Genomic DNA, 46,491 nt, shown 5'->3' on the forward strand with positions numbered 1-46,491 from the left:
GGCCCAGGTAGTCGGCGCGCAGGGTCAACTCTTGCGTTATGGCTTCCACGAGTCGGCTTTTCAGGGCCATGCTGGTGCTGAAGTGAAAGTCGCAGTAGTGGCAGGCCTGCTTGCAGAAAGGGATGTGAAGGTACAGTCCGGGCATTGGCGGGTAGCGGGCGGCGCGGAGATGTGGCGGGCGCTACGGGAAGGCAAAGATACGGCGGTAAAAGCAGGGCGAGGCTTCAATGAACGTCTATACCGTCAAAATATATTTCCGTAATAGCTGTGTCGTTATCCATGTTGCCTTTATATACTTCTGCAATTTCGAAGCGTAATACTAAATCGGTTTTATCTCGGTTATGCCCCAAAATTCCAACTGCGAAAACCTGGTCGGTTCTACTGTCTTGTAAATTCAAAACGCCATGCTTCTTGCCATTGACGTACATATTTAAGCGCTTAATTCTGTTATTATTTCTCCAAGTGCTTTCAGATTTTACGTAGCCATTCGAGATAATGACTTTCGTGATGCGAGGACTGGTGTTTTTGAAACTGTATTCCAGATACTCGCCAATTCCTGCGTCGGCTTTGCCTTCAACCCATGCGGTTTTGTAGCTGAGGTCGTTGGCGCTTTTGCTTGCGTATTTTGTTTCTTTTGAAGTACTAGATAAAAAGGACGATGCCCGGATGCTAAAATTCCCGCCTCCACAGTACCAGCTACAGCCGCCTTCAATAATATCCCAGGCACTTTCAACTACTTCTCCATATTTGTTCAGAAGTGCTGAAAGTTCCTTTTCTTCTTTTTGCGTTCTGGTATTTAAGCTCAATAGATAATTTTGTCTTTCGATTTCACGCTGTCTTTGTATGCTTAAGTCCACTGTCTTGATTTCAACAGGAAAGTGATTTTTTACAGTAGTCTGCGCTGACGCCTGATGAGCTGTCAGCGCAACAAGTAGAAAGTATAAACTGCATTTCATCGTATTGTCAGTTTTTATTTCCTTGACCTGACTCGGTAGCTATACAAATAACAACATCAGTTAGCTATATCCAACCATCTAAGACCAAGCGTTATTGCGTAGCGAACAGTCCACGATTGATTCGTGCTGGCTTTCCTCATCTGCAAAACGCACGAAAACCCTGGTTTTGCGTTTACTTGCCATCATGGCTGCCCGCTTACTGCTTTTTCTGGGTTGGTGCTGGCTGCTGACGGGCAGCCCGGGCGCCGCGTGGGCCCAAACCACGCCGCTCAACCTCAACCTGCCGCCGCAGGCTATGCCGGCTATGCCGCCCGACACCACGAGCCTCCTACGCCCCGATACCACCCAGGCCAGCCGTCCCGACAGCAGCCGGGCCACCACTCCGCCGCAACGCGTGGCGCTGCCGGTGCGCAAGCCCCGCGTGTTGGTGCTGGAAACCGAAGCCGCCGACCGCGCCGTGCTGCGCCGCTACCGTACCAAGCTGGTGCTGCCCGATTCGCTGGCCGTGCTGCGCGAGGTGCGCGAGCTGGTGCTGGCGCTGCAGGGCCAGAGCTACCTCACGGCCTCCGCCGACGCCATGCGCTGGCGCCGCGACACGGTGCGGGTGCAGCTCTACATCGGCGAGCAGTTTCGGTGGGCACGGCTGCGCAACGGCAACCTCGGCGACGGCCTGCTCACGCGTGCCGGCTACCGCGAAAAGCTGTACCGTGAGCAGCCGTTTCAGCCGCAGGAGTGGAGCCGGCTGCAGCAGCGCATCCTTACCGAAGCCGAAAACCAGGGCTTCCCGTTCGCCATCGTGCGCCTGGACTCGGTGCAGCTGCGCGGCGCCGATATCGAGGGGCGTGTGGTGCTGGAGCGCGGCCCGGCCATCGTGTTCGACTCGCTGCAGATTGTGGGCAACACCAAAACCAAAAAACGCTTCCTGACCAAGTACCTGCAGATTTTTCCCAACCAGCCCTACAGCCAGGAGCGGGTGCAGGAGGCGGCCCGGCGGCTGCGGCAGCTGCCGTACCTGCAGCTCAAGGCCGAGCCCGAGGTGCGGTTTGCGCAGGGCCGGGCGCGGGTGTACCTGCTGCTCGAAGACCGCACCGCCAACCAGTTCGACGCCATTGTGGGCGTGCTGCCCAACCCCACGCCCACCCTCGGCCAGAAGCGCGTGCAGCTCACCGGCGACGTCACGATTGCGCTGCGCAACCTCAAGGGCGGCGGCAAAGGACTGGGGCTGCAGTGGCGCAAGGTGGATGCCAACTCGCAGCAGCTTGACGCCCAGTATAGCCACCCCACCTTCTTCGGCACGCCGCTGGAGCTGGACGGTAACTTCAACCTCTACCGCCAGACCGACCCCGTCAACGCCTTCCAAACGCTGCGCCCGCGCCTGCAGATTACGTATCCTACGGCACGGGCCGGGCGCGTGGGCTTCTTCACGGAGTGGCGCAGCTCGCGTTTGCTGCTCGTAGACAGCCTGGCCACGGCCCTGCCCCAGAACATCGACTCCCGCTTCACTGCCTACGGCCTCGACTACGTCTGGACCACCCTCGACGACCCGTTTTTCCCGCGCACCGGCGTGCTGGCCAGCGGCCAGGCATCGGTAGGCAGCAAGCTCATCAGCCGCAACGCCGAGCTGAAGGAGGAACTGTACCAGGGCCTGCCGCTGCGCACCACGCAGGTGAGCGTGAGCACCCGGCTGGAGCGCTACAACCGCATCGGGCGGGGCGGGGTGCTGCTGGCCCGGGTGCGCGGCGAGGCCCTGTTCAACCGCCGGCTGTTCCTGAACGACCTGTTCCGGCTGGGCGGCCTCTCCACGCTGCGCGGCTTCAACGAGCTGAACTTCTACGCCAGCCAGTACGCCGTGGGCACCCTGGAATACCGCCAGTTCACCGGTCCCGACGCCTACGTTTTCGCCTTTGTCGACCAAGGCTACCTGCGCCTCGATATCCTGACGGCCTCCAACGACGATGCCCCCACCGGCCTGGGCGCCGGCCTGAGCTTCCGCACCGGGGCCGGCCAATTCCAGTTCGTGTACGCCCTCGGCCGCGACCGGCAGCAGAAGCTGGCCCTGGGCGCCGGCAAAATCCACTTCGGCATCACCAGTAGGTTTTAGGGCTAGAACGATGTGGTGCTACGAGTTGCCCGCAGGGCCTCGTGGTACCACTATCGTTGAACGGCGCGGCTGGTTGTCGTTCAACGATAGTGGAACCACGACGGAAAAAGTCGTGGCACCACACCCACACGCTCCTTTAAACCAACAAGGCCCCGCTGCATTGCAGCGGGGCCTTGTTGGTTATGGCAGTTGGAGGCAACTACTTCATCAAAGCGCTTTTCAGCTCGGCGGCGGCCATGTCCTGGGCCTGGGCAGCCTGGGGCACTACGGCAGCCATGCCGAAGAACTCGTGCGTTACACCCTCGAAGTTCTGGTACTTGGTGGCTACGCCGGCCGCTTTCAGCTTGTCGGCCAGCATGCTGCCGTCGCTCATCAGCGGGTCGAGGCTGGCGGTGATGACGGTGGTGGCGGGCAGGCCTTTCAGGTTGGCATTCACCAACGAAATCATTGGGCTCTTACCGTCGGCGGCGCTACGCAGGTATTTGTCGAAGAACCACCCCATCATGGCCTTATTCAGGGGCTTGGCCTCAGCGTTTTTCTGGTACGAAGGCGTGTTCATGTCGTAGCCGGCGATGGGGTACACCAGCACCTGGTGCAGCGGCAGCATCACCTTTTTGTCGCGGGCCATCATGCTTACCGAGGCGGCCAGGTTGCCGCCGGCGCTTTCGCCCACTACCGCAATTTTCTTGGGGTCGCCGTTAAACGAAGCAGCATTTTTCAGCACCCACTGGTAGGCCGCAAACGAGTCGTTGTGGGCCGTGGGGAACTTGTTTTCGGGCGCCTGGCGGTAGGCCACCGACACGAAGATGGCGCCGGTTTTCTCCACCAGCCCGCGCACGGAGCCGTCGTAGGTATCGAGGTTGGCAATCACCCAGCCGCCACCGTGGTAGTACACCACCACCGGCAGCGGGCCGGTAGCGCCTTTAGGCGTATAGATGCGCACTTTCACGCCGGGCATCACCATGCGGCTCATGGTATCGGCCGTTACGGCTGGCGCGGGAATGTTCTTGTCGCGCATCAGCTTCATCACCGCGTCGGTGGGCGTGGGCTGCTGGCGGGCCTCCTGGGCGGTCAGGGTTTCGATGGGCTTGCCGCCGAGCGTGCCCAGCGTTTCGATAACGGCCTGCATTTCGGGCTTGATGCCGGTAGCCCAGGCCGGGGCGGGGCCGGTGGGCTGCACGGCCATGGCACCGGCGGCCTTCGCCGTATCCGTGGCCATCATGGTCGAGTCGGTGGCGGCGGTAGTAGTGGCCGAGTCGGTCGTCTGGGTGGTGTTGCAGGATGCCAGGCCGAGGCCGGCCAGCAGCAGCGAGGCGGCCAGCGTGTTGCGCGTGAGAGACGTGTGGTGCATGAGTAGGAGTTACTTGGGGTTCGGTAGTACAAAAGAGTGAGGGGCTTTACGGCAGGTTGATGATTGAGGTGTCAGAAATGCACAATTGTGTACACTAAATGGAAACATGTCCGGGCGAGATGAAAATTTTGTGGCTGACAATCAGGGGACAACCGACTGCCGAGCAGCATTTGTGTGTTGTGGTGTCGCTATTCCAGAAAACCCTCTTACATTTGTATTACCAAACAGTGCGGGGTGGAGCAGTTGGTAGCTCGTTGGGCTCATAACCCAAAGGTCACTGGTTCGAGTCCAGTCCCCGCTACCTTCAAAAAGGCCAGATAGTTCTTCGGAATTGTCTGGCCTTTTTTCATGCCCAAAAGCGGTGATGGTGCTTCGTAAAAGATAAAAATTTATTATATAAATAATATTTTATATATTCCCCTTTATATTCTTACCTAAGATCTGTTGCCATGGCTGCCAAGTACCACATAAAGCAATGTGCCATAGAGTTCCGGGTGACGCAGGCGGAGTTTGCCAGCGCCATCCTCCATTACGAAAGCGTGTTTGGCGTAAGTCACCGCAAAACTGACCAGCCGGAGCTGGTGTTGCTGGCTGGCTACGAGAAAAAGAAGCGTCGCTTTTATGTGGGTATCCGGGCCATGGCAGAGGGTAGCACAGTGCTGGGGCCGGTAGTGTACTGGTTCACCGAAAGCAATATTCAGGATGCATACGACGACATCCTGAATGGCCAGAAACCCGATCCGCAGGATGAGCCGCCGCAGGCCGACCAGGGCGGGCACTACCGAACCAGTGTCATTGATGCCTTCGACAACCGGTTTGGGTCCATCAACCCGGATTACCCACTGGCACTGGCGAAAGAGCCGCCATCGGAGGTGTAGGGCGGGGCGGACGGGCCAGCCATGAGCTCTCCGACCAGCGCAGCAGTAGCAGACGCAGCACGACTTTACGCACGCAGCCATGAGCAATACGGCCCGCCGGGTATTGATTGAATACCGAATTCCGAAGAAGGACTTCACTCAGGCTGTGCGCCACTACGCCACTTTATTCCTGGGAAAGGTGCCCGAGCCTATCCCCGACGATCAGCTGATTATTGAGGTGTTCAAGGTGCCCAACGACGACGAGTACTTCCAGTGTGAGCTATGCCTGACCTGCGTGCCCGAGGATGCCACCCCCACCGACAACGTGCCGCTCGTGTTCTGGGGCGCCGATGCCACGGACGCGGCTGTTCCCCTCGCCCCGGAAGATTCCGCCGATGAGCCTACACCGACTGCGGCGGAGCCTGTTGCTGCCAACCAGGTGCGGCACCGGAGCTTTGCTGAGCGGGAGGCAGGCATTGCAGATGCGTTTGGCAACCGCACCGGCTTCATTATCAATCCGGACTTTCCGTAGCTGCCGCGCGCCATACTGCCCGGTTCTTTTTCTGTCCTTATCTGTAGTTGCTCACTGGCCATGCTGCACAATCCGAGAAGATGTATCGTTAACTACCGGGTGCCGGAAGCAGACTTCGACAAGGCCGTTGCGCACTACGGCAAGCTGCTGGACCGGGAAAAGCCGGACGTGGAAAAGCCACTGCTGGCTGTTTTCAAGGTGTTCACGGCCAACATCGACCCGCTCGATACTACCTACCAGGCCGAGCTGCGGGTAACGGGCGTCAAGGCAGGCTCGCCGGCGCTGCAGTACAGCCCAGCCATCTACTGGGGCTCTGAGGAGGTAGACGGCGACTTCGCGCAGCTTGAGCACGCCGGTGAGCTGCCAGGAACCACCAAAGAACCCGTGCAGCCCGATCCATCAGGCATGTATACCAACTCCCGACTGGGTAGTTTGGTAGACCAGCAGGGCTACCGCGTGGGGGTGGTCACTAACCCCGATTATCCGGGTAAGAAGGAATGGATTACGCTGCTGCTGGCGCTTGGCAGCGCGGGCAAGCTGCTACTGGGCGCTGCCGGCGGCTAGCAGCAGGAGTTACGGAAGCTTGCGGGCTTCTGCTCGTAGTTGTCCTGACCCGGCTACGATACCACCCTTTTGTGCCTGCTGCTTATGCTGCGCTGTCATCGACTGGTTTTGCTGCTGGCTATATGGCTGCTTCCTGCCGGCGCTGTGCTGGCTCCGTCGCGCGCGCTTGATAGTTTGCGCCAAGTGGTAGCCACCCACCCGCAGGCCGATACCACCCGGGTACGCAGCCTGCAGGCGCTGGCTACGGAAGTAGGCAAGCAGCAACCGGTAGAAGCCATTGCCCTGACCAAGCAGGCGCTGGCCCTGGCCCGTCAGATTGCCGATCCGGTAGGGGAAGGCCAAGCGCTGCTCCGCCTGGGCACGCTCTACCGCCGCCAGGCCGATTACACGCCCGCCCTGCAATACACCGAGCAGGCCCGCCGCCTGTTTACGCGCCGCGCCGACCTCGCCGGCCTTAGCAACGTGTACATGCAGCTCAGCCTGATTTACATGGTGCAGGGCAGCCCGGTGCCCGCCGTGCAGGCCGCCCTGAAGGGCCTGCATTTGGCCGAGCAGGTGGGCGACCCGCAGGCCCAGGTGCGGCTGCGCGCCACGCTGGGCAACATCTACCACCAGGTGGGCGATTACCACAGCGCCGTGCTGGTGCTGCAAACCGCCCTGCGCGACGCCCGCAAGATCGGGGATGAGCGCGCCATAGCCTCGGCCCTGAACGTGCTGGGCAACTCCTACCAGCAGCAGCAACGCTACCAACTGGCGCTGGCTAGCTACCAGCAGGCCATTGCCCTCAACCGCAAGCTGGGCGACAGCAAGAGCGAGACCATTGATGAAATTGATGTGGCCGAGCTCTACGAGGAGCAAGGCCGCTACGCGCTGGCCCTACTGCACGGCCAGCGCGCCCGCCAGCTTACCCGCACCGGCAACGACATGTTCAGTTTGCCCGCCGCCGAGCTCATTCTGGCACGCGTGTACCTGGCCCTCAGCCAACCCGACAGTGCCATTGCCCTGGCCCGGCACGGCCTGCAGCTCAGCCAGCAGCACCGCAACAACGAAAACATCCGCAACGCCAGCGATGTGCTGGCCCGCGCCTACTCTGCCCGCCACGACTCGGCGCGTGCCTTTCAGTATCTGCAGCTGTTTGTGGCTTATAAGGATACGCTGTCGGGCGAGGAAGTGCAGCGCCAGACCAGCGCCCTGCGCTACGGTTTCGAGCTGGATAAAAAGCAGCAGCAGATAGCCTTGCTCACCAAAACCCGCCAGCTGCAGGCCCAGAAAAGCGCCCGCCAGCGCCAGCAGCTTTATGCGCTGCTGGCCGGGCTGGGCGGCCTGCTGGTGCTGGCCTCGCTGCTGTGGCGCAACATCGTGCTCAAGCAGCGCGCCAACCGCCAGCTCAATGAGCGTAACGACCAGATAGCCCAACAGCGCGACAACCTCGACCAGGCCCTGCACCAGCTGCAGGCCACCCAGAGCCAGCTGGTGCAGCGCGAGAAGATGGCCAGCCTCGGGGAGCTGACGGCTGGCGTGGCCCACGAAATCCAGAACCCACTCAACTTCGTCAACAATTTTGCGGAAGTGAGTGGCGAGCTGCTGGCCGAGCTTCGCCAAGAGCTGGACGCCGAGCCCTTGCTCGCTGCCCGCCGCGCTGTTCTGAGCGCCCTGTTGCAGGACCTGGACGGCATGCAGCAGAAAATAGCCGAGCACGGCCACCGCGCCGACAGCATCGTGAAGGGCATGCTGGAACACTCGCGCGCCAGCACCGGCCAGCGCCGCCCCACCGACCTCAATGCCTTGGTAGACGAGTACCTGCGTCTGAGCTACCATGGTCTGCGGGCCAAAAACAAAAACTTCAACGTGCTCATCACCACCCACCTCGACCCTCACATGGGCTTGGTGGAAGTAGTGCCGCAGGACCTGAGCCGGGTGCTGCTCAACCTGTTCACCAACGCTTTCTATGCCGTGGCCGAGAAGCAGCGCAACGTGGCCCGGCCCTACCAGCCGGAAGTGAGGGTATGCACCCGCCGCCACACGAGCGAGGTGGAAATCAGGGTGCGCGACAACGGCACCGGCATTGCCGCTGCCCTTACCGATAAGGTATTTCAGCCGTTTTTCACCACCAAGCCGCCCGGCGAAGGCACCGGCCTGGGTTTGTCATTGAGCTACGATATGGTGACGCGCGTGCATGGCGGCACGCTGTCAGTGGATACGCAGGAAGGCGAGTTTACCGAATTTATTATCCGGCTGCCGCTGGATGTAGAGGAATAAATCAAGCAAAATAGTTATAAAATATATTTGTTAAGTATATGTAAATTGCTCTTCTGAAAGGCATCTGCCATCATCTTACCTATTAAGACTGCTACGATGAACATACTGGTAGTCGACGACGAAACGGACGTGAAGCCGTTGTTTGAGCTGCGCTTCCGCCGCGAGATTCGCAGCGGAGAGCACCTGTTCACGTTCGTGTTTTCGGGCGAGGACGCCCTGGAGTACCTGCACCAGCACCCCACCGAGCCCGTCGTGGTACTTTCCGATATCAATATGCCGGGCATGAGCGGCCTGGAGTTGTTGCGGCGCATCCGGTCCAGCCACGAGCTGCCTGCCACCCGCGTGCTGATGCTCACGGCCAATGCCGACGACGCCAGCCGCCAGCAGGCCCGCTACGACGGCGCCGAAGACCTGTTGGCCAAGCCCGTGGATTTCGCCGCCCTCAAACATAAGCTCAGTTTGGAACCGGCCGCATGAAAACCAAGATTCTGGTAGTTGACGATGAAGCCGACCTGCAGCTGCTGATCCGGCAGCGCTTCCGCCGCAAAATCCGGGAGGAAGCCTACGAGTTTCTGTTTGCCGGCAACGGCGAAGAGGCCCTGGCCGTGCTGGCCGCCCACCCCGACATCGACGTGGTGCTGGCCGACATCAACATGCCCGTGATGGACGGCCTGACGCTGCTCACACGCCTGCGCGATACCAACCCGGTGGTGAAAACGGTGATAGTCTCGGCCTACGGCGACATGGCCAACATCCGGACGGCCATGAACCGCGGGGCCTTCGACTTCGTGTGCAAACCGGTGGATTTCAACGACCTGGAACTGACCATCGAGAAAACCATTGCCCAGGTGCAGGAGTTGCGCACGGCCCTGCACATGATGGAGGAAAACAAGGTGCTACGCCTCTATGTGGACGAAACGGTGCTCAAGTTCATGGCCCGGCCCGAGTTCAGCAACCGGCTGCTGGCCAGCGAAACCGTGCAGGCCACGGTGGTTTTCATTGATATCTGTGGTTTCACGATGCTGGCTGAAAAGATGCCGGCCCAGGAGGTAGTGGCCATGCTTAATACCTACTTCGACCAGATGGTGAAGGAGATTATTGCGCAGGGCGGCTACGTCGATAAATTCATTGGCGATGCTATAATGGCCGTATTCCGCGGCGACTACCACCTCGACCGGGCCATTGATGCCGCGCTGGCCGTGCGCAGCCTTGTGCAGGCCATCCCGCGGGCCCTGCCCGAAAGCCTGGACTACGAGCCGGCCGTGTCCATCGGTATCAGCTCCGGCGAAATGGTGTCCGGCAACATCGGCTCGGCCACGTTGCGCCGCCTCGACTACACCGTCATTGGGGATGTGGTGAACCTGGGCCAGCGCCTGCAGGATGCCGCCCAGCGCCACCAGATCCTCATTACCGACGCCATCCATACCCGCGTGCAGGACTCATTTCGGTGCCAAGCCGTGGGCGAGGTGCGCCTCAAGAACAAAGCCGAGCCGGTGCTGCTGTATGAAGTGCTGGAATAAGTGATGAGGTGATGGGGTAATGAGGTGATGAAGAAGAACGTCATGCAGAGGCGTAGCCGAAGCATCTCGCGTGCTGACCTGGGCCTCACCCCCCCCCGGCCCCTCTCCTTCAGAGAGGGGGAGCCAGACGAATATTCTCAGACGACCGTGTTTTTTGGGATTAGCCCGCTAGCGAGATTCCTCGCTCCACTCGGAATGACGTTCTTTCTTTACCTGTCACCTGTCACCTGTCACCTGTCACCTGTCACCTGTCACCTGTCACCTGTCACCTGTCACCTCATCACCTCATCACCTCATCACCTCATCACCTCATCACCTCAATCACCAAAATTCACCCCACCATTTCATTCTGGCGGCGCAGGCGCTGGCAAAGCACCCGCACTACGTTGCGGAGCACCTCGCCGCGCTCCTCCATCAGCTCGTAGAAATCCTCTTGATCCAGCCGGAACAGGCGGGCCGGACCGGCGGCCACCGCCGCGGCCGACCGCGGCTCGGCATCGAACAGAGCCAGCTCGCCGAAACACTCGCCCTTTCCGAAGCGGGCCAGCTGCCGCGGCCCATCCAGGATGTCAACCTCGCCGGCATATACCACAAACAGGCAGGAGCCCAGCTCGCCTTTGCGGAAGATTACCTGCCCGTCGGTGTAGCTGACTTCCTGTAGGATTGCCACGATGCTGGTTAGTACGTTTTCGGGCGTTTCGGCAAACAAAGCCGTGCTTTTGAGCAGTAACACCTGCTCGATGATGGAAACGGCGGCGGTATCGGGGGCGGGATGCATGAGGTAGGCTGAAAGGGAGGGATGAGCGGCCAGCAGCTGCTGAAAATGCGCGTAGCCGTTAATACGAAGATGGTCCAGGGCCAGCAGGGCACTTTCGCGCAGCAGGGGCTGGTCGGAGTGCAGGTAAGGCAGCAGCCAGCGCAGGTCGTGGGCGGTGGGCCGCCAGTGGCGCAACGCTACGCTGAGGGTCCAGGCGGAGAATACGGCCTCACCCTGACGCACCACAAACGCGCTTAGCGCTTCGGTGCCGGGCAGCGGGGGCAGCAGGTCGTCGAGGAGGCGGGCCTTTTCGGCCGGATGCAGATGGTCGTCGAGTACGGCCTGCAGGGCCAGGTACAGACTACGCGGTAGCACATTGTCGAGCAGCTCTAAGGCATTGGCGCGCCGCTCCGGGCTGGCCTGCGCCAAGTTGCGCTGCGCCTGCACCACGGTGGTGGTTTCGTAGAGCTGCACCAGCAAGCTGAAGATACGCTGCTGCAGGTTGGCCAGCTCATAGGTAAGGCTGGCAGCCAGCGGCCCAGCCGGCGCAGTGCCCAGCCCGCGCAGCAGGCGGTGTGCCAGCGTTATTTCCTCACGCAGCAGCTGCTTGAACAGTGGCCGGTCGGTGGGATGAGGGTGAAAGTTGCGCAGGGCCCGCAGGGCGGCGGCGCGTAGCGGCAACGCGGGGCGCTGCACCAGTTCCAACAGCAGCAGCCGGCTCGCCGGACTCGCAATGCGGCCCAGGATAGCGGGCAGATGCAGCGAAGTCGGTGTGGTTGGCACTTCCGGCCGTAGTGCCTGGCGCAGGTGAGGCAGGGCCACATCAGCGAGCTGCACGAGGCAGGCAGTGGCAGGAGCCCTGAAGGCGGCGTGTGGCAGCAGCCGCAGCACGGCCGGGGCCAGGTCGAGGGTGGCGTGTACTGCGGCTGGCATCTGCAGCACGGCGCGCAGTCCGGCCAGCACCACGCTGGGGTCGGGGCTGTGTAGCGCTTGGTGCAGCAGTGCCGCCTGTTGCGGAGTGGGCAGGTAGTGGCTGAGCCCCAGCACTGCCTGGCGCGCGGCCGGGGTAGGCAGATCCAGCAGCCGGGCCAAACTTTCCTGGGCGAGTGGGCAGTTGGGCTTGGTGGCCAGCCGCCCATGCAGCGCACCAGCGCAGGTTGCCACGTCGGTCAGGTCCAGCAAGGTTTGCAGAGTTTCCAGAGCCAGTGAGGGGTGGCTGCCGAGGCGCTGAGCCGCCGCCTGGCGCAGGTGCGGAGCAGGGTCGGAGGTGGCCAGCCGGTGCAATACCTCCGGTGGCAACTGGCTGCTGGGCAGTAGCAGCAGCGCCTGGCTACGCACCTGGTCGTTGGGGTAATGGAGCAGGGTCGGAGCCGCCTCCGCTAGGGCCTCCGGAAAATGCACCTGCAGCCACTGCAGCGCAGGTAGCACCTCAGTAGGCCGCGAACTGCCAAGGCTGCGCAGCATCAGGGCCCGCGCCGTATCGGGCAGTGCCAGCTCCCGGTGGTCGATGAAGCGTAGCTCCAGTGCTTCGTGCAGCTCGGCCAGGTAGTGCTGGTAGGCCCGGTGCAGCAGCCACAGCGCCGCTACCAGCAGCAGCCCCATCCACACCAGATGGCCCCAGGTGCTGCGCAGCCCCAGCAGCGGCAACCCCAAAAACAGCCCCCCCGCCAGCGCCATGCCTAGCGGCTCATACAGGCCCTTGAGGGTAGTGTGGCCCTGCAAGCGCTGCACCGCACTCAGCGGCTGCAGTAGCACCAGAAAAATTGGGTCGAACACCGCCCGGCGCAGCACTTCCACCAGCAGATACAGCGTGCAGCAGTAGAGCAGCACCCGGTTTTCGGTGAGGCCCAGGGCTTGCAGCGGTACAAACAGCAGCACCGCTACCAGCAGCGCCAGTGGCAGCACCGCCAGCGCCCGACGCGCCCCCAGCCGTTCCAGCGTCGGCCTCGAAATCAGGAGCTTAAAGACCGTGGCCAGCAGATACGTAATGGCCAGTACCTGCCCGATGTAGGCAATCAGGTCAGTATAGTGATGGTAGCGCTGCTTTACGTTCACGAAAAACAGGTACTCGGTGCCGGCCATCACGGCCGCCAGCGCCAGCACGCCCAGCCCCATGGCCCTTACCAGCGCGGTGCCACCCGGCAGCCACGATACGGCCGCCGGCTGCCAGGGCCGCGCCGGCATGTGGCGCGCGTGCAGCGGGTGCCGCCGCAAGATGGCGCGCAACGTGAAAAACGTGCTGGCATACAGCAGCAGCGCCGTCGCCAGTAGCAACGTTAGTTGGGCATGAGCATAGACGGTGGTGGCCAGCACGGCCCCCAGGGCTTTAGCCGGCAGGTCGCCGGCGCTGATGAGGCTGAACAGCCGCTTGCTCTGCCGCACATCAAACACCAGCGCCGATAGCCCCCAGAATTCCAGGTTGGTGAGCAGATAAATCAGGCGGTAGCCCACGACCAAGGCCAGCACCGCCGCCAGCGAGTGGCCCAGCAGCAGCAGCGCCGCCACCCCGCCCGTGAGCAGCAGCACCGCTACCAGCACCCACACCGCCAGATACCGTAACGACAGCCGGTGCTCCAGCCGGGCGTAGGCGCGCCCCACCAGCACCAGCGCCAGTGCCGCCACCAGGTACGAGAGCGGCAGGCTGTGGTCGGGGTGGCTTTCCAGCAGCACCACCGAGGCCGTCACGTACACCAGCATGGTGCCGGCTCCCAGCAGGAAGTGGTGCAGGAAAAACAGCCAGACGGTAGTTGCCTCCGGGGTGCGAATGCCGAGCAGCCGGTGCCAGTACTGCGCTGCGTTCATCAGATCAGGGTGTTTGATTCGATATTTTGTATAATATATTATTAATTAAGTATAAAAATGCCAGGCAAGCCAGAAAAGTAGCTTCAGCCACGGCCTGCTACGCGGGCAGCAGCAATCGTGAGTCACCGACCGCATAACCGCCTTGCCGACAGGCCCAAACGCAAACTTCCCCGGCCGGCACAGGGCCGGTCGGGGAAGCTTGCGGGTCAGAAAATCAGAAAGGGCTTAGTTCAGCCACACGGTCAGAATTACTTCGAAACGGTGGGGGGCAAAAGCGTTGTAAAAGGGTGCTTCGCCCTGAAAGCCCAGCACGTGGATGAGCGGTATGCCTTCGGTGCGCGAATCGACTACGCGCACCGGGTACAGCTCGCCTTCCGCAGGCCAGTCGCCTACGTGGTTGTAGGGGCGTTGGCTGTCGTCTACGCAGCGGGCGTAATCGACGAAGGGAGCGTGCCGGGTGGCTTCGGCCAGGGTCAGGTTATCTACTTCGTATGCCATAAGCTCTTTTACAAAAAGCGGGAGGTTTTGATTCATTGGAGAGCCGCAAAGTGGCTCCGGGGTTGCAGGCGGTGAGGTAATAAGTTGGTGATAATCAGTGCGGCTTTCTGCGATTCCTCGGCAAGCTCGGAACAACGTTCTGGCAAATCAATATCCAACCTTACAGGCTAAACTGCAAACTGAATTTCACCCCAAAGTTACGGGCTCCCGGCGAGTTTCGGTAGGTGAGGCGGTGCAGGAAATCAACGCGCGCCACCCGGAAGATGTTTTCGACGCCGTAGCCGACCTCCGTGTAGGGCAGGCGGCCTAGCGGCTGGAAGCGGGGCAGCGGCTCGCCGCTGGCGGGGTCGAGCTGCGGGATGATGGCGTCGTTAGCGCGGGCTACGCCGCCGTAGAGCACGTTGCCGGTGGCCACTAGGCGCCAGTTCAGCTGCCTGATGGCCGGCACCGAGTTCAGCAGGAAGCCCTCGAAACGGTGGTCGAGGCGCAGGGCCACGTACCGGTCGCTCACGAACTCGAAGAAGCGCATCAGGTTGTAGGCCCCGGCGTTGTAGAACGGCGACTGGTTGCCGAGGTGGGTTTTGAGCACCGGATACGGTACGGTGCTCGGAATGTAGCCCGCATCGAGCGTGTAGGTGCTGCGGCCCAGCTGGCCCAGGCGCACGCTCTGCTCCACCAGCAGGTTGAGCTTGTGGTAGCGGAAGTCGCCGCCTAGGAAGCAGTTGAGACCCAGCGTGTAGCGTAGCGTGGTGATGGGCAGGCGCTTGAGGCCGAACGAGGTGCGGCGGTTCTGATTTTCGTTCTGCACCAGCACCTCGTCGGGCGCGTAGCGCGACTCCAGCACGATTTCCGACAAGCTGAACTGGTCGTCGGTGGGGGCGCCCACGCGCACGTCGCCGGTGTAGTAGGCGAAGCGGTAGAGCGGCCGGAACTGCTGGTGCCGGAACGTGACCTTCTGGGTGAAGCCCCGGAACAGATCCGACTGCAACGATAGCGCCGACAGGTCGCGGAGGATAGGCCGGCCGTTGTCGATGTTGCCGAGGCGGGCCGAGGCCTCAAACAGCGGGTTTTCCAGCGCGTAATCGTTGTCGAGCAGGGCCACTTGGTCGAGGTCGTGGCGGTATTCGAAGCCGACAGTGGTCCAGGAGCGGCGGTCGAGGACGTGGGTGGCGCGGGCGCCGTACTTGAAGCGGCCGTCGCGCAGGCCGTAAGCCAGGTAAGCCCGCACCGTCCAGTCGCGGCTGATTTCGGGCGTGGTTCGGAACCCGATGCGCGGCCGCAGCCCCTCGATGTTGTTGTAGCCCACGGTGGCTAGCACCGGCCCCAGGTCGAACTTGCCCACCCGGTAGTAGCCGTTCACCACCACATCAGCCACCTCCAGTAACGAGCGCACGGCCGGCAGCTTGCGCACCGAATCCAGCACCATCAGGGTGCGCTGCTCCTGCACGCTCAGCGTATCGGGCCGGTTCAGCTCAAAGAAATTGTCGGGCTCTTTGCTGGCCGGGCCCACCGGGGCAGCCAGGGTTTCCAGCGGCCGGTCGTAGAAAGCCAGCGGGTGCTCTTTCTGGGCCTCGAAGTTGGAGTTGATGGTGACAAAGCGGGCCACCACGCCAGTGCTTTGCTGGAGGGGCCGGATGCCCACCACCACTCGCGTCTGCAGCGGCAGCCAGGGCCCGGCCGCCGTGGGCGTCAGGTCCTGCTTTACCTTGATTTGGTCGATGAAGTTGAGGTTGGCTTCGGGGCTGACATACACGTCGATACGGCGTAGCGCGTAGCTGTCGGCCGTAATCCAGATGGTGCCCGTGAAGGCCAGGTCCTGGGCGCGGCGCGGCGTCACGGCCAGCTGGTAGCAGTAGTCTTTGCCAATGAAAACCGAGTCCTGCAGCTCGTACTCGTAGGAGAACTTCCAGCCGTCGGCAATCGGCGACACGAAGTCCTTGCCCATGATTTGCTGCCAGTTGCGGTAGAAGTCCCAGTCCTGAAACGAGGAGCCCGTGACCTGCGAAATCACCGAGCCCTCGCGCGGGGCCATGCCGCGCATACGGCTGTGCCGGATTTCCTCGCGGCGGCGCAGCGGCTGGCGCAGCACGTAGTAGCGCGAGTCGATTTCGGTGGCGAAGATGGGCACCACTGGCTTGCCGTTGGCGCCGCGCTCCAGCCCCAGGCTGTCGGCCACGGCCGTCATCTGGCGCAGCACCTTGCGGTTGCTCAGCTCCGAGGGCAGGTTGTTGAGGCTGATTTCGGTGCGGTTGTAAGAGTCGAACTCGAAGGCATCCAGCTGGGCCTTGTTGTTGCGGGGTTTCTGCTGCTGCACGCGCCGCATGATGGCGTAGGCCGGATTCTCGCGGGGCCGCACCACCACCTCGCCCAAGCTCACGGCCCCGGCGCCCAGCGCAAAGTCGATGGTCTGGCGCGCGGCCTGCTGCCGGATGGGTTTTTTCAGGGCCGCAAAGCCCATGGCCGAAGCCACCACCGTGTCGGCCGGGGCGGTGCTGAGGGTGTAGCGGCCGTTTTCATCGGCGGTGGCGCCGGCCGTGGTGCCGGGCACGAACACCGACGCGAATGGCACCGGCTTGCCCGTGGCGGCCTCCGTAATGCGGCCGGTCAGCAGCAGCTGCTGGGCCTGGGTTGAACCGGCGCCGGCCAGCAGCAAAAGCAACAACAGAAAGTGGTAGCGGTAAGGAAGCAACAAGGGTAATCGGCAGCTGGAAATCAGATAAGTGACAGACGGCGAGGCGTAAGATACGGCTTTCGGATAGCCCTGCCATGCCTCTCACATAGCGCAAGCGAAAAAGCACCCGCTACGTTCCGCCATCCTTGTATACAAGAGGGTTGTCGTCAGGTTATCAAATTGTTAGCATACTGCGGGCTACTGCACCACCACTTCCACCCGGCGGTTGCGGGGGCGCTGCTGCGGGTCGCGGTTGTCGGCCACGGGGCGCGTGCCGCCGTAGCCCCGCGCCAGCAGCCGCACCGAGTCGATGCCCTGCTGCACCAGGTAGCGGCGCACCACCCGGGCCCGCTGCTGGGAGAGGCGCAGGTTCAGGTGGGCCTCGCCCACGTTATCGGTGTGGCCGGCCACTTCCAGGCGCAGGCCGGGCTGGCGGCGCAGCGTCTGGGCCAGCTCGTTGAGCGTAGGAAGGCTGGAGGGCAGCAGCTCCGCTGTGCTTTGGGCGAAGTACAGGTTGGGCAGCGTGACGGCCGCGCCCCTGGCCAGGTTGCCCAGCTCCGCCAGCGCCGGCGGGTCGTTTTTAGGCGGAAGCGGCCGGGCGACCCCGACGGACCGGGGAGCCGGCTTCGCCGGGGCGGCGGGGCGGGGCTTGGGCAGTGGGGCGGACGCGGGGCGCGGGCGGTAGCCGATGACCAGAGCCGCTTTGGCGGGCACAGACGTGATACGGGCCCGCCGGGCGGCCATAAAAGCGGCCGTGTCGGCGGCGGTAGCGAGCTTAACCCGCACTGGCCGCGCCGACCAGAGGTAGCTCATTGGAATGGGCTGAATGTTGGACTGCCCGCCGAAGAAATCCGTTATCGACGCGTCGGGCCGCTGCCAGGCCAGCAGCAGCCGGGAGTCCAGCGCGTTCTGGTAGTACTCCACCCGCAGCGCGTAGCGCTTCCCGGCCTCCAGCCGCACGCGGGCTTGGCCCTTGGTAAAGTGCTGGTCGCGCCAGGAGTCGAACAGCAGCTGGTTGTCCAGCCACATCCGCACGCCGTCGTCCACGGTCAGGTGCAGCACGTACTGGCCCGTCACGGGCGCTTCCAGAAAACCCGTCCAGCGCACCGAGAAATGCTCGGCCGGTACGCCCGGGGCGGGCGGCAATTTGCGCCACTCAAAATCCAGCTGGTTGTCAATGCGCGTCAGTACGGCCCGCTCGAAATTCTGCCCCCGGTAATACGTGCCCGTCAGGCCGCGCGGCGTCAGGGTTTGAGCGGGGCTGAGGAGCGGAGCCAGGAGCAGGGCGGCAACCCCGGCGGCGTAGGATAGTGGTAGCATGATAAAAGAGTAAGTGATATGCAAGACTCAAACCAGGCAAACCGCCTCTCATTTCAACGAAGAATTCAACGCCTCATTGTGCCCATTTCACCAAACGCTCCGCACTGCCAACGCGGCCCGTTGCAATTCCTGGGTTTCCGGTTGTATCTTCGCTGCGTTACTTATCCAGAAAGACCGAGGGATTGGGCCCGATGACGTCTTAGCAACCTGAAATAAAACAAGGTGCTAATTCCCTTTTCAGGGCCTTTGCGGGCGCTGGAAGAAGATAAGAACAGGATTCGCGTCCCGCGCGGCTCTTTCTGGATAGGCACTTTTTGCTGCTGATTTTCTTTAGAAGAGCCGATATGCCGACCGTCCTCCCTGCCCCCGCCACTACGTCCCCCCTCCACGACATCCTGCGTCAGCGCGTGCTGATTCTCGACGGCGCCATGGGCACCATGATCCAGCGCCACACGCTCACGGAGGAGGATTTCCGGGGCACGCGCTTCGCCGACCACCCCAAGCCCCTGCGCGGCAACAACGACCTGCTCAGCCTCACCCGCCCCGACATCATCCGGGGCATTCACGACGAGTACTTCGCCGCCGGGGCCGACATGGTGGAAACCAACACCTTCAGCGGCACCACCATCGCCCAGGCCGACTACGCGCTGGAGCACATTGTATATGAGCTGAACTACGAGTCGGCGCGGCTGGCGCGGGAGTCGGCGGATGCCTTTACGGCCCTCACGCCCGACAAGCCGCGCTTCGTGGCGGGGGCCGTGGGGCCCACCAACCGCACCGCCAGCCTCTCGCCCGACGTGAACCGCCCCGGTTTCCGGGCCGTGACGTTCGATGAGCTGGCCACCGCCTACCTGGAGCAGGTGCGCGGCCTCGTGGACGGCGGCTCCGACGCGCTGCTCATCGAAACCATCTTCGACACGCTCAACGCCAAGGCCGCCCTGTTCGCGGTGCAGAAGTTCTTTGACGAGGGCGGCAAAGTGGTGCCCGTCATGATTTCGGGTACGATAACCGATGCCTCGGGCCGCACCCTGAGCGGGCAGACGGTGGAGGCGTTCTGGAACTCCATCCGCCATTTGCCGCTGCTGAGCGTGGGGTTGAACTGCGCCCTCGGCGCCGACCAGCTCAAAGTATACATCAAGGAGCTGAGCCGCATTGCCGACGTACACATTTCGGCCTACCCCAACGCCGGCTTGCCCAACGCCTTTGGCGGCTACGATGAGTCGGCCCAGGAATTTGCGGGCGTAGTGGAGGGCTACCTGGCCGACGGCCTCGTGACGGTGGTGGGCGGCTGCTGCGGCACCACGCCCCAGCACATCGGCGAGCTGGCCCGCCTGGCCGAAAAGTACGCGCCGCGCCTCTTACCGGAAGTGCCCAGAGCCACCCGTCTGAGCGGCCTGGAACCGTTTGGCGTGTACCCCGACAGCCTGTTCGTGAACGTAGGCGAGCGGTGCAACGTGACCGGCAGCCGCGCCTTCGCCCGCCTCATCCGCACCGGCAACTACGAGGCAGCCCTGCAGGTAGCCCGCGACCAGGTGGAAGGCGGCGCGCAGGTTATCGACGTGAACATGGACGAGGGTATGCTCGACTCGGAGCAGGCCATGACCACGTTCCTGAACCTGATTGCCTCGGAGCCCGACATTTCGCGGGTGCCCGTCATGATTGACTCCTCGAAGTGGAGCGTGCTGGAAGCCGGCCTCAAGTGCGTGCAGGGCAAGAGCATCGTCAACTCCATTTCCCTGAAGGAAGGTGAGGAGGTGTTCCGGCAACGGGCCCGCACCGTGCGCCAGTACGGCGCGGCCGTGGTGGTCATGGCCTTCGACGAGAACGGCCAGGCCGACAACTACGAGAAGCGCATCGAAATCTGCCGGCGCAGCTACGACATCCTAGTGAACGAAGTCGGTTTCCCGGCCGAGGACATCATTTTCGACCCCAATATCCTGACGGTGGGCACCGGCATGGAGGAGCACCGCAACTACGCGCTGGACTTCATCGAGGCGGTCCGCTGGATCAAGCAGAACTTGCCCGGTGCCCTCACCAGCGGCGGTGTTTCGAACATCAGCTTCTCGTTCCGCGGCAACGACGTAGTGCGCGAGGCCATGCACTCGGCCTTCCTCTACCACGCCATCCGCGCCGGCCTGGACATGGGCATCGTGAACCCCAGCCAGTTGGCCGTGTACGACGAGGTGCCGCAGGACCTGCTGGAGCTGGTGGAAGACGTGCTGCTCAACCGCCGCCCCGACGCCACCGAACGCCTCGTGGACTTCGCCGACACGGTGAAGCAGAAAGACAAAGTGGAAGTGGTAGCCGACGCCTGGCGCAGCCTGCCGGTGAAGGAGCGCCTGCAACACGCCTTGGTGAAAGGCATTACCGAGTTCATCGACCAGGATACCGAGGAAGTGCGGCAGCTGGTAGGCCGCCCGCTGGAGGTGATTGAAGGCCCGCTGATGGCCGGCATGAACGTGGTCGGCGACCTGTTCGGGGCCGGCAAGATGTTCCTGCCCCAGGTAGTGAAATCGGCCCGGGTGATGAAGAAGGCGGTGGCCTACCTGGAGCCTTACCTGCTGGCCGACAAGCAGAGCGGCGACCGGCAGACGGCCGGTAAAATCCTGCTGGCTACGGTGAAAGGCGACGTCCACGACATCGGCAAGAACATCGTGGGCGTGGTGCTGGCCTGCAACAACTTCGACATCGTAGACCTGGGCGTGATGGTGCCGCTGGAGCGCATCCTCGACGAAGCCCAGAAGCAGCAGGTGGACGTTATCGGCCTGAGCGGGCTGATTACGCCGAGCCTGGATGAGATGGTGTACGTGGCTCAGGAGATGGAAAAGCGCGGCCTGAAAACCCCGCTGCTCATCGGCGGCGCTACCACCTCGCGCCTGCACGCCGCCGTGAAAATCGCGCCCAACTACAGCGGCCCCATCGTGCACGTGAATGACGCCTCCCGCTCGGTGGGCGTGGCCGCCGCCCTGCTCGGCTCGGCCGATGCGGAGTACGCCCGCACCGTGCGCGAGGAGTACCGCCAGCTGCGCGAGGACTACGCCGGCCGCCAGCGCGACAAAAACTACCTGACCATCGAGGCCGCCCGCGAAAACGGGTTCAAAGCCGACTGGGCCGCTACGCCCATCGTGAAGCCCACCTTCCTCGGCACCAGAACTCTGGAAGACTACGACCTGGCCGAGCTGGCCACTTACATCGACTGGACGCCGTTCTTCCAGACCTGGGAGCTGAAAGGCCGCTACCCGCGCATCCTGGAAGACCCGAACGTGGGTGAGGCCGCCACCCAGCTCTTCCAAGACGCCCAGAAGATGCTGCGCCAGATCATCGACGAGAAGCTGCTCACGGCCCGCGCCGTCATCGGCTTCTGGCCCGCCAACACCGTCGGCCACGACACCGTGCAGGTGTTCACCGACGACACCCGCCAGACAGTAGCCACCGAGTTTTTCACCCTGCGCCAGCAGAGCGAAAAGGCCGAGGGCGTGCCCAACCTGGCCTTCTCCGACTTTGTGGCCCCGCTCGAAACCGGCCGGGCCGACTACATCGGCGGCTTTGCTGTCACGGCCGGCATCGGTATTGAAAAGCACCTGGAGCGGTTCGAGGCCGAGCACGACGACTACAGTAGCATCCTGATGAAGGCTTTGGCCGACCGCCTCGCTGAGGCCTTTGCCGAGCGCCTGCACCAGCGCGTACGGGAGGAGTTCTGGGGCTACGACCCGGCCGAGAACCTCACCAACGAGGACCTGATTCAGGAGAAATACAAAGGCGTGCGCCCCGCCCCCGGCTACCCCGGCTGCCCCGACCACACTGAGAAAATTACCCTGTTCAACCTGCTCGACGCCGAAACCGCCACCGGCATCCGCCTCACCGAAAACCTGGCCATGTACCCCGCCTCCTCCGTGAGCGGCCTCTACTACGCCCACCCCGACAGCCGCTACTTCGGCCTCGGTCGCATCGGCCAGGACCAGGTAGCCGATATGGCCGCGCGCAAACACATGCCGCTGCCGGAGCTGGAGCGCTGGCTGATGCCGAACCTGAACTACGAGCCGGCGGCGGTGCCCGTAACGGCAGAGTAGCGCATGGACCGTCGCAACGAACCTGACGAGACGCCTCACCCCCCGGCCCCCTCTCCGAAAAAGGAGAGGGGGAGCCAGACGATGGACCGGTCAGAGGTTGTTCTGCCACAGGAAAAGGCCTTTACCACCGACAAGCGGCAGTATGGCAAGCTCAGCCTGAAAGACCGAAGTCGGGCTATGCGCCATGCGCCCACGGAAGCGGAAGAAGCCCTTTGGCAGCTGGTGCGTGGCAATGCACTGGGGGCTAAGTTCCGGCGCCAGCACAGCATCGACCGGTATATCGTGGATTTTGTGAGCCTGCGCCACAAGCTGATCCTGGAAGTTGATGGCGAAGGTCATTATCAGCCTGATCAGCAGGATTACGATGCTGGTCGCACAGCACTTCTTGCCGAGTTAGGCTACCGACTGCTGCGGTTTTCCAACGCCCAGGTCCTCACACAACCCCGACGAACAATAGCCACCATCAAACTTCACCTCACCTCAACTGCCCAATAACGCGTCAGGCTCCCCCTCTCCTTTTTCGGAGAGGGGGCCGGGGGGTGAGGCGCCCACCAGCACGAGCCGGACCACCGACCGATATGAAAGTAACCGAACACCTGACCCGCGCCAACGGCAAAACGCTGTTTTCCTTCGAGGTCCTGCCCCCCAAAAAGGGCGAGAACATCAAGAACCTGTTCTCCAACATCGAGCCCCTGATGGAGTTCAAACCGCCGTTTATTGACGTGACCTACCACCGCGAGGAGTACGTGTACCGCCAGCACCCCAACGGCCTGTTGGAAAAGAAGACCGTGCGCAAGCGGCCCGGCACCGTAGGCATCTGCGCGGCCATCAAAAACCGCTTCGACGTGGACACTGTGCCCCACCTCATCTGCGGCGGCTTCTCGAAGGAGGAAACCGAAAACGCCCTCATCGACCTGCACTTCCTGGGCATCGACAACGTGCTGGCGTTGCGCGGCGACCCTATTAAGTCGGAAGGTAGCTTCAAGCCCGACCCCGACGGCCACGCATATGCCTGCGACCTGATCGGGCAGGTGTCGGACCTGAATAAGGGGGCGTATCTGGATGAGAAGCAGGACGATACCTGGGCTACGGACTTCTGCATCGGCACGGCCGGTTATCCTGAGAAGCACTTCGAGTCGCCGAACTACGGGGCCGATTTGCGCTACCTCAAGCACAAGGTAGACCGCGGCGCCGACTACATCGTGACGCAGATGTTCTTCGACAACGAGCAGTTTTTTGCCTTCGAGAAGCGCTGCCGCGAGGCCGGTATCACGGTGCCCATCATCCCCGGCCTCAAGCCGCTCACCACCAAAAGCCAGCTTACCATGCTGCCCCGAGCCTTCTACCTCAACATTCCGGAGGAGCTGGCCGACGCCGTGCACCTGGCCCCCGACAACGCGGCGGCCCGCGAAATTGGCATTGAGTGGTGCATCAACCAGAGCCGCGAGCTGATGGCCCACGGCGTGCCCTGCCTGCACTACTACAGCATGGGCAAGTCGGAGAGCATCCGGCAGGTGGCGGCGGCGCTGTTTTAACGGGTTTTTCGTTGTTTGTTTTTCGGTTTTCGTTGAAGTGAAAGCCTACGGGTTGTTGCCAACATCGAACACCGAAAAACAAACCACCAATAACGACCATGAACCCCGACGACCTGTTTGCGCGGCTGCGCGAGGCCACCGCCCCCACGGAGATTGAGGCGCTGCAGAACGGCATCTGGCAGCACTGGCTCACCACCCACGACCACCGCCTCGACAAGCACCTGGAGGTGGGCATGCGCGCCATGGCCGCCGGCGACTACACCCTGGCCATTGCCGAGTTCGACGTGCTGGTGCAGGCGCGGCCCGCCTACGCTGAGGGCTGGAACAAGCGTGCGACGGCCCATTACCTGCGTGGCGAGTACCGCGCCTCCATCCGCGACGTACAGCAAACCTTGCGGCTGGAGCCCCGCCATTTCGGGGCGCTGGCGGGCTGGGCCACCATGCGCCGCATGCTTGGCGACACGGCCGGGGCGCTGCGGCTGCTGCGCCGTTTGGAGAAAATCTGCCCGCACCAGCCGGGCCTGCAGGCGCAGCTCCGCGACCTGCGCGACCAGCTCGATAATCCGGAGAGCTGAGGCTGCAACGGCTTGTGTATCTGCTATAACACTTGTATATTTCCGGAATCTAACTTCTTGCTTTCCCCCGGCAGGATGTCGTTTTTGAAAGCTAATCAGGCCATTCCGGGGCCTATGTATACTAAAACGGGATGTAACGGGGGCAGCAGCGGTGAAGATGCAATTGAACTTTACCACTAATTTTTTTGCTCTGGCGGCACTGTGCTCTATCCCCCCTGAGCCGGCCGCGACTTCCTCCTTCCCACCCGTATGAAACAATCTTACTTTTTCGCGGCGCTTTGCGCCTTGTGGCTGCTATTGCTATGTCCCGGCGCTTCGGCGCAACAACGAATTCGCAAAAGCGAGCTGGAAAGTGGCGAGATGGACAAAGGCCGCAAGGTGGGCGTCTGGGAATATTTCAGCCTCACGCGCGACGGCCGCCAGGTGCTGGTGCAGCGCTACGACCACACCGCCGGCAAGCTCTTGTTCTACCGTCCCATCGAGGACATTCCGTACGAAGCGGAGGTGAGCCCCGGCCAGTGGACCCGCACCCGCGTGCAGCAGCCGCCGCTGTTTGTGGGCGGCGAGGCGGCGCTGGCGGCCTACATGGCCAAGCTCAACTACCCAATGCAGGCCCAGAATAAAAATATCCAGGGCAAGGTGCTGGTGTCGTTTGCCATCGACACGCTGGGCCGCGCCTCCGGCCACAAGGTGCTGATGGGCATCGGGGGCGGCTGCGACGAGGAGGCCCTGCGCCTGTGCCGCACCATTCCGCCCCAGTGGATTCCGGCCCGCCTGGCCGGGCGCGCCGTGCCCGTCATCTACGAGCTGCCCTTCACGTTCCGGCTGCAGCAGCGCTAAGCCGACCGGGGCGGCGGGCCTAACCTGAGTAGGGGTAGGTTACGTACATTTCGCCCATGAACCTGTTCCCTACCTTCCGCCTGCTGGCGGCTACCGGCGTGGCCGCCGGCGCTGCCCTGTTGCTCACCTCCTGCGACACCACCCCGCGTGAGCGCCAGGAAGTGGTGCGCGACGAAGTCCGCAACCTCGATACGCTGGCTGACCGCGCCGCCGCCAAGCTGCGCGTGGCCGGCCGCCGTGCCGCCCGCTTCGACTCCGTGTCGCGGGCCCGGGCGCGCCAGCCCGTCAGCGACGCCGACGCCAACACCTTTGCCAACGAGCTGCTGGGCACTTACGCCGGTATCGAGCAGCTGACGCCGGCCACCATCGAGCCGGCCTTCACGCAGTTTATGCAGCAGGTGCGGGCCCGCCGCAAAGCCTGGACCCAGCGCGACTGGGACTACGCCACGGTTATCAGCCGCCGCCTCAACGCCCAGTTCCGCAAAATACGCCTCGACATCAAAGGCCGCGACGAGCTGCACATCCGGGCTCTGCAGACCGAGTTTACGGCCATGGAAACCAGCCGCGACGTGAAAGACCTGCGCGAAGCCGTGCGCGAAGAATAGCCTTGTTTTCCTTGTATCGGAGAGCCCTGCCGCCTGGCGGGGCTCTCTTTTTATGTATGTTGATTAGGGGAGGTGCCACATGCGAAAAGCCTTTGAGAAGATTTCTGCCGGCTGGTGGCTGGCCTTGCTGCTGATGTTCGGGGCCAATCCGGCGGCGGCCCAGCGCCTGATAAAAACGGCGGAAACTGTGCCCGGCGGCGAGCTATGGCTCAGCCCTGACGACCAGCTGCAGGTGCGCCTGACCGGCGAGCCGGGCGGGCAGGCCACATTCATGAACGGCCGGCCGCTGCTGGAGCTGCCAGCGGAGCAAGCCGGCGGGCAGCGCGGCATCTACCAGGGCACCTATACTATCACGACCACCGATACGCTGGGCGGCCCCGCCGGCCGCCCCCTCTGGCTGCACCTGCGCCTGCCCGACGGCCGCCACGATTCCCTTGCCACCGCCGCGCCCGTGCGGGTCCTCAGCCCTGATCAGCCTCAGTTAGCCCTCACCCAAGGCGGGCTGGCGTATCTAAACTACGGCCTGGGCGAAGACCGGCTGGGCGGCGCCAAGCTCGGCTACCTCGACTCGCTGGTGGTGCTGCATGTGGTGGGGCGGGCCGCGGGCCAGTACCGGGTGCAGCTGGCCACCGGCCAGCACGCCTGGGTGCCTGCCGAAGTGGTGCGTCTGCTGCCGCCGGGCGGCTTCGTGCCGGCCTCGCTCACCGGCTCGTGGAGCGTGCAGGGCGACTCGCTCTACGACTACGTGCGCCTGCCGCTCAGCCAGCGCCTGCCCTACCGCACCCAGCTGCTCCAGAACCCCACCCGGCTGGTCGTGGACGTGTTTGGGGCGACATCCAACACCAACTGGATAACGCAGCGCGCCGGCCTGCAGGAGTTGGGCGACGTGTATTACGAGCAGCCCCAGCCCGACGTGTTTCGGATAGTGCTGCCGCTGCGGCACCGCCAAAGCTGGGGCTACCACGTGGGCTACGTGCGCAATACGCTGGTGGTGCAGGTGGCGCACCCGCCCGCCAAGCTGCGCCTGAAAGGCCTGCTGGTCGCCATCGACGCCGGCCACGGCGGCACCAACACCGGCGCGGCCACCCCGGCCGGCATCCGCGAAAAAGACCTCACGCTCTCCATTGCCCAACAGCTCCGGCAGGAGCTGGAGCGCCGCGGCGCCCGCGTGCTCATGACTCGCTCCGACGACCGCACCGTGGACAACGGCGACCGGGTGCTGCTGCTGCGCCAGCGCCGGCCCGCGCTGCTGGTGAGCATCCACGTGAATTCGGCGGGCAGCGCGGCGGCGCGGGGCACGGCGGCGTTCTACCGCTACGTGGCGTTTCGGCCGCTGGCGGCGGCGCTCTACCAGCGCATGCAGGCCGAGACCGGCCTGCCGGGCTGGGGGCTGGTCGGCAATTTCAACTTCGGCCTGAATGGCCCCACCGAGTACCCCAACGCGCTGGTGGAAACGGCCTTTCTCTCCAACCCCGAAGATGCAAAGGTGCTGACCGACCCCGCCGCTCAGCGCCGCATGGCGCAGGCCATGGCCGCAGGGGTACAGGATTTTCTGCAGGCCTCGCGCGCGAAGGGCCTGCGCGGCTGGCTGCTGCGCCAGCCGGCCCGGGAGTAGCCGCGGCGGTATCGGGTGGCCGGGGCAGGAGGGAAGCTGCTGGGAGAGAAGCCGGATCTATAGCTTTTTAGCAAAAAATAGTTGGGCGTTTGCCGCTAATCGGCGTACAAAGCCGATATCTTCCTAAAAATCAGGCACGGCTTCCGGTCGTGCTTTGGGCGTTTCTGTTCTACCTCACCACCAAAACCACCATTCCTCATGGCAGAAGATTCTTTACTGGACCGTAGCCGCACCGTAGCCGGCCCCGGCTACAACCGCTGGCTGGTGCCGCCGGCCGCGCTGGCGGTGCACCTGGCCATCGGGCAGGCATATGCCTTCAGCGTGTTCAAAAAGCCCCTGGGCGCCCTCATCAGCGGCAACCCCGACGCCCCGGCCCCGGCCGACTGGACGCCCGGGCAGCTGGGCGTAATCTTCTCCATTGCCATTGTGCTGCTGGGCCTTTCGGCCGCCATTTTTGGCAAGTGGCTGGAGCGCGTGGGGCCGCGCAAGGCCATGATGGCGTCGGCGCTGTGCTTTGGCGGCGGCTTCTTCATTGCCGCGCTGGGCGTGCACCTGCACAACATCTGGCTGGTGTATTTCGGTTACGGCTTCGTGGGCGGCATTGGGCTGGGCATCGGCTACATTTCGCCGGTGAGCACCCTGATCAAGTGGTTTCCCGACCGTAAGGGCGTGGCTACGGGCATGGCCATCATGGGCTTCGGCGGTGGCGCCATGATTGGCTCGCCGCTGGCCGTTATGCTCATGGACCACTTCAAGGCCGCTGGTACCGGCACGCTGGGCGTGGCCGCCACGTTCCTGGCTATGGGCCTGATTTACTTGCTGTTCATGCAGTTCGGCGTCTGGACCATCCGGGTGCCTGCCGATGACTGGAAGCCCGCGGGCTACGTGCCTTCCACCGACCACAACGCCCTCATCACCACCGGCAACGTAACGGCCGACAACGCCATCAAGACGCCGCAATTTTGGCTGCTGTGGGTGGTGCTGTGCATGAACGTAACGGCCGGTATCGGCGTGCTCGAAACCGCTTCGCCACTCATTCAGGAGTCGTTTTCGGATGCCGCCATGGGCGCCGGACGCGGCGTAACGGCGGCTGCCGCTGCCGGCTTCGTGGGTTTGCTGAGCTTGTTCAATTTGCTGGGCCGCTTCTTCTGGTCGTCGGCTTCGGATAAGCTGGGCCGCAAAACCACGTACGCCATCTACTTCGGCCTGGGCATTCTGCTCTACGCCCTGATTCCGACCCTGGGCGCCGGCGCCCAGCTGACGCTGTTTGTGGTGGTGTCCTGCGTGATTCTGACCATGTACGGCGGTGGTTTTGCCACCATCCCGGCCTACCTCTCCGACTTGTTCGGCAAGCTGCAGGTGGGCGCCATCCACGGGCGCCTGCTCACGGCCTGGAGTACGGCCGGCGTACTCGGCCCCGTGATTGTGAACTATCTGCACGGCAGCGCCAAAGACAAAGGCCTGGTGGGCGCGGCGGCGTATCAGTCGGTGTTCTACACCATGGCAATTCTGCTGGTGGTGGGCCTGGTTGCCAACTTCCTGGTGAAGCCTGTCGCCGAGCGGTACTTCGAGAAGGAGCCCGCCAAAAAAACAGTGGCCTAACCGCCGCATCACGTACTTCCTGACTTTCAATTCGATATGGAACCAAGAACGCAGAATTCCAACGCCGATGCCACGCCCAGTTCCACTGGCGCGCTGGTGATTGCCTGGCTGTTTGTGGGTGTGCCGCTGGCCTGGGGCGTTTCCCAGACCTTCATCAAGGCCCTTGCCCTGTTCAAGTAGCATCCTTCAAAATAAAGTAGCGCTAAAACAAAAGAAGCACCCCGCGGGGTGCTTCTTTTGTTTTAGCGTACTGCGTGCTCAATGTGGAGTGGCAAACGCTGAGTGTGAGCTATTTTGGTGACCAGTATAGCTCACTACTGAGTGTTACCCTAAATACTAAATACTCAGTACCTAATACTCAATACCGACCCCCGCCGCATGTTCGACGAGCCCACTGACCAGCCCATTGTGCTGCTGGCCTCCTTCGCCAACACCATCTCGGCGCATCTGGCCAAGAATCAGCTGGATGCCGCCGGTATCCCGAGCTTCCTCAGCAACGAAAACCGGCCATACGGCCCTATATCCGGCGGCGTACGTCTGCACGTGCGCCAGCCCGACCTAGCCGCCGCCCAGGAGCTGCTGGATGCCAGCCGCCCCACCATGCACGCCCTGGCCAGCTCCGACGACGAGGAAACCCCCGCCACGGTCCGCTGCCCCCGCTGCCACCACCCCGACGTAGTCTGCCGCCACCAGCCCCAGCCCCAAGATAACCTGTTCGTGAAGCTGCGCCTATGGCTGCTGGCCCCCGAGCGGCCCCAGTGCCACTGCTTCCAGTGCGGGCTGGATTTTGAAGGATGAGTCTTGAGGAAAATTTGGGGATTAATAATGTAAATTAAACTTTACTTTTTGTGAAGTATGATTTACATTTGAATTCACCTACTCTTCAATCACATGAACAAGCTCCTTTTGCCGTACTACTGCAAGTACATCAGTGTGTTGCTGTTGCTGAGCACCTGCTGGCTTGGGTATCAGCACAATGCTACCGGGCTAGCGCTGGCACTAACCACTGGGATACTGGCCTGGATATTCTCTGCTGAGCGCATCGAAGACGAGCGTACGGCTTACCGGCGGCTTCTGGCTTTTCGGGCCACCACGTTTGCCGCCCTGCTGTTTGGGGGCGTGTCGGCAGTGCTGGTGCTAAGTGGCCTGAGCGCCATTCCATCAATATTCTGCGTGGCTCCCGTGGCGTTGGGCGTGTACCTCGTGGCTTTCTACGGCGGCTTGCTGCTGCCTTTTCAGCGCAATTGTGCGGAATAAGCTGAAGGTAGCCCGGGCGCAACGGGCCATAACCCAGGCGGATTTGGCTGCTGCCCTGGCTATTTCCCGGCAAACAGTCATTTCCATCGAACAAGGTCGCTATGTGCCTTCTGCCGTGCTGGCCCTGAAGCTGGCGCGGTACTTTGGGCAAGCCGTGGAGGAGCTGTTTGAACTGGAGGAGCACGACTGAAACCGGCTATTTGTCTTCCTACCGAAACCGCCACACCGGCAGCACCGTGCCCGCCGCAAAGTGCTCCGGTTCCGGCGGCAGTTCCAGAAAGCCGCTGGAGGTAAGCAGGCTGGCCATGTCGCCGGAGCCGCCGGCGCGCTCGGGCGTGGCCAGCAGGCGGCCATCGGGGCCGGGCTCCAGGCTCACCAGCAGGAAATGCGTCATCGGCGGCTTGAAGTCGATGGGGTGGGTGAGCACGGCGGGCACGGGTGCGGCCCCGGCGGCCGAGGTGCCGGCGGGCTGCTGCACGGCCAGCAGCCAGGGCCGGGCGTAGCGGTAGAAGTTCACGAACGTGGACACCGGGTTGCCGGGCAGCGCAAACACCACCGCCCCGCCGGGCTGCTGCCCGAACCAGAACGGCTTGCCCGGCCGCTGCTTCACCTCATGGAACACCTGCTCCACGCCCAGCTCCCGCAGTACACTTGGCAGAAAATCGGCCTTGCCCATCGACACGCCCCCGCTGAGCACCACCGCATCGAAGCCGGCGAGCAGCGCAGGCAAACCCTGGCGCAACGCGTCGGGGTCGTCGTCGAAGTGGAAGATTTCGGTGCGGGCCCCGGCGGCTTCGGCGGCGGCCTGGAGCATGATGGCGTTGGAGCGGCGGATCTGGTGGGCCTGGGGCTGCTCGGTGATGGGCACCAGCTCGTCGCCGGTGCTCACCACAGCCACCCGCGGCCGCCGCGACACGGCCACGGTGGCGGCGCCTACGGTGGCGGCCACTGCTACTTCGGCGGGTTCCAAGCGGGTGCCGGCGGGCACCAGCAGGTCGCCCTGCTGGCGGTCGGCGGCCTGGGGGTGCACGTTGTGGCCGGCCCGGGGCGGCAGCGCCTGTACGGTGGCCCAGCGCTGGCCGTCGGCATCGGTGCGGAACGTGAGGTCCTCGTAGCGAATCACGGTATCCACGCCGGGCGGCAGCATGGCCCCGGTCATGATTTCCACGGCGGCCGTGGCCTCAGGCAGCGCTTGGGGCGGCTGGCCGGCAAACTGGGTGTGGTGAATGCGAAATTCCGTCTGGCCCGCCGCCAGTGCCTCGTAGCGCACGGCCATGCCGTCCATAGCCACCCGGTTGAAGGGCGGAAAATCCCGGTCGGCGCGCAGGTCCTCGCGCAGCACGCGGCCGGTGGCGAGGCTCAGGGAAAGATACTCCACGCCCAGCGGGCGAATGGTGGCGGCAACAAGGCGGGTGGCTTCAGCAACAGAAATCATAGGCACGAAGGTAGAACAAGCCATTGCTTGCGCCGTTTCTCAACGGGGAAATGGGCTGGTTGTTTGGAATGGATGATGCAGAGACGCGACACTTCGCGTCTCGTCGTTGAACAGTCCGGAACCGTACCATTCAAATAACATAAGCAACGACGAGACGCGAAGTGTCGCGCCTCTACATCGGCCGGTAACCCATGTAGCCAACTTAGTTGTAGCGCGAACTTTGCAGTTCGCGCCCCCGAACGGTAACTGAATGGCCGACATCCAAACGGCGCGGGGACGCTACCTACGAAGTTCGCGCTACTATATGCTTACACTCCGGTGAATTTCACGGTTACGAGGGGCGTCGTTTCGTCACACCGGATGAGGTGGGGCTGGGTCGCTAGCAGCTCGGCGGAGTCTTTGTAGGCGAAGTCGAACTCCTGCAGTATGCTGCTGTCGAAGTCGCCCTGCCGGTTGAGCAACTCCGGGAAGCGCTGCCGGTAAGCATCCTTCTCCGCCTTTTTCAGAGAGTGCCAGAACTTGAGCGTATCGGTGCGACTCAACTGTCGGCCCGCACCGTGGGCGCAGCTCCAGAGAGCAACTTCGGCGGCGGAATGCCAGGGGTTAGCCCGCACGATGAGGGAGCCCCGGCTCATCGACAGCGGAATGACCACCTCTCCGTCGGCTAGCAGTTGGGTGCTGCCTTTGCGGTGAATTACACCTTGGGGCATGAATTCGAGCAGGTTGTGGCAGCTGTCGGCCACCACGGGCCGGCCGACGGCTACATACTGGTTGCGGCGCAGAAAGTCGTAGGTTTTGGCCAGAAACTCCCGCCGACGGTCGGCCGCGTATGTGAGCACCCGCTCATACTCCTGCCGGTACGCCGGGGTAGCTACGTCAAGCGGCAGCCACTCCTGGCCGGGGTTATGCAGCTGAAGCAGCCGGACGTTTTCCTGGTACATGTACACGCCCAGGTTGCGGCTCCCGGTGTGCACGATGATGTACAGGTAGTCGGCCGACTCTTCCAGCGACAGGAAGTGGTTGCCGCCGCCCAGGCCCTCGTCGGTCATGCGGTGCACCTCCCGTTCCAGGGCCCGGTAGTGCCGGGCTTTGTCGAATGGGCGCAACACCTCTGCCCGGGAAATGCGCAGGAAGGCCACCCCGCAGCCCATATCCTTGCCAGTGACCAGGGGGTAGAATACGTCGGTGGTCTGGAAGGCCACCCCCACCGGGATGGACCGCTCGGAGCAGTAATGGATATCGGGGAAGACGGCAATTCGGCCGATAGTGGGTTGGTGCTCGAAGGCGAGCAGGGACTGTAGCGCGTTCTGCTCCACGGCGCTACAATCCGTAAAATAGACTGTTTTCACGAGGTCTTTTTTACGAAATGAATATATGGGAGGGGGAGCGCGCCTCGGGGAGCAGCCGCAAAGGGGCGCGCAATCTTCAGGGTCTCAGCATAGACCGTTGCAAAGATGTCGAAAAAATCAATCCAGCAGCTATGGCGGTTATTTCAATCGTCTTGCACCGACTGCCGGGCCAGCGCAGTAGCGCGAACTTTGTAGTTCGTGCCCCCGCACCGTTCGAAAAGACCATTCGAGGCGCGAACTACAAAGTTCGCGCTACTTTCCGGGCGGTACCTTCGTACAGAACTTACTCTCCACTTTCCTCACTCACAAGCTGACGCTTGTGCTCCATATGTCCGACTCCGCTAAACTCACCCACCTCAACGACGCCGGCCAGCCCGCCATGGTGGACGTGGGCGCCAAACAACCGACCCGCCGCGTGGCGCAGGCCCGTAGTCGGGTGGTGCTCGGCCCCGAAATCATGGCTTTGGTGAAAGAAGGCGACCTGCCGACCCGCAAAGGCCCTGTGTTTCAGACGGCTATTCTGGCCGGCATCATGGGGGCCAAGCGTACCTCGGAGCTGATTCCGCTGTGCCACCCGCTGGGCCTGGATAACTGCCAGGTGACCATTGAGGTGGACGGCCCCGACGCCGTGCTGATCGAGTGCACGGCCACCGTCACGGGCAAAACCGGGGTGGAAATGGAGGCCCTGACCGGCGCCTCGGTGGCGGCCCTCACCATCTACGACATGTGCAAGGCCCTCTCGCACGATATTCTCATTCAGGAAACCCGCCTCATCAGCAAAACCGGCGGCAAACAGGACTTCCACCATGCCGGATAACGCCCCCACCGACAAACCCCGCAGCAAGCACGCCCAGCTGGCTCGCCCCCACGGCGGCGAGTTCGGCCGCCACGAGCTGGCCATTCTGGGTGCCCCCTGTGGCCGCATCAAGGAGCTGGCCGCCCGGCTGCTGCCGCTGCTGTCTGATACCCTGCGCGTGGCCTACGTGGACGCCGACCACGCCGCCGCCGATGCCGTGCGCAACGGCACCACTCCCGAAACCGGCATGCTAGCCGCCGGGGCCAGCGCCGAGCTGACCGACAACATCCGCTTCGCCCGCCTCGATGTGAAGCGGCCCCTCGACCGGTTCAGTCAGCCCGAGCTGCTGCATCACCAAAGCCTGGTGCTGATAAACGGCAACCACTTCCGCGCTGCCCAGCAGCTGGTGATTCTGGACCCCGCCAAGCCCGTGGACAAGAAGCTGGACCGCCTCACCAACGTGCGGGCCCTGCTGCTGCCCGAAGGCGTCACGGAAGTACCCGCTTACCTGCAGGCGCATTTGGGAGAAGCCAGCGTGCCGGTGCTGCCGCTGCACGATACCGCCGCCATTGCCCAACTGATTCTGGACGAATGGCGCGCCGCCGCGCCGCCGCTGCGGGGCCTGGTGCTGGCCGGCGGCCGCAGCCAGCGCATGGGGCAGGATAAAGGCAAGCTGGCCTACCACGGCCAGGAGCAGCGCGCCTACGCGGCCGAGCTGCTGGCCCCCTTCTGCCAGGACGTGCACGTTTCCTGCCGCCCCGACCAGATAGTGGAGCTGGAATACGCTGGCCTGCGCCCCCTGCCCGACACCTTCGCCGACCTGGGCCCGCTCAGTGGCCTCCTCTCGGCTCTGCGCCTCGACCCCAACGCGGCCTGGCTGGTAGTGGCCTGCGACCTACCGTTTCTCTCCGAAGCCACCCTGGCCCACCTGGTGCAGCACCGCCAGCCGGCTCGCCTGGCCACCGCCTTCCAGAGCCCCGAAAACGAGTGGCCTGAGCCGCTCATCACCATTTGGGAGCCGGCCAGCTACCCGCAGCTGCTGCGCTTCCTGAGCCTGGGTTACAGCTGCCCCCGCAAAACCCTCATCAACTCCGACGTGGCCGTGCTGCCCGCCCCCGCCCCGCAGGAGCTACGCAACGTGAACACGCCCGAGGAAGCGGCAAATTATGGCCTCACCCCCCGGCCCCCTCTCCAGTAGAGAGGGGGAGTCTGACGATTCCAACGCCGCCACGTCGGCTAGCGCCTTCGCAACGGCTTACTGATCTTAATAGGAAATAAAAATGCGCCACTAACATAGGTAGCGGCGCTTTTTTTGGCGGTAGCAGTGCTTAAGGCAACAGCCGAAAGCGCTGCGCAGAATCGTCAGGCTCCTCCTCTCTACAGGAGAGGGGGCCGGGGGGTGAGGCTACGGGTGCGCGGCTACCCACACGTCGCCGTCCTCGTAGAACTCCTTTTTCCAGATGGTGACCACCTGTTTCAGGGTGTCGATGATGTACTGGCAGGCGGTGAAGCTCTCGGCGCGGTGGGGGGTGGATACGGCTACCACCACGGCCACGTCGCCGATGTAGAGGGTGCCTTTGCGGTGCACCACGGTTATTTTCTCCACCATCGGCCACTGCTCGGCGGCCTGCTCGGCTACTTTACGGAGCTGGTGAAGGGCCATGCTGTCGTAGGCTTCGTATTCGAGGCGCACCACGGGCCGGCCGGTGCTCTTGTTGCGCACCGTGCCGATAAACGTGTTGATGGCGCCCGCCCCATCGGCTTCCACGCTGCGCAGGGCGGCCGAAACGTCGATGGGCTGGTCGGTGAGGTCGATGTGAATCAAGGGAAGGCGATGGGGTGATGAGGAAAATGGGGATTAGGTAAACAGCACGTCATGCAGAGCGCAGCGAAGCATCTCGCGTGCTGATATCTGGGACACTCTGAATAGTGTAGAGACGCAACATTTTGCGTCTCGTCGTTGAACGGTTGAGGCCCTGCCAGACTTAGCCAAGCATTGCCGTTTAAACAACATCAGCAACGTAGAGACGCAAAATATTGCGTCTCTACCCGCCGCTTACCGGCGGAATCAGGGCTATTTCGTCGCGTTCCTGCAGCAGCGTATCGGCGGCGGCGTACTCGTTGTTGACGGCTACGGCCAGGCTAGTGAGGCGGGCCAGTTCAGGGTAGCGGGCGTGCAGGTCCGTCAGCAGGCCCTGAGCCGACTGGCCTTCCGGCGCGGAAACTTCCAGTACCGGCTGCCCCACTATTTCGCGGGCAATGCCGAACAAAGCGATTTTCAGATTCATCGGTTATTACGTAATACTGCGTGAGCCCCGGAGCCGGGGCGGGCGGTAAGTTCGCCGCAAACCGGCGAAACCTGGGCAGCCCTGAAGGCCGCCGATGCTTTTTCCCGAACGGAAAAGGCAGATTTACGTTGTTTGTTTTGCGGTGCCGGTGCGCCGTGTTGCTTTTTCCCTGCCGAGTATGTCTGCTGCCGTACCCTCCGTTCTGTTTGATAATCATGGCCGCCCGCTGGAATACCTGCGGCTGGCCGTCACGGACCGGTGCAACCTGCGCTGCTTCTACTGCATGCCCGAGGAAGGCATCAAGTACCTGCCCAAGCAGGAGCTGCTGAGCTACGAGGAAATGGAGCGGCTGGTCGCCATCATGGCCGGCCTGGGTGTGCGCAAAGTACGTCTGACGGGCGGGGAGCCGTTCGTGCGCCGCGGCTTGGTGCCGTTCATGGACCGCCTCAGCCAGATTCCCGGCATTGAGGAGTTGACCATGACCACCAACGGCGTGCTCACCGCCCCCCACGTGCCCGAATTGGCCCGCATGGGTCTGAAAGCCGTGAACCTGAGCCTCGACACCCTCGACCGGGCCCGGTTCGCAAGCATCACCCGCCGCGACGAGCTGCCCCGCGTGCTCGACACGCTGTACGCCCTACTGGCGGCCGGCATCCGGGTGAAAATCAACGCCGTGGTGATGGACGGGCAGAACACCCAGGACCTGCTGCCGCTGGCCGAACTGACCCGCGACCTGCCCGTAGACGTGCGCTTCATCGAGGAAATGCCCTTCAACGGCCACAGCCACGCGGCCACGCCCGCCACGCTGCCCTGGAACCACAACCGCATCCGCGAGCACCTGGCCCTGAACCTGGGCGAGTTGACACCCGTGGCGGCCCGCTCCGGCGATACGGCCTCGCACTACACTGTAGCCGGCCACCAGGGCCGCCTGGGCATCATTGCGGCTTACTCGCGCACCTTCTGCGGCACCTGCAACCGCATCCGCCTCACGGCCGAGGGCGGCCTCAAAACCTGCCTCTACGACCAGGGCGTGCTTGATATCCGGGCGTTGCTGCGCGGCGGCTCCTCGGATGAGCAGATTGCCGACGCCCTCAAATCTGCCTTCCGCAACCGCGCCGCCAACGGCTTCGAGGCCGAGCGCCAGCGCCCCCTGCACCAGCTTAGCTTTGAGTCGATGAGCACGATTGGGGGGTGAGCGGAGTTGCTGACGCATAACTTGCGGCCCCACTGCTGCACGTTTCAGTGGCAGCATCTCCCGCACCATGACTGTACTCCTGATCTGCCTGCTGTTCTTCAATCTGCTGTGCTTCCTGCTTTTCGCCCTCGACAAACGGAAAGCCCAGCGCGGCCAGCGGCGCATCCCGGAAAAAACGCTACACTTCGCCACGCTGCCGGCCGCGGCACCTGGCGCGTGGGCAGCCATCCTGCTGCTGCACCACAAAAACCGCAAAGCCGCCTTCTGGAGCATCACGCTGCTGCTAACGCTGCTGCAGGGAGCGACGCTCTATTTTGCGTGGCCCTATTTGCAGGAGTTGGTTTGACGAGAATAAGGGGCGGCGTGGATACACCAAGCGAATGCGCTTCGCGCAGACTACTCGCAGGGTATATTTCATTTATTGCTCGTATCCTTAATTCACGATGAAGATATTACTCTGGATACTGGGCCTGGGAGCGGCGCTGTACGTGGCGGTGTGCGTGCTGCTGTATTTTCAGCAGGAGCGGCTGCTGTTCTTTCCGGCCAAGCTGCCCGCCGATTACCGTTTCCGGTTCAGCGACCGGTTTGAGGAACGGTGGATTCCGACGGCCGACGGCACCCGCCTGCACGGCCTGCTGTTCCCGGCCGATTCAGCTTCCAAAGGCCTCATTTTCTACCTGCACGGCAACGGTGGGGCGCTGGATAGCTGGGGCGAGGTGGCGGCCACCTATACCCGGCTGGGCTACAGCGTGTTCCTGCTCGACTACCGGGGCTACGGTAAAAGCGGGGGCCGCATCAGCAGCCAGACGCAGCTGCTCGCCGATGTGGATACAGCGTATCAGCAGATAACTACTGAATTTCCGGAAGGCCGCACGGTACTGCTGGGCTACTCGCTGGGCACGGGGCCGGCGGCGTGGCTGGCCGCCCGGCACCACCCGCGCCTGCTGGTGCTGCAGGCCCCCTACGCCAGCATGCGGGCCATGGCGCGCCAGCATTACCCGTGGGTGCCGCCTTTCATTGTGCGCTATCCGCTGGCTACCGATGAGGTGCTGCCCCGCGTCACGGCGCCCATCGTCATCTTTCACGGCGACCGGGATGAGGTCATCAGCCCGGTATCCACGGCCCGGCTCCGGCAGCAGCTCAAGCCCCAGGACCAGTTCATCACCCTGCCCGGCGCGGGCCACAACGGTCTGACGGACAATCCGGAGTATCAGCGGGCCATCCGGCGGGTGCTGGCCGGACTATAACAGAACGGAGACCGATACTACTCTTCCGCTGCTGGGTTTGGCGTATTGCCACGCCCGATTTTTGTGTGAAAGTCAACGGCAGTGCGCCGGCCGTTGACCAGAGCCGGGCCCCAGGGCGGCGTGTCTCGGAGAGCCGCTTCCAGCAGCTGGCGAGCAGCAGCATCCAGCGTGAGTGGACCGTCCACTGATTTCAGGGTCGCAAATCCCATTTCATCAATGTGGATTGTTAATTCCAAGACGCCGCCCTGCTTTAACTGCTGCCGAACCGAAGCAGCCCTCAGCACGGGGTATAGGTAGCTGGGGAAATAAAACGCGTCATACGTCATGAACTGCGGCCCTTGGGTGGCGGGGGCATCGTGGCCAAACCGGGGCGTGAACGTGGCGGGCATCTTCTCTGCCACCTCTTGCGCCGCACTCACGTAGGCCTTCTGCGTCTCCTTCAGCGCGCGGGGTCTTTCACGGATTACATACCAGGGCTTATTCAGGGTATCACGGACGGCAAAGATCAATCCGCCTTCGGAGGCCGCTGTCTGGTCGCACAACACATCCGCGTACAGAAACCGTACGTCCGGAAATTGTGTCAATAGCTGCCGTAGCGTATCCGGCTGCGTAACAACGCGGTAGCCGTTGGCTTGCAACTTCTCCTGCAGAGGAGCTAAAATGGACTTGAACTCCTTAACGGAGTTGAATACCAGTGGCCCGGCAGGCTTAGCAACATGCAGGTAAATCAGCGGCTTTTGCGCCTGCGCTGCCGGTGCTGCCAGCAGAAACGCCCAAACGCACGTGCACAATCTGCATACAGATAGTAGTAGTTTCCGCAACATAGATAGGCTGACTTTGCCGTGAAGGTAGCAAACACGCTGTCCGACAGTAGCCGCAACTTACTTGCGCGGAAGACTACACCAAGGGCCGGTTGCCTTCCTCGGAAGGCACCAGATGGAGCGTGAGCGTGTGGCGGGCCTCGCCGGAATAATGCATGTGCAGCTCCAGGGTCAAGTGCTGCTCGGTGAGGGTTTGGATGAGCAGGTGCAGCGCCGACTCATTGCCAGCCTGCACGATTTTGCCGGCCTGCTTCACCCAGCCGGTGACGGCGGACGTAGTTTCGGGGGCCTGGTTCAGGAAGCTGAAGTCGAACACGACGCCCTCGCCCATGCTCCAGTAGCCCTGAAACGGCTGCGGGCCGGCCTCAATGCGCACTGTTTTCCAGATCCGACAGAGTACTTGTTCTTCCATACGCAGTTATTTGCCCAGCCCCACCCAGCCGCGCTGCATGGCGTAGTGCAGCGCCGTGCCCACTACCAGGCCCACAAGATAGCCATATGGCAGCCCACTGCACAGCAAGCCCACCAGCAAAGCCAGCAATAAGCCGGCCCGCGAGTCGCTGATGTCGCGCAGCAGGGTGGCCAGGGTGAGGGCCTCGAACAGCAGCAGCACGCCCAGCACCGGCAGCGGAAAAATCTGCACCAGTTGCTGAAAGCCTTGGCTGAAGAACAAACCCAGCACCACGAACAGCGCGCCGTAGAGCACCACCGAGCCGCCCGTGCGCCCGCCAAACGTGTAGTGCCCCACCATGCCGCCCGAGCCGTGGCACACCGGAAAGCCCCCCAGAAACGGGTTCACGAGGTTCATAAGGCCGTAGGTGAAGCTGATTTGCCGCACCGTGAGGCGGCGCTCCGGGAAGTAATCCTCCACCACCTGCCGGGTCGCCAGCACCGAGTTGCCCAACGACAGCGGAATCTGGGGCAGGGCCAGCAGCACCGCGCCCGTCAGCACATCGGCTGCCTGCGGCACATGCCAAGTGGGCAGATGTAGCCCGATGGCGCGGGTAGCGGTGGCGTAATCCAGCTGAAACAGCAGCCCGTAGGCCACGCCCAGGGCCAGCACCACCAGCGCGGCCGGCCAGCGCCGGTTTCCCAGCAGCACCACCGTCACCACAAACGCGGCCGTGGCCAGCGCGTAGCCCGGCAGGCCGGCGGCGGGCACGTATTCCTTGAGCGCCAGCGTGGCCAGCTGCAACGCCAGCCCGAACTGAATACCCCGGATAACGGGCTTGGGCACCAGCCGCGCCACCGCATCAATCAGCCCCGAAACCGACAGAGCCAGCATGCTCACGCCAATGGCCAGCCCGCCCCCCGAAATCACGCGGCCCGGGATTTTCTGGGCAATGACCAGCGCAGCAAAAGCCTTGAGCGGCTGCACCGGCATGGGCATCCCGTACCACACGCCCGAGAAAATCTGCATCACCCCGAACATGATGAGCACGCCCGCGCTGTCAATGTCCGAGGCGGCAATAACGCCGATAAGCAGCGGCAGATCCGTGCCCAGGCCCGCCAACGCCCCCGCCAGCTCGTTGCGGTCGAAACGAAGACGCGGACGGGTGGCTGCGGGGGCGGTAAGCGGCATGAGAAACTGGCAGAAGGTGTAAAGACGCGTATTCGCGTCTGTTGTTGCTGAGGTTGTTTGGTTGGTACCGTTCCGGCCTCTAATTTAGAACGTCATGCTGAGCTTGCCGAAGCATCTCGCGTGCGGACACCGGAGTAGTAATCCAGCATCAGCACGCGAGATGCTTCGGCAAGCTCAGCATGACGTTCTTTTACTTTTCACCTCATCACTCCATTACCTCATCACCTCGTCACCCATTGCTGCATCCTCCCAGGCCAGCATGCCGCCTTCCAGATTCAGCAGGTTGGTGAGGCCGAACTCGGTTTGGAGGCGCTCTACGGCCTTGGTGCTGCGGGCTCCGCTGCGGCAGTACACCACCACCGGATGGTGTTTGGGCAGGGTAGCCACGCCACGTTCCAGCGTGCTCAGGGGCAGCAGCGTGGCGCCGGGCAGGTGGCCGGCGGCAAATTCGTGGGGCTCGCGCACATCCAGCAGAAACGGCGGGTGCGCCGAGGCCAACCGCTCGTGCAGCTCCGCCACCGAAATGCTGGTGACGCCCACCCCGCACAACTCGGCGTAGTCGGCGGTGTTGGCGGTGTCGAGGTTGAGGACGGCCTGCTCGGGGCGACGGGCAAACTTGAGGGTGCGGGTCTGAAACGTGAGGGCATCGAACAGCCAAAGGCGGCCGCTGAGCACCTCGCCAATGCCCAGCACCACCTTCAGGGCCTCGGTGGCCTGGGCCAGACCCACCAGGCCGGGCAGCACGCCCAGCACGCCGGTGGCGTCGCAGTTAGGCGCTTCTTGGGCCGAGGGTGGCTGCGGAAACAGGCAGCGGTAGGTGGGGCCGCCCCGGTAGTTGAACACCGACACCTGCCCCTCGAACTTGTAGATGGCCCCCGAAATCAGCGGCTTATCGAAGCTCACGCAGGCATCGTTGAGCAGATAGCGGGTCGGGAAGTTGTCGGAGCCGTCCACCACCACGTCGAACTTGCCGACCAGCTCGCGCACGTTGCCCAGCGTCAGGCGGCAGTTGAACACCTCCGTATTGATGAGCGGATTGAGGCGGCGCAGGGCCTGGGCGGCGGTAGCGGCTTTGGGCTGGCCCAGGTCGGCGGGGCCGTACAGAATCTGCCGCTGCAGGTTGCTGCGGTCCACTTTGTCGGCATCCACGATGCCGAGCGTGCCCACGCCGGCGGCGGCCAGGTACTGCAGAATAGGGCAGCCCAGGCCACCGGCGCCCACCACCAGCACGCGGGCCGCCTTCAGCTTCTCCTGGCCCGCCTCCCCGATTTCGGGCAGCTGCAGGTGGCGACGGTAAATCTGACGTTCTTCGGAAGTGAGCATGGCAAGGGAAATAGGAAAGTCGTAAAGATGGGCCGCCGCCGTCGAATGGCCGACAAGTACCGCCGCAGGCATCGGCCAGGCCGGTTCTGCCGTAAGCCTCTGGGTCGGGCGGTGCAGGCGCGGGCTCAGCGGCCGGTACGCTTGGTTCGGTGTCGCGCCGGGCTCTTCAAAACTCCCAACCTCTTCGGAAGGTTACTTAATTACAAGACCACGGCTTCGGCCTGACCTTCCTGCTCCTTTCCTCTTACGTGTTACCTGCCGTGTCTGCTCCCGTTTTCCTACCCCCTACCAGTTACGACTACGTTACCGTGCACAAGGTGCAGGGCGAAACCGTAACCGAAGCCTCCGATGTGCTGGCCGCCGAGGAACCGCTGGAAATCCGCCTCGGCTACGGCCCCGCCGACCAGCGCCAGCACCGCACCCTCAGCATCACGATGCGCACGCCCGGCCACGATTTCGAGCTGGCGGCCGGCTTCCTGTTCACTGAGGGCATTATCCGCAGCCGCCAGGACTTGCAGGGCGTCATCTACTGCCCCGACGTGGAGAAGGAAGAGGAGCGCGAAAACGTGGTGCGCGCCGAGCTGGCCCCCACCGCCTCCCCCGATCTGCCGCGCCTGGAGCGCCACTTCTACACCAGCAGCAGCTGCGGCGTCTGCGGCAAAACCAGCATCGAGGCGGTGCACGCGGCGGCCTGCCCGGTGCTGCCCGCCGCGGGCCCCTATGTACCGGCCGGCGTACTGCACCAGCTGCCCGAGCGGCAGCGCGCCGCCCAGGACTTGTTCGAGCAGACCGGCGGCCTGCACGCGGCGGCCCTGTTTTCGCCGGAAGGCGAGCTGTTATTGCTGCGCGAAGACGTAGGCCGCCACAATGCCCTCGATAAAGTAATTGGCGCGGCGCTGTTCCAAGAGCTGCTGCCGCTGCACAATGCCGTGCTGCTGGTCAGCGGCCGGGCCTCGTTCGAGCTGGTGCAGAAGGCGGCCGTAGCCGGCATTCCGGTGCTGGCCGCCGTGGGGGCCCCCAGCTCCCTGGCCGTCTCCGCCGCCCGCGACTTCGGCATGACGCTCTGCGGCTTCGTGCGCCAGAACCGCTACAACATCTACTGCCACGACTGGCGCATCAAGCAGGCCGGTGACGAGCGGAAGGCTACCAGGTAGGCAATAGAACGTCATGCAGAGCGGAGCGAAGCATCTCGCGTGCTGACGTTGTGTTGGTACCCGTCCTACATAGGCGCAGCCGAAGCAGCACGCGGGCTGCTTCACTAGCCCAGGGTTTAAACCCTGGGCTACGGAGCTGGTGTTGTTTAACAACATCAGCACGCGAGATTCCTCGCAGGCTCGGAATGACGTTCTACTTATCTCCTTATCTTCCCTTCATCACCTCATCCCTCCATTACCCCATCACCCCCACATGAAGCTCCGCCTCGAAGACAATACGCTGCGCCTGCGCCTGGATGAGCCGGAAGTAGCCGCCTTCCGGCAACAGGGCTGGCTAGAAACGGTAGTGCCCCTGGGCCTGACCGCCGCCGACTTCCTTACGTATACCCTCGAACGCGACCCAACGGTGCCGGCCCTGGCCGTGCGCCACGAGGCGGGCCGCGTGCGGGTGCTGGTGCCGGCCACGGTGGCCGACGGCTGGACTTCCTCGGAAGCCATCAGCCTGCGCGGCACGCAGGAAGTTGCTGACAACCAAGTAGTCCATATCTTGGTAGAAAAGGACCTGGGCTGTAAACATTAGTCGCCCGCACCGTTTTAGTAGTACCACCGCGTTAATCCCACTCCGCATGGAAGATTCCCCAAAATCCGACCCAACCCAGGCCGGCCACCAGCAGCAGCAAAAAGCGGAAAATGCCCCTAAAAGCGGCGAACGGAGCGACCAGGGCGAGGCTCCGGCTCCCGACCATTACCGCCCCGACCCCCAGAGTATGCGCGACGAAAGCAACATCACGCCGGCCGAAGTGGCCAACGCCAAATACACCAACCCCATTCTGGCCCAGCCGCCGGAAGCCCTGACCGGCCTGACGCTGGATGCCCCGGCCAAAATAGCGGCCGGCGTAACAGCCGTGCTCAAAAGCATGGAGTTCAGCTGGAAGGAAGGCGGCCTCGACCGGGGCACGCGCGGCCTGCTCAAAATGAATCAGAAGGATGGTTTCGACTGCTCCAGCTGCGCTTGGCCCGACCCCGACGACCACCGCTCGGTAGCGGAGTTCTGCGAGAACGGGGCCAAAGCCACCGCCTCGGACGCCGACGACAAGGCTGCCGGCCCTGAGTTCTTCGCCAAGCACAGCCTGGCCCAGCTTTCCCAGATGACGGACCGCGACCAGAACAACGCCGGCCGCCTCACGCACCCCATGGTGAAGCGCCCCGGCGACAACCACTACTCGCCCATTGCCTGGGCCGATGCCTTCAACATCATTGCCAAGGAGCTGAACGCGCTGGACTCGCCCGACGAGGCCCTGTTCTACACCTCGGGCAAAGTGCCCAACGAGCCGGCCTTCCTGTTCCAGCTCTTCGCCAAGCAGTTCGGCACCAACAACCTGCCCGACTGCTCCAACATGTGCCACGAAAGCAGCGGCGCGGCCCTGAGCCCCACTTTGGGCTTGGGCAAAGGCTCCGTCACGCTCAACGACATCTACGAGGCTGAGGTGATTCTCATCATCGGCCAGAACCCGGGCACCAACCACCCGCGCATGCTGTCGGCCCTGCAGAAGGCCAAGAAGAACGGGGCTAAAATCATCAGCATCAACCCACTGCTGGAAGCCGGCCTCAACCACTTCAAGAACCCGCAGGATTTCATGAACCCCTTCAAGGCGCTGGGCGCGTTGCTGGGCGACGGCACCCAAATCACCGACCTGTTCCTGCAGGTGCGCGTGGATGGCGACATGGCCCTGCTGCGCGGCATCATGAAGCACCTGTTCGAGGCCGAGGACCTGAACCCCGGACAGGTAGTAGACCGCCCGTTCATCGACAAGTACACCACCGGCTTCGAGTCGTTCGAGCAGAACATCCGCAACACGCCGTGGGAGGATATTGAGGAGTTGAGCGGCATTTCGCGGGCCCAGCTGCTGGAAGCGGCCAACATCATTGCCCCCAAGCAGAAAATCATCACCTGCTGGGCCATGGGCGTGACGCAGCAGCGTCAGGGCGTACAGACGATTCAGGAAATCGTGAACCTGCAGCTCATGAAGGGCGCCATCGGCAAGCCCGGCGCGGGCACCTGCCCGGTGCGCGGCCACTCCAACGTGCAGGGCGACCGGACGATGGGCGTGTGGGAGCAGCCGACCAAGGCTTTCCAGGATGCGCTGGGCAAGGAGTTCAACTTCCAGCCGCCCTACGAGCACGGCCTCGACGTAGTCGATTCCATCAAGGCCATGTACAAAGGCAAAACCAAGGTGTACTTCAGCCTGGGCGGCAACCTGCTCGCCGCCGGCCCCGATACCGAAGTCATTGCCGAAGGTATGCGCAAGCAGAAGCTCACCGTCTTCGTGGGCACCAAGCTCAACCGCGGCCACCTCGTGACTGGCGAAACCAGCCTGTTGCTGCCCTGCTTCACCCACGCCGACGTGGACATGCAGCGCAGCGGCCACCAGATGACCTCCTGCGAAAACTCGATGGGCGTGGTGAGCCAGAACAAAGGCATTCTGGTGCCACTCGAAGGCCAGATGATGAGCGAAGTGGCTATCATTGCCGGCGTGGCCATTGCCACCTTGGGCGAGAAAACCAACATTGCCGACTGGGTGGCCATGACGGAGAACTACGACGTCATCCGTGACCACATCAGCCGCGTGATTCCGGGCTTCGAGAACTTCAACGAGAAGCTGCGCCGCCCCGGCGGTTTCTACCTGCCCAACGGCCCCCGCGAGCGGAAGTTCACCACCAAGAACGGCAAGGCCAACTTCACCACCACCGAGTTCCAGAAGTACCAGCGCGAGCTGGAGCCCGGCCAGCTGGTGATGATGACCGTGCGCAGCCACGACCAGTTCAACACCACCATCTACGACTACAACGACCGGTACCGGGGCGTGACGGGCGAGCGGCGCGTGCTGTTCATGAACGAGCAGGACATGGCTGAGCGCGGCCTCAAGTCCAAGGACCTGATTGACATCACCAGTCATTACCTGGGCTCCACCCGCACCGTGGAGAAGTTCCTGGCCATTCCCTACGATATTCCG

42 protein-coding genes, 1 tRNA gene and 1 riboswitch (2 of these 44 cut by a window edge) are annotated in these 46,491 nt (G+C 63.1%); of the genes, 28 read left to right on the forward strand and 15 right to left on the reverse strand.

Annotated features, from left to right (window positions below; translation table 11 throughout):
* Positions 1–145 carry the 5' portion of a radical SAM family heme chaperone HemW gene (gene hemW, locus N008_RS08865; protein ID WP_044015385.1) on the reverse strand. 1,001 nt of this gene lie to the left of the window's left edge, so only the first 145 of its 1,146 coding nucleotides appear in the window; it begins with the start codon at positions 143–145; its stop codon lies off the left edge, out of view.
* A 79-nt stretch (positions 146–224) separates the two neighbouring features.
* Positions 225–956, reverse strand: a complete 732-nt coding sequence (locus tag N008_RS23080) for an NADase-type glycan-binding domain-containing protein (protein WP_156109133.1) — start codon at positions 954–956, stop codon at positions 225–227.
* Between the two features lie 184 nt (positions 957–1,140).
* On the opposite strand from N008_RS23080, the gene N008_RS08870 reads away from it, so the two are divergent.
* A complete protein-coding gene (locus N008_RS08870) occupies positions 1,141–3,057 on the forward strand; it encodes a BamA/TamA family outer membrane protein (RefSeq protein WP_052381352.1) in 1,917 nt (638 codons plus the stop codon).
* Positions 3,058–3,256: 199 nt separating this feature from the next.
* Here N008_RS08870 and N008_RS08875 read toward each other — a convergent pair whose 3' ends face one another.
* A complete protein-coding gene (locus N008_RS08875; protein ID WP_052381353.1) occupies positions 3,257–4,408 on the reverse strand; it encodes an alpha/beta hydrolase in 1,152 nt (383 codons plus the stop codon).
* Positions 4,409–4,636: 228 nt separating this feature from the next.
* Here N008_RS08875 and N008_RS08880 point away from each other — a divergent pair.
* The 7 genes from N008_RS08880 (at position 4,637) to N008_RS08910 (ending at position 10,140) form a co-directional block, all read left to right on the forward strand.
* A tRNA-Met gene (locus N008_RS08880) sits at positions 4,637–4,709 on the forward strand.
* 148 nt (positions 4,710–4,857) lie between these two features.
* Positions 4,858–5,286, forward strand: coding sequence for a hypothetical protein (locus N008_RS08885; protein WP_044015387.1), 429 nt, complete (start codon positions 4,858–4,860; stop codon positions 5,284–5,286).
* A 79-nt stretch (positions 5,287–5,365) separates the two neighbouring features.
* Complete coding sequence (locus N008_RS08890) at positions 5,366–5,797, forward strand: hypothetical protein (RefSeq protein WP_044015389.1); 432 nt, start codon at positions 5,366–5,368, stop codon at positions 5,795–5,797.
* Between the two features lie 60 nt (positions 5,798–5,857).
* The gene (locus tag N008_RS08895) at positions 5,858–6,361 is read left to right on the forward strand and encodes a hypothetical protein (RefSeq protein WP_156109134.1); all 504 of its coding nucleotides are present in this window, start codon (positions 5,858–5,860) and stop codon (positions 6,359–6,361) included.
* A gap of 144 nt (positions 6,362–6,505) precedes the next feature.
* Complete coding sequence (locus N008_RS08900; RefSeq protein WP_197062974.1) at positions 6,506–8,620, forward strand: tetratricopeptide repeat protein; 2,115 nt, start codon at positions 6,506–6,508, stop codon at positions 8,618–8,620.
* Between the two features lie 96 nt (positions 8,621–8,716).
* A complete protein-coding gene (locus N008_RS08905; RefSeq protein ID WP_044015392.1) occupies positions 8,717–9,097 on the forward strand; it encodes a response regulator in 381 nt (126 codons plus the stop codon).
* Positions 9,094–10,140 carry an adenylate/guanylate cyclase domain-containing protein gene (locus N008_RS08910; RefSeq protein ID WP_044015394.1) on the forward strand — a complete coding sequence of 349 codons (1,047 nt, stop codon included), beginning with the start codon at positions 9,094–9,096 and terminating at the stop codon, positions 10,138–10,140. Before N008_RS08905 ends, N008_RS08910 begins: the two co-directional genes overlap by 4 nt.
* 331 nt (positions 10,141–10,471) lie before the next feature.
* Here the strand turns inward: N008_RS08910 and N008_RS08915 are convergent, their stop codons facing one another.
* The 4 genes from N008_RS08915 to N008_RS21510 all read right to left on the reverse strand — a co-directional run bounded on the left by N008_RS08915 (position 10,472) and on the right by N008_RS21510 (position 18,188).
* Positions 10,472–13,699, reverse strand: coding sequence for a cyclic nucleotide-binding domain-containing protein (locus N008_RS08915; protein WP_044015396.1), 3,228 nt, complete (start codon positions 13,697–13,699; stop codon positions 10,472–10,474).
* A 225-nt stretch (positions 13,700–13,924) separates the two neighbouring features.
* Entirely contained in the window at positions 13,925–14,197 is a 273-nt protein-coding gene (locus N008_RS08920) for a hypothetical protein (protein ID WP_156109136.1), read from the reverse strand.
* Positions 14,198–14,357: 160 nt separating this feature from the next.
* Positions 14,358–16,889 carry a DUF5686 and carboxypeptidase-like regulatory domain-containing protein gene (locus N008_RS08925; RefSeq protein WP_044015399.1) on the reverse strand — a complete coding sequence of 844 codons (2,532 nt, stop codon included), beginning with the start codon at positions 16,887–16,889 and terminating at the stop codon, positions 14,358–14,360.
* A 177-nt stretch (positions 16,890–17,066) separates the two neighbouring features.
* Entirely contained in the window at positions 17,067–18,188 is a 1,122-nt protein-coding gene (locus tag N008_RS21510; protein WP_156109138.1) for a PA14 domain-containing protein, read from the reverse strand.
* Positions 18,189–18,346: 158 nt separating this feature from the next.
* Positions 18,347–18,460, forward strand: a riboswitch (SAM riboswitch).
* 72 nt (positions 18,461–18,532) lie between these two features.
* Here N008_RS21510 and metH point away from each other — a divergent pair.
* From metH to N008_RS08985, 12 genes are all read left to right on the forward strand, one after another.
* A complete protein-coding gene (gene metH / locus N008_RS08935; RefSeq protein ID WP_071884506.1) occupies positions 18,533–22,258 on the forward strand; it encodes a methionine synthase in 3,726 nt (1,241 codons plus the stop codon).
* Positions 22,259–22,261: 3 nt separating this feature from the next.
* Positions 22,262–22,753: an endonuclease domain-containing protein gene (locus N008_RS22335; protein ID WP_231569804.1), complete on the forward strand. Its 492-nt coding sequence runs from the start codon at positions 22,262–22,264 to the stop codon at positions 22,751–22,753.
* 83 nt (positions 22,754–22,836) lie between these two features.
* The gene (gene metF, locus N008_RS08945) at positions 22,837–23,793 is read left to right on the forward strand and encodes a methylenetetrahydrofolate reductase [NAD(P)H] (RefSeq protein ID WP_044015403.1); all 957 of its coding nucleotides are present in this window, start codon (positions 22,837–22,839) and stop codon (positions 23,791–23,793) included.
* Positions 23,794–23,891: 98 nt separating this feature from the next.
* Positions 23,892–24,368 (forward strand): tetratricopeptide repeat protein, encoded by a 477-nt coding sequence (locus tag N008_RS08950; protein ID WP_052381357.1) that lies wholly within the window; start codon positions 23,892–23,894, stop codon positions 24,366–24,368.
* A 249-nt stretch (positions 24,369–24,617) separates the two neighbouring features.
* Positions 24,618–25,208 carry an energy transducer TonB gene (locus N008_RS08955; RefSeq protein WP_081910692.1) on the forward strand — a complete coding sequence of 197 codons (591 nt, stop codon included), beginning with the start codon at positions 24,618–24,620 and terminating at the stop codon, positions 25,206–25,208.
* A gap of 56 nt (positions 25,209–25,264) precedes the next feature.
* Positions 25,265–25,813: a hypothetical protein gene (locus tag N008_RS08960; protein ID WP_044015405.1), complete on the forward strand. Its 549-nt coding sequence runs from the start codon at positions 25,265–25,267 to the stop codon at positions 25,811–25,813.
* 79 nt (positions 25,814–25,892) lie between these two features.
* Positions 25,893–27,428: an N-acetylmuramoyl-L-alanine amidase gene (locus N008_RS08965; protein WP_052381359.1), complete on the forward strand. Its 1,536-nt coding sequence runs from the start codon at positions 25,893–25,895 to the stop codon at positions 27,426–27,428.
* A gap of 198 nt (positions 27,429–27,626) precedes the next feature.
* Positions 27,627–29,030, forward strand: a complete 1,404-nt coding sequence (locus tag N008_RS08970) for an OFA family MFS transporter (protein WP_044015407.1) — start codon at positions 27,627–27,629, stop codon at positions 29,028–29,030.
* 36 nt (positions 29,031–29,066) lie between these two features.
* Positions 29,067–29,210, forward strand: coding sequence for a hypothetical protein (locus tag N008_RS23535; RefSeq protein WP_197062975.1), 144 nt, complete (start codon positions 29,067–29,069; stop codon positions 29,208–29,210).
* A 198-nt stretch (positions 29,211–29,408) separates the two neighbouring features.
* Complete coding sequence (locus N008_RS08975) at positions 29,409–29,828, forward strand: DUF2007 domain-containing protein (RefSeq protein WP_044015408.1); 420 nt, start codon at positions 29,409–29,411, stop codon at positions 29,826–29,828.
* Positions 29,829–29,921: 93 nt separating this feature from the next.
* A complete protein-coding gene (locus tag N008_RS08980) occupies positions 29,922–30,287 on the forward strand; it encodes a hypothetical protein (RefSeq protein WP_044015410.1) in 366 nt (121 codons plus the stop codon).
* The gene (locus N008_RS08985) at positions 30,277–30,477 is read left to right on the forward strand and encodes a helix-turn-helix transcriptional regulator (protein WP_044015412.1); all 201 of its coding nucleotides are present in this window, start codon (positions 30,277–30,279) and stop codon (positions 30,475–30,477) included. The genes N008_RS08980 and N008_RS08985 overlap by 11 nt, the downstream gene beginning before the upstream one ends.
* Positions 30,478–30,495: 18 nt before the next feature.
* On the opposite strand, the gene N008_RS08990 is transcribed toward N008_RS08985, so the two are convergent.
* Positions 30,496–31,722 carry a molybdopterin molybdotransferase MoeA gene (locus tag N008_RS08990; RefSeq protein ID WP_044015415.1) on the reverse strand — a complete coding sequence of 409 codons (1,227 nt, stop codon included), beginning with the start codon at positions 31,720–31,722 and terminating at the stop codon, positions 30,496–30,498.
* Between the two features lie 308 nt (positions 31,723–32,030).
* Positions 32,031–33,071 (reverse strand): RtcB family protein, encoded by a 1,041-nt coding sequence (locus N008_RS08995; RefSeq protein WP_156109140.1) that lies wholly within the window; start codon positions 33,069–33,071, stop codon positions 32,031–32,033.
* Between the two features lie 328 nt (positions 33,072–33,399).
* Here N008_RS08995 and moaC point away from each other — a divergent pair, with 328 nt between their 5' ends.
* Both moaC and N008_RS23085 read left to right on the forward strand, forming a co-directional pair.
* Positions 33,400–33,888, forward strand: coding sequence for a cyclic pyranopterin monophosphate synthase MoaC (gene moaC / locus N008_RS09000; RefSeq protein WP_044015420.1), 489 nt, complete (start codon positions 33,400–33,402; stop codon positions 33,886–33,888).
* Positions 33,878–35,065, forward strand: coding sequence for an NTP transferase domain-containing protein (locus N008_RS23085; protein WP_156109143.1), 1,188 nt, complete (start codon positions 33,878–33,880; stop codon positions 35,063–35,065). Before moaC ends, N008_RS23085 begins: the two co-directional genes overlap by 11 nt.
* Before the next feature lie 207 nt (positions 35,066–35,272).
* Here the strand turns inward: N008_RS23085 and N008_RS09010 are convergent, their stop codons facing one another.
* On the reverse strand, positions 35,273–35,692 hold the full coding sequence (locus N008_RS09010) for a molybdenum cofactor biosynthesis protein MoaE (protein ID WP_044015422.1): 420 nt from the start codon (positions 35,690–35,692) through the stop codon (positions 35,273–35,275).
* A gap of 220 nt (positions 35,693–35,912) precedes the next feature.
* Complete coding sequence (locus N008_RS09015; RefSeq protein WP_044015423.1) at positions 35,913–36,155, reverse strand: MoaD/ThiS family protein; 243 nt, start codon at positions 36,153–36,155, stop codon at positions 35,913–35,915.
* Between the two features lie 178 nt (positions 36,156–36,333).
* Between N008_RS09015 and moaA the strand changes: the two genes are divergently transcribed.
* The 3 genes from moaA to N008_RS09030 all read left to right on the forward strand — a co-directional run bounded on the left by moaA (position 36,334) and on the right by N008_RS09030 (position 38,597).
* Positions 36,334–37,350, forward strand: a complete 1,017-nt coding sequence (gene moaA, locus N008_RS09020) for a GTP 3',8-cyclase MoaA (protein WP_044015426.1) — start codon at positions 36,334–36,336, stop codon at positions 37,348–37,350.
* 67 nt (positions 37,351–37,417) lie between these two features.
* On the forward strand, positions 37,418–37,696 hold the full coding sequence (locus N008_RS09025) for a DUF1294 domain-containing protein (RefSeq protein WP_044015427.1): 279 nt from the start codon (positions 37,418–37,420) through the stop codon (positions 37,694–37,696).
* Between the two features lie 97 nt (positions 37,697–37,793).
* Positions 37,794–38,597: an alpha/beta hydrolase gene (locus N008_RS09030; RefSeq protein ID WP_044015429.1), complete on the forward strand. Its 804-nt coding sequence runs from the start codon at positions 37,794–37,796 to the stop codon at positions 38,595–38,597.
* A 17-nt stretch (positions 38,598–38,614) separates the two neighbouring features.
* On the opposite strand, the gene N008_RS09035 is transcribed toward N008_RS09030, so the two are convergent.
* The 4 genes from N008_RS09035 to moeB form a co-directional block, all read right to left on the reverse strand.
* Positions 38,615–39,421 (reverse strand): hypothetical protein, encoded by an 807-nt coding sequence (locus N008_RS09035; protein ID WP_044015430.1) that lies wholly within the window; start codon positions 39,419–39,421, stop codon positions 38,615–38,617.
* 73 nt (positions 39,422–39,494) lie between these two features.
* Entirely contained in the window at positions 39,495–39,830 is a 336-nt protein-coding gene (locus tag N008_RS09040; protein WP_156109145.1) for a hypothetical protein, read from the reverse strand.
* Positions 39,831–39,836: 6 nt separating this feature from the next.
* Entirely contained in the window at positions 39,837–41,000 is a 1,164-nt protein-coding gene (locus tag N008_RS09045) for a putative sulfate/molybdate transporter (RefSeq protein WP_044015435.1), read from the reverse strand.
* A gap of 213 nt (positions 41,001–41,213) precedes the next feature.
* Positions 41,214–42,323 carry a molybdopterin-synthase adenylyltransferase MoeB gene (gene moeB / locus N008_RS09050; protein WP_044015437.1) on the reverse strand — a complete coding sequence of 370 codons (1,110 nt, stop codon included), beginning with the start codon at positions 42,321–42,323 and terminating at the stop codon, positions 41,214–41,216.
* A gap of 260 nt (positions 42,324–42,583) precedes the next feature.
* Between moeB and fdhD the strand changes: the two genes are divergently transcribed.
* The 3 genes from fdhD to N008_RS09065 all read left to right on the forward strand — a co-directional run.
* On the forward strand, positions 42,584–43,477 hold the full coding sequence (fdhD, locus tag N008_RS09055) for a formate dehydrogenase accessory sulfurtransferase FdhD (protein WP_081910693.1): 894 nt from the start codon (positions 42,584–42,586) through the stop codon (positions 43,475–43,477).
* 253 nt (positions 43,478–43,730) lie between these two features.
* Positions 43,731–44,057 carry a DUF7009 family protein gene (locus N008_RS09060; protein WP_044015441.1) on the forward strand — a complete coding sequence of 109 codons (327 nt, stop codon included), beginning with the start codon at positions 43,731–43,733 and terminating at the stop codon, positions 44,055–44,057.
* Positions 44,058–44,103: 46 nt separating this feature from the next.
* A protein-coding gene (locus N008_RS09065) for an FdhF/YdeP family oxidoreductase (RefSeq protein ID WP_044015444.1) crosses the window boundary here: on the forward strand, positions 44,104–46,491 show its 5' portion. The gene runs 174 nt beyond the window's last position; only the first 2,388 of its 2,562 coding nucleotides appear in the window; it begins with the start codon at positions 44,104–44,106; the stop codon falls past the right edge of the window.

This window comes from Hymenobacter sp. APR13, assembly GCF_000737515.1.
GTDB lineage: Bacteria > Bacteroidota > Bacteroidia > Cytophagales > Hymenobacteraceae > Hymenobacter.

Bases quoted from the DNA above. Each gene is read 5' to 3' on its own strand.
- N008_RS23080 (WP_156109133.1), bottom strand. From the start codon at position 956: ATGAAATGCAGTTTATACTTTCTACTTGTTGCGCTGACAGCTCATCAG.
- N008_RS08870 (WP_052381352.1), top strand. From the start codon at position 1,141: ATGGCTGCCCGCTTACTGCTTTTTCTGGGTTGGTGCTGGCTGCTGACG.
- N008_RS08875 (WP_052381353.1), bottom strand. From the start codon at position 4,408: ATGCACCACACGTCTCTCACGCGCAACACGCTGGCCGCCTCGCTGCTG.
- N008_RS08885 (WP_044015387.1), top strand. From the start codon at position 4,858: ATGGCTGCCAAGTACCACATAAAGCAATGTGCCATAGAGTTCCGGGTG.
- N008_RS08890 (WP_044015389.1), top strand. From the start codon at position 5,366: ATGAGCAATACGGCCCGCCGGGTATTGATTGAATACCGAATTCCGAAG.
- N008_RS08895 (WP_156109134.1), top strand. From the start codon at position 5,858: ATGCTGCACAATCCGAGAAGATGTATCGTTAACTACCGGGTGCCGGAA.
- N008_RS08905 (WP_044015392.1), top strand. From the start codon at position 8,717: ATGAACATACTGGTAGTCGACGACGAAACGGACGTGAAGCCGTTGTTT.
- N008_RS08910 (WP_044015394.1), top strand. From the start codon at position 9,094: ATGAAAACCAAGATTCTGGTAGTTGACGATGAAGCCGACCTGCAGCTG.
- N008_RS08915 (WP_044015396.1), bottom strand. From the start codon at position 13,699: ATGAACGCAGCGCAGTACTGGCACCGGCTGCTCGGCATTCGCACCCCG.
- N008_RS08920 (WP_156109136.1), bottom strand. From the start codon at position 14,197: ATGGCATACGAAGTAGATAACCTGACCCTGGCCGAAGCCACCCGGCAC.
- N008_RS21510 (WP_156109138.1), bottom strand. From the start codon at position 18,188: ATGCTACCACTATCCTACGCCGCCGGGGTTGCCGCCCTGCTCCTGGCT.
- metH (WP_071884506.1), top strand. From the start codon at position 18,533: ATGCCGACCGTCCTCCCTGCCCCCGCCACTACGTCCCCCCTCCACGAC.
- N008_RS22335 (WP_231569804.1), top strand. From the start codon at position 22,262: ATGGACCGTCGCAACGAACCTGACGAGACGCCTCACCCCCCGGCCCCC.
- metF (WP_044015403.1), top strand. From the start codon at position 22,837: ATGAAAGTAACCGAACACCTGACCCGCGCCAACGGCAAAACGCTGTTT.
- N008_RS08950 (WP_052381357.1), top strand. From the start codon at position 23,892: ATGAACCCCGACGACCTGTTTGCGCGGCTGCGCGAGGCCACCGCCCCC.
- N008_RS08955 (WP_081910692.1), top strand. From the start codon at position 24,618: ATGAAACAATCTTACTTTTTCGCGGCGCTTTGCGCCTTGTGGCTGCTA.
- N008_RS08960 (WP_044015405.1), top strand. From the start codon at position 25,265: ATGAACCTGTTCCCTACCTTCCGCCTGCTGGCGGCTACCGGCGTGGCC.
- N008_RS08965 (WP_052381359.1), top strand. From the start codon at position 25,893: ATGCGAAAAGCCTTTGAGAAGATTTCTGCCGGCTGGTGGCTGGCCTTG.
- N008_RS08970 (WP_044015407.1), top strand. From the start codon at position 27,627: ATGGCAGAAGATTCTTTACTGGACCGTAGCCGCACCGTAGCCGGCCCC.
- N008_RS23535 (WP_197062975.1), top strand. From the start codon at position 29,067: ATGGAACCAAGAACGCAGAATTCCAACGCCGATGCCACGCCCAGTTCC.
- N008_RS08975 (WP_044015408.1), top strand. From the start codon at position 29,409: ATGTTCGACGAGCCCACTGACCAGCCCATTGTGCTGCTGGCCTCCTTC.
- N008_RS08980 (WP_044015410.1), top strand. From the start codon at position 29,922: ATGAACAAGCTCCTTTTGCCGTACTACTGCAAGTACATCAGTGTGTTG.
- N008_RS08990 (WP_044015415.1), bottom strand. From the start codon at position 31,722: ATGATTTCTGTTGCTGAAGCCACCCGCCTTGTTGCCGCCACCATTCGC.
- moaC (WP_044015420.1), top strand. From the start codon at position 33,400: ATGTCCGACTCCGCTAAACTCACCCACCTCAACGACGCCGGCCAGCCC.
- N008_RS23085 (WP_156109143.1), top strand. From the start codon at position 33,878: ATGCCGGATAACGCCCCCACCGACAAACCCCGCAGCAAGCACGCCCAG.
- N008_RS09015 (WP_044015423.1), bottom strand. From the start codon at position 36,155: ATGAATCTGAAAATCGCTTTGTTCGGCATTGCCCGCGAAATAGTGGGG.
- moaA (WP_044015426.1), top strand. From the start codon at position 36,334: ATGTCTGCTGCCGTACCCTCCGTTCTGTTTGATAATCATGGCCGCCCG.
- N008_RS09025 (WP_044015427.1), top strand. From the start codon at position 37,418: ATGACTGTACTCCTGATCTGCCTGCTGTTCTTCAATCTGCTGTGCTTC.
- N008_RS09030 (WP_044015429.1), top strand. From the start codon at position 37,794: ATGAAGATATTACTCTGGATACTGGGCCTGGGAGCGGCGCTGTACGTG.
- N008_RS09035 (WP_044015430.1), bottom strand. From the start codon at position 39,421: ATGTTGCGGAAACTACTACTATCTGTATGCAGATTGTGCACGTGCGTT.
- N008_RS09040 (WP_156109145.1), bottom strand. From the start codon at position 39,830: ATGGAAGAACAAGTACTCTGTCGGATCTGGAAAACAGTGCGCATTGAG.
- N008_RS09045 (WP_044015435.1), bottom strand. From the start codon at position 41,000: ATGCCGCTTACCGCCCCCGCAGCCACCCGTCCGCGTCTTCGTTTCGAC.
- moeB (WP_044015437.1), bottom strand. From the start codon at position 42,323: ATGCTCACTTCCGAAGAACGTCAGATTTACCGTCGCCACCTGCAGCTG.
- N008_RS09060 (WP_044015441.1), top strand. From the start codon at position 43,731: ATGAAGCTCCGCCTCGAAGACAATACGCTGCGCCTGCGCCTGGATGAG.